This window comes from Lawsonibacter hominis (assembly GCF_014287895.1).
Taxonomy (GTDB): Bacteria; Bacillota; Clostridia; order Oscillospirales; family Oscillospiraceae; genus Lawsonibacter_A; species Lawsonibacter_A hominis.
Genome location: NZ_JACOPP010000011.1, coordinates 55,463 through 109,065, shown reverse-complemented (window position 1 = coordinate 109,065; position 53,603 = coordinate 55,463). Strand labels below are relative to the sequence as shown.

General features: G+C 62.2%; 54 protein-coding genes and 1 pseudogene (1 of these 55 cut by a window edge). 38 read left to right on the top strand and 17 right to left on the bottom strand.

The features are described from left to right. Positions 1–242: 242 nt before the first annotated feature. The 8 genes and pseudogenes from H8S57_RS09730 to H8S57_RS18375 form a co-directional block, all read right to left on the bottom strand. Complete coding sequence (locus H8S57_RS09730) at positions 243–1,610, bottom strand: MATE family efflux transporter (RefSeq protein ID WP_186907885.1); 1,368 nt, start codon at positions 1,608–1,610, stop codon at positions 243–245. 42 nt (positions 1,611–1,652) lie between these two features. Continuing rightward, a complete protein-coding gene (locus tag H8S57_RS09725; protein WP_186907884.1) occupies positions 1,653–3,008 on the bottom strand; it encodes an 8-oxoguanine deaminase in 1,356 nt (451 codons plus the stop codon). 349 nt (positions 3,009–3,357) lie between these two features. Then, complete coding sequence (locus tag H8S57_RS09720; protein WP_186907883.1) at positions 3,358–5,886, bottom strand: heavy metal translocating P-type ATPase; 2,529 nt, start codon at positions 5,884–5,886, stop codon at positions 3,358–3,360. 81 nt (positions 5,887–5,967) lie between these two features. Further along, a complete protein-coding gene (locus tag H8S57_RS09715) occupies positions 5,968–6,228 on the bottom strand; it encodes a metal-sensing transcriptional repressor (protein ID WP_352408712.1) in 261 nt (86 codons plus the stop codon). A gap of 105 nt (positions 6,229–6,333) precedes the next feature. Next, positions 6,334–6,546, bottom strand: coding sequence for a DUF378 domain-containing protein (locus tag H8S57_RS09710; RefSeq protein ID WP_186907881.1), 213 nt, complete (start codon positions 6,544–6,546; stop codon positions 6,334–6,336). A 109-nt stretch (positions 6,547–6,655) separates the two neighbouring features. Continuing rightward, the gene (locus tag H8S57_RS09705) at positions 6,656–7,828 is read right to left on the bottom strand and encodes a DUF362 domain-containing protein (RefSeq protein ID WP_186907880.1); all 1,173 of its coding nucleotides are present in this window, start codon (positions 7,826–7,828) and stop codon (positions 6,656–6,658) included. Positions 7,829–7,931: 103 nt separating this feature from the next. Next, complete coding sequence (locus H8S57_RS09700) at positions 7,932–8,330, bottom strand: asparagine synthase-related protein (protein WP_186907879.1); 399 nt, start codon at positions 8,328–8,330, stop codon at positions 7,932–7,934. Positions 8,331–8,335: 5 nt separating this feature from the next. Beyond that, positions 8,336–8,413, bottom strand: a pseudogene (locus tag H8S57_RS18375) (hypothetical protein); the annotation flags it as partial. A 292-nt stretch (positions 8,414–8,705) separates the two neighbouring features. On the opposite strand from H8S57_RS18375, the gene purF reads away from it, so the two are divergent. From purF to cls, 14 genes are all read left to right on the top strand, one after another. Further along, entirely contained in the window at positions 8,706–10,070 is a 1,365-nt protein-coding gene (purF, locus tag H8S57_RS09695; protein WP_186907878.1) for an amidophosphoribosyltransferase, read from the top strand. A 535-nt stretch (positions 10,071–10,605) separates the two neighbouring features. Next, positions 10,606–11,937: a type I glutamate--ammonia ligase gene (gene glnA, locus H8S57_RS09690; protein ID WP_186907877.1), complete on the top strand. Its 1,332-nt coding sequence runs from the start codon at positions 10,606–10,608 to the stop codon at positions 11,935–11,937. 42 nt (positions 11,938–11,979) lie between these two features. After that, positions 11,980–12,513 (top strand): ANTAR domain-containing response regulator, encoded by a 534-nt coding sequence (locus H8S57_RS09685; protein ID WP_186907876.1) that lies wholly within the window; start codon positions 11,980–11,982, stop codon positions 12,511–12,513. Between the two features lie 175 nt (positions 12,514–12,688). Continuing rightward, complete coding sequence (locus tag H8S57_RS09680) at positions 12,689–13,906, top strand: LL-diaminopimelate aminotransferase (RefSeq protein WP_186907875.1); 1,218 nt, start codon at positions 12,689–12,691, stop codon at positions 13,904–13,906. A 24-nt stretch (positions 13,907–13,930) separates the two neighbouring features. Next, complete coding sequence (gene gltB / locus H8S57_RS09675; protein ID WP_186907874.1) at positions 13,931–18,475, top strand: glutamate synthase large subunit; 4,545 nt, start codon at positions 13,931–13,933, stop codon at positions 18,473–18,475. 5 nt (positions 18,476–18,480) lie between these two features. Further along, positions 18,481–19,941 (top strand): glutamate synthase subunit beta, encoded by a 1,461-nt coding sequence (locus H8S57_RS09670; RefSeq protein ID WP_186907873.1) that lies wholly within the window; start codon positions 18,481–18,483, stop codon positions 19,939–19,941. A 124-nt stretch (positions 19,942–20,065) separates the two neighbouring features. Then, on the top strand, positions 20,066–20,818 hold the full coding sequence (locus tag H8S57_RS09665; RefSeq protein ID WP_186907872.1) for a glycoside hydrolase family 25 protein: 753 nt from the start codon (positions 20,066–20,068) through the stop codon (positions 20,816–20,818). A gap of 331 nt (positions 20,819–21,149) precedes the next feature. Continuing rightward, the gene (gene murB, locus H8S57_RS09660; RefSeq protein WP_186907871.1) at positions 21,150–22,064 is read left to right on the top strand and encodes a UDP-N-acetylmuramate dehydrogenase; all 915 of its coding nucleotides are present in this window, start codon (positions 21,150–21,152) and stop codon (positions 22,062–22,064) included. A gap of 14 nt (positions 22,065–22,078) precedes the next feature. Continuing rightward, complete coding sequence (rapZ, locus tag H8S57_RS09655) at positions 22,079–22,939, top strand: RNase adapter RapZ (RefSeq protein ID WP_186907870.1); 861 nt, start codon at positions 22,079–22,081, stop codon at positions 22,937–22,939. A 13-nt stretch (positions 22,940–22,952) separates the two neighbouring features. Further along, the gene (locus tag H8S57_RS09650) at positions 22,953–23,975 is read left to right on the top strand and encodes a gluconeogenesis factor YvcK family protein (protein ID WP_186907869.1); all 1,023 of its coding nucleotides are present in this window, start codon (positions 22,953–22,955) and stop codon (positions 23,973–23,975) included. Between the two features lie 57 nt (positions 23,976–24,032). Continuing rightward, on the top strand, positions 24,033–24,926 hold the full coding sequence (gene whiA, locus H8S57_RS09645; protein WP_186907868.1) for a DNA-binding protein WhiA: 894 nt from the start codon (positions 24,033–24,035) through the stop codon (positions 24,924–24,926). Between the two features lie 41 nt (positions 24,927–24,967). Next, positions 24,968–25,234, top strand: coding sequence for a hypothetical protein (locus H8S57_RS09640; protein ID WP_186907867.1), 267 nt, complete (start codon positions 24,968–24,970; stop codon positions 25,232–25,234). Between the two features lie 57 nt (positions 25,235–25,291). After that, positions 25,292–28,765: a DNA polymerase III subunit alpha gene (locus tag H8S57_RS09635; protein ID WP_186907866.1), complete on the top strand. Its 3,474-nt coding sequence runs from the start codon at positions 25,292–25,294 to the stop codon at positions 28,763–28,765. Between the two features lie 18 nt (positions 28,766–28,783). Continuing rightward, the gene (gene cls, locus H8S57_RS09630) at positions 28,784–30,322 is read left to right on the top strand and encodes a cardiolipin synthase (protein WP_369807610.1); all 1,539 of its coding nucleotides are present in this window, start codon (positions 28,784–28,786) and stop codon (positions 30,320–30,322) included. Between the two features lie 147 nt (positions 30,323–30,469). Here the strand turns inward: cls and H8S57_RS09625 are convergent, their stop codons facing one another. Both H8S57_RS09625 and H8S57_RS09620 read right to left on the bottom strand, forming a co-directional pair. After that, positions 30,470–31,468, bottom strand: a complete 999-nt coding sequence (locus tag H8S57_RS09625; RefSeq protein ID WP_186907865.1) for an MBL fold metallo-hydrolase — start codon at positions 31,466–31,468, stop codon at positions 30,470–30,472. Next, on the bottom strand, positions 31,465–31,998 hold the full coding sequence (locus H8S57_RS09620) for a DUF4364 family protein (RefSeq protein WP_186907864.1): 534 nt from the start codon (positions 31,996–31,998) through the stop codon (positions 31,465–31,467). Before H8S57_RS09620 ends, H8S57_RS09625 begins: the two co-directional genes overlap by 4 nt. Positions 31,999–32,175: 177 nt before the next feature. Between H8S57_RS09620 and H8S57_RS09615 the strand changes: the two genes are divergently transcribed. Further along, a complete protein-coding gene (locus H8S57_RS09615; protein WP_186907863.1) occupies positions 32,176–33,276 on the top strand; it encodes a DUF3048 domain-containing protein in 1,101 nt (366 codons plus the stop codon). A gap of 53 nt (positions 33,277–33,329) precedes the next feature. On the opposite strand, the gene H8S57_RS09610 is transcribed toward H8S57_RS09615, so the two are convergent. The 7 genes from H8S57_RS09610 to H8S57_RS09580 form a co-directional block, all read right to left on the bottom strand. After that, positions 33,330–33,965 (bottom strand): hypothetical protein, encoded by a 636-nt coding sequence (locus H8S57_RS09610; RefSeq protein ID WP_369807609.1) that lies wholly within the window; start codon positions 33,963–33,965, stop codon positions 33,330–33,332. Between the two features lie 164 nt (positions 33,966–34,129). Continuing rightward, on the bottom strand, positions 34,130–35,617 hold the full coding sequence (locus tag H8S57_RS09605; protein WP_186907862.1) for a recombinase family protein: 1,488 nt from the start codon (positions 35,615–35,617) through the stop codon (positions 34,130–34,132). 133 nt (positions 35,618–35,750) lie between these two features. Then, positions 35,751–36,074: a hypothetical protein gene (locus H8S57_RS09600; RefSeq protein WP_186907861.1), complete on the bottom strand. Its 324-nt coding sequence runs from the start codon at positions 36,072–36,074 to the stop codon at positions 35,751–35,753. A gap of 21 nt (positions 36,075–36,095) precedes the next feature. Further along, the gene (locus tag H8S57_RS09595; RefSeq protein WP_186907860.1) at positions 36,096–37,430 is read right to left on the bottom strand and encodes an SNIPE associated domain-containing protein; all 1,335 of its coding nucleotides are present in this window, start codon (positions 37,428–37,430) and stop codon (positions 36,096–36,098) included. A 24-nt stretch (positions 37,431–37,454) separates the two neighbouring features. Continuing rightward, the gene (locus H8S57_RS09590) at positions 37,455–37,871 is read right to left on the bottom strand and encodes an ImmA/IrrE family metallo-endopeptidase (RefSeq protein ID WP_186907859.1); all 417 of its coding nucleotides are present in this window, start codon (positions 37,869–37,871) and stop codon (positions 37,455–37,457) included. Continuing rightward, on the bottom strand, positions 37,864–38,238 hold the full coding sequence (locus tag H8S57_RS09585) for a helix-turn-helix domain-containing protein (protein WP_186907858.1): 375 nt from the start codon (positions 38,236–38,238) through the stop codon (positions 37,864–37,866). Before H8S57_RS09585 ends, H8S57_RS09590 begins: the two co-directional genes overlap by 8 nt. Before the next feature lie 215 nt (positions 38,239–38,453). Next, complete coding sequence (locus tag H8S57_RS09580) at positions 38,454–38,882, bottom strand: hypothetical protein (protein ID WP_207723752.1); 429 nt, start codon at positions 38,880–38,882, stop codon at positions 38,454–38,456. Positions 38,883–38,968: 86 nt separating this feature from the next. Here H8S57_RS09580 and H8S57_RS09575 point away from each other — a divergent pair, with 86 nt between their 5' ends. From H8S57_RS09575 to H8S57_RS09470, 23 genes are all read left to right on the top strand, one after another. After that, positions 38,969–39,178 (top strand): helix-turn-helix domain-containing protein, encoded by a 210-nt coding sequence (locus H8S57_RS09575; RefSeq protein ID WP_369807608.1) that lies wholly within the window; start codon positions 38,969–38,971, stop codon positions 39,176–39,178. 15 nt (positions 39,179–39,193) lie between these two features. Then, entirely contained in the window at positions 39,194–39,316 is a 123-nt protein-coding gene (locus tag H8S57_RS17695; RefSeq protein ID WP_256413577.1) for a hypothetical protein, read from the top strand. Positions 39,317–39,330: 14 nt separating this feature from the next. Beyond that, complete coding sequence (locus H8S57_RS09570) at positions 39,331–39,561, top strand: hypothetical protein (protein ID WP_186907856.1); 231 nt, start codon at positions 39,331–39,333, stop codon at positions 39,559–39,561. Further along, positions 39,548–40,003, top strand: coding sequence for a helix-turn-helix domain-containing protein (locus H8S57_RS09565; RefSeq protein WP_186907855.1), 456 nt, complete (start codon positions 39,548–39,550; stop codon positions 40,001–40,003). The genes H8S57_RS09570 and H8S57_RS09565 overlap by 14 nt, the downstream gene beginning before the upstream one ends. 42 nt (positions 40,004–40,045) lie before the next feature. Continuing rightward, positions 40,046–40,339, top strand: a complete 294-nt coding sequence (locus H8S57_RS09560; protein WP_186907854.1) for a hypothetical protein — start codon at positions 40,046–40,048, stop codon at positions 40,337–40,339. Positions 40,340–40,516: 177 nt separating this feature from the next. After that, positions 40,517–41,296: a helix-turn-helix domain-containing protein gene (locus H8S57_RS09555; RefSeq protein ID WP_186907853.1), complete on the top strand. Its 780-nt coding sequence runs from the start codon at positions 40,517–40,519 to the stop codon at positions 41,294–41,296. Further along, positions 41,290–42,627: a replicative DNA helicase gene (locus H8S57_RS09550; protein ID WP_186907852.1), complete on the top strand. Its 1,338-nt coding sequence runs from the start codon at positions 41,290–41,292 to the stop codon at positions 42,625–42,627. Before H8S57_RS09555 ends, H8S57_RS09550 begins: the two co-directional genes overlap by 7 nt. Before the next feature lie 12 nt (positions 42,628–42,639). After that, positions 42,640–42,846 carry a hypothetical protein gene (locus tag H8S57_RS09545; RefSeq protein ID WP_186907851.1) on the top strand — a complete coding sequence of 69 codons (207 nt, stop codon included), beginning with the start codon at positions 42,640–42,642 and terminating at the stop codon, positions 42,844–42,846. Positions 42,847–42,956: 110 nt separating this feature from the next. Further along, positions 42,957–43,163 (top strand): hypothetical protein, encoded by a 207-nt coding sequence (locus tag H8S57_RS09540; RefSeq protein ID WP_186907850.1) that lies wholly within the window; start codon positions 42,957–42,959, stop codon positions 43,161–43,163. Next, a complete protein-coding gene (locus tag H8S57_RS09535) occupies positions 43,160–43,609 on the top strand; it encodes a transglycosylase SLT domain-containing protein (RefSeq protein ID WP_243204764.1) in 450 nt (149 codons plus the stop codon). The genes H8S57_RS09540 and H8S57_RS09535 overlap by 4 nt, the downstream gene beginning before the upstream one ends. Further along, positions 43,606–44,580, top strand: coding sequence for a DUF3102 domain-containing protein (locus H8S57_RS09530; RefSeq protein ID WP_186907848.1), 975 nt, complete (start codon positions 43,606–43,608; stop codon positions 44,578–44,580). Before H8S57_RS09535 ends, H8S57_RS09530 begins: the two co-directional genes overlap by 4 nt. Then, positions 44,577–44,912 carry a hypothetical protein gene (locus H8S57_RS09525; protein WP_186907847.1) on the top strand — a complete coding sequence of 112 codons (336 nt, stop codon included), beginning with the start codon at positions 44,577–44,579 and terminating at the stop codon, positions 44,910–44,912. The genes H8S57_RS09530 and H8S57_RS09525 overlap by 4 nt, the downstream gene beginning before the upstream one ends. 5 nt (positions 44,913–44,917) lie before the next feature. Next, on the top strand, positions 44,918–46,684 hold the full coding sequence (locus H8S57_RS09520; protein ID WP_186907846.1) for a PcfJ domain-containing protein: 1,767 nt from the start codon (positions 44,918–44,920) through the stop codon (positions 46,682–46,684). A 220-nt stretch (positions 46,685–46,904) separates the two neighbouring features. Further along, complete coding sequence (locus H8S57_RS09515) at positions 46,905–47,345, top strand: hypothetical protein (RefSeq protein WP_186907845.1); 441 nt, start codon at positions 46,905–46,907, stop codon at positions 47,343–47,345. Beyond that, the gene (locus tag H8S57_RS09510; RefSeq protein WP_186907844.1) at positions 47,332–48,087 is read left to right on the top strand and encodes a rolling circle replication-associated protein; all 756 of its coding nucleotides are present in this window, start codon (positions 47,332–47,334) and stop codon (positions 48,085–48,087) included. Before H8S57_RS09515 ends, H8S57_RS09510 begins: the two co-directional genes overlap by 14 nt. 10 nt (positions 48,088–48,097) lie before the next feature. After that, a complete protein-coding gene (locus H8S57_RS09505) occupies positions 48,098–48,361 on the top strand; it encodes a cysteine-rich KTR domain-containing protein (RefSeq protein ID WP_243204758.1) in 264 nt (87 codons plus the stop codon). Between the two features lie 69 nt (positions 48,362–48,430). Next, entirely contained in the window at positions 48,431–48,802 is a 372-nt protein-coding gene (locus tag H8S57_RS09500) for an HNH endonuclease signature motif containing protein (protein ID WP_186907843.1), read from the top strand. 226 nt (positions 48,803–49,028) lie between these two features. Further along, a complete protein-coding gene (locus H8S57_RS09495) occupies positions 49,029–49,544 on the top strand; it encodes a P27 family phage terminase small subunit (RefSeq protein WP_186907842.1) in 516 nt (171 codons plus the stop codon). Next, positions 49,534–51,342 carry a terminase large subunit gene (locus tag H8S57_RS09490; protein WP_186907841.1) on the top strand — a complete coding sequence of 603 codons (1,809 nt, stop codon included), beginning with the start codon at positions 49,534–49,536 and terminating at the stop codon, positions 51,340–51,342. Before H8S57_RS09495 ends, H8S57_RS09490 begins: the two co-directional genes overlap by 11 nt. A 1-nt stretch (position 51,343) precedes the next feature. After that, a complete protein-coding gene (locus H8S57_RS09485; protein ID WP_186907840.1) occupies positions 51,344–51,538 on the top strand; it encodes a hypothetical protein in 195 nt (64 codons plus the stop codon). Next, a complete protein-coding gene (locus tag H8S57_RS09480; protein ID WP_186907839.1) occupies positions 51,535–52,752 on the top strand; it encodes a phage portal protein in 1,218 nt (405 codons plus the stop codon). Before H8S57_RS09485 ends, H8S57_RS09480 begins: the two co-directional genes overlap by 4 nt. Further along, positions 52,753–53,454 carry a Clp protease ClpP gene (locus tag H8S57_RS09475; RefSeq protein ID WP_186907838.1) on the top strand — a complete coding sequence of 234 codons (702 nt, stop codon included), beginning with the start codon at positions 52,753–52,755 and terminating at the stop codon, positions 53,452–53,454. A gap of 19 nt (positions 53,455–53,473) precedes the next feature. Further along, a protein-coding gene (locus H8S57_RS09470) for a phage major capsid protein (protein ID WP_186907837.1) crosses the window boundary here: on the top strand, positions 53,474–53,603 show its 5' end (the start). 1,163 nt of this gene lie beyond the right edge of the window; only the first 130 of its 1,293 coding nucleotides appear in the window; the start codon lies at positions 53,474–53,476; its stop codon lies beyond the right edge, outside the window.

The following is a 53,603-nucleotide window of genomic DNA, read 5'->3' as shown; positions in this document are numbered from 1 at the left end:
CATTCAATCAAAAACAAAACTGACGCCTCTGGAATTGCGCCGCCAGTTTGCTGCTTGAAAATCTCATAGTCCTATATTAGGGGCGTTTTTGTGCTGTCCGCACAATCGGGGGCGGTTCACAAAACGAGGTGGGTACTTTTTCAGATGCGCTAAAAACCTTGGCTAAATGACATTGCCCTCACGGCTGAAGCTTTTTTTCTGCCGCATGGCCGGGAAAGGCACCGGCAGTCTGCGGAGCGTGCCTATCCAATGACCCGGATGTACTTCCATTTCCCGCGCAGAAACCGGATAAGGAAGAAAACGGCGCGTACGATCCAGTCGCAGAACATGGCCAGCCATACCCCCAGCAGCCCCATATTCAGGCCCCAGGCGCAGGCAAAGACATAACTCAGAGCCACCCGGCAGGCAAACATGGAGCACAGGGAGACGGCCATGGTGAACACCGCGTCCCCGGCGGCCCGCAGGGCGTTGGGCATGGTAAAGGACATGGGCCAGAAAAAGATGCTGAACAGCGAAAACCAGCGCAGCACCTGGGCGGCCATGGCGGTGGATTCCATGCTCAGATCGAACAGCGTGACCAGCCACCCGGCCAGGAAAAAGAGGGCGATGTTCATAACTCCCATGCAGACGTAGCAAGCGCGCACCAGCTTTTTGGCGTAGGATACCGCTTGGTCGGTTTCGCCGGCCCCCATGCACCGGCCTACCACGGTGATGAGCGCCAGGCCGAGCGCCTGGCCCGGTACGTTGATGACGCCGCCGATGCTGTTCCCAATGGCGTTGGCGGCCACAGCGGCGGTGCCGAAGGTAGTGATCAGATTGAGCACCAACAGCTTGCCGGCCTGGAACATGCCGTTTTCCAAGCCGTTTGGAATGCCGATGAAGAGGATGCGGCGGATCATGTCCCAGCGCAGGCGGAAGCGGAGCAGGCCCTCCACCCGCACCAGGTTTTCCGGGTGGCGGAGCAGCGCCATGATGATGACGGCCGCGGCGATCCGGGAGACCAGCGTACCGATACCTGCCCCGGCGGCCCCCATGCCGAAGCCGAAAATCAGAATGGCGTTGACGGCAATGTTGATGATGTTCACGATGAGGGAGCAGAACATGGATACTTTGCTGTTGCCCATGGCGCGAAACAGCGCCGCGCCCGCGTTGTATACCGCCATAAAGGGATAAGCGGCGGCGGTCAGCAGGAAATAGATGAGAGCGCTGGCCATCACAGCGCGCTCCACCTGCCCAAACAGCAGGGAAAGGATGTGCTGGCGCAGAATCAGCGCCAGTACCGTCAGCAGGGTGGAGGCGATCACGGCGGCGTAGAGCAGCTGCTTGGCCGCCGTGTTGGCCTGCTCCGCCTCCCGGCGGCCCAGGTATTGGGATACCACGACCGCTCCGCCGGTGGACAGGGCGGCAAAGATCTGGATCAGCAGCATGTTGAGCCCGTCCACCAGGGACACGCCGGATACGGCCGCTTCCCCGGCGGTGGTCACCATAACGGTATCCGCCATGCCCACCGTCATCAGCAGCAGCTGCTCGATGACCAGCGGGATGATCAGCCGCAGCAGCGCCTGCCGGGAAAACAGCGGCGCGCGGGGCTGTGAGGCAGTCAACTCCATTCCGGTACCTCTCCCTTGGATTTCAGATTTGTGCAGGCCGCCTTACAGCCGGCCCAGATAACGCCGGGCGGTCTCGTTTGCCCTGGCGGACACCTCCGCCTCGTCTACCGTGACCAGCTGCCCCTGCTGCACCACAGGCACGCCGTTGACGATGGTGTAATCCACCGGCCCCTTGAGGCCCACGGTGCCCAGCATGGACATGGGGTCGAACTGGGCGCCGACCAGCTCCAGGCGGTCCAGATCCACCAAAAACAGGTCGGCCGCCATGCCGGGAGAGAGCTGCCCGATGTCGTCCCGGCCCAGGAGCCGGGCGGAGCCGCGGGTGGCGACCTTGAGCAGTTCGTACCCGGTGGGGGCCTGCCGGCTCCAGGTGAGCCGGTGGAGCAGATAGGCCGCCCGCAGCTCCTCCAGCAGGTTGGAGCCGTCGTTGGAGGCGGAGCCGTCCACGGCCAGCCCGACCGGGATGTCCAGGCGAAGCAGGTCGGGCAGGCGGCACACGCCGGAGGCGAGCTTCATATTGGAGATGGGACAGTGGGCCACGCCGGTGCCGGTCTTGGCCAGGACGCGCAGGTCGCTGTCGTTGAAATGGATGCCGTGGGCATACCACACGTCGGGGCCGGTCCAGCCCAGAGACTGCATGTAGGCCACCGGCCGCAGGCCGAAGCGCTCCAAGGTATACTGCTCCTCGTCCTTCGTCTCGGCCACGTGGGTGTGCAGCCGCACGCCCAGACTGCGGGCCAGGCGCGCGCTTTCCCGAAGCAGGTCCCCGGATACGGAAAAAGGAGAACAGGGGGCCAGCGCCAAGCGGTGCATGGAAAAGCGGGAATCGTCGTGCCAGACCCGCACCAGGCGCTCGGAGTCGGCCAGGATCGCGTCGATGGTCTGTACCACGGAGTCCGGCGGCAGCCCGCCGTCCTTTTTGGACAGGTCCATCGAGCCGCGGGAAGCGTGGAAGCGCATCCCCACCGTATCGGCGGAGCGGAACTGGGCCGCGATCAGGTCTCCGGAGCGCTCGGGGAAGACATAGTGGTGGTCGAAGCAGGTGGTGCATCCATTTTTCAGCAGCTCGCCCATGCCTGCGAGGGAGGACCAGGAGACCACCTCCTCATCCAGATTCTTCCACACCTCGTACAGCGTCACCAGCCAGGGAAACAGCTCCATTTTCTGTACCTCGGGCAGGTTGCGGGAAAAGAGCTGGTAGAGGTGGTGGTGGGTGTTGATGAGGCCGGGATACACCGCCATGCGGGAGGCGTCAATGACCTGGTCGGCCTGCCGCAGGGCAGGGCCGATGTATTCGATCGCCTGGTCACGGATGAAGAGGTTGCAGCGCTCGTGCAGGGAGTCCTGGTCGTCGCAGGAGACGATATAGCGCGCGTTTTTGATGAGCAGGGTGGACATGGCCGCGCCTCCTTCTGGTTGAGTTGCTTCCATGATACCACAGCAGGGGGCAAAAGGGAAGCGCCGGGGAAGCTTCCCCGGCGCTGAGGCGGCTGAAGAGGCGGCAAGGCCGCTCCAGGCTGTCGAAAAACCCTGCCGTAGGAGCGCCTCGCAGAGCGCCGCCGTCCGCAGACGACGGAAGCAGATGAAATACCGTCATTTCCGGCGACACAAGGTGAATTGCCCCCCAGAGGACCCTTGCCTGCCCCTGCGGGGCAATTTACTTCCGGTCCGCTCCACTTCGCCTCCGTCTGCGGGCGGCGGAATTCTGCGCGGCGGACGAGGAGGCGGTTTGCCGCGGCGGCAGAGATCAGGAGATGGAGACCACCTGATATCCGGCGTCCTCCACGGCCTTTTTCAGCGCCGCGTCGTCGGCCGTTCCGGTGACCGTGGCGGTTTTTGCCTGCAGGTCCACCTGGGCGGCGACGCCGGGCAGGGCGTTGAGGGCCTGTTCCACGCGGGCCTGACAGTGGGCGCACATCATACCCTCAATGACCATTTTTTTCTCCATAATACGGATTCCTCCATTCGTATGAATTGGTTCACGCGCGGCGGCCGGGGCGGCCGCTGTGGGTTTGAACCGCTTAAGACGCAGGGCGTTGGATACCACGCACACCGAGGAAAGGCTCATGGCGGCGGCGGCGAACATGGGGGAGAGCTGGATGTGAAAGAGGGGATACCACACCCCGGCGGCCAGGGGAATGCCGATGATGTTGTAAATAAACGCCCAGAACAGGTTCTGCTTGATGTTGCGGATGACCTGTTTGGACAGCTCCACGGCGGTCACCGCGTCCATCAGGTCGCTTTTCATCAGCACGATGTCGGCGCTCTCAATGGCGACGTCGGTCCCCGCGCCGATGGCGATGCCGACGTCGGCCCCCGCCAAAGCGGGCGCGTCGTTGATGCCGTCGCCCACCATGGCGACCCGCCTGCCCCCGGCCTGGAGGGCGGCGACCTGCCGCGCCTTCTCCTGGGGCAGCACCTCGGCCACCACATGGCTCACGCCCAGGGCCTTGCCCACCGCTTCGGCGGTGCGCCGGTTGTCGCCGGTGAGCATCACCACGTCGATGCCCAGACGCCGGAACCCTGCTACGGCGGCGGCGCTGGTCGGCTTGGGGGTGTCCGCCACCGCCACCACGCCCAGCAGTTTGCCGTCCTCGGCAAAGTAGAGCGGGGTCTTGCCCGCCTTGGCCAGCTCCTCCGCGATGAGATCGAAGCCCTCCAAGGGGATCCCGGCCTCCTCCAGCATGGCGCGGTTGCCCGCCAGGACGGATTTGCCGTGGAGCCTGGCCGAAATACCCCGGCCGGGAAGGGCCTGAAAATCCGCTACCGGGACCAGGGGGATCTCCCGCTGTGCCGCCTCCGCCACAATCGCGTCGGCCAGGGGGTGTTCCGACGGCTTTTCCAGAGAGGCGGCCACACACAAAAGCTCCTCCGTGGTGGCGCCTTCGTTGGGATAGCAGTCGGTGACCTGGGGCGTGCCCCGGGTCAGCGTGCCGGTTTTGTCCAGCACCACGGTCCGGATGGTATGAAGGGTCTCCAGCGCCTCGGCGGATTTGATCAGGATCCCGTTTTCCGCGCCCTTGCCGGTGCCGGCCATGATAGCGACCGGGGTGGCCAGCCCCAGCGCGCAGGGACAGGAGATGACCAGCACCGCCACCCCGGCGGTCAGGGACGGCTCGATGGAGCGTGTGGCGAGCAGCCATACGGCCGCGGTGACGACGGCGATCCCGATAACGGCCGGCACGAAGAGGCCGGCCACCTTGTCGGCCAGCTTTGCGATGGGGGCTTTGGAAGAGGCCGCCTCCTCCACCAGGCGGATCATCTGGGCCAAGGTGGTATCCTCGCCCACGCGGGTGGCCGCGAAGGTAAAGGAGCCGGATTTGTTGATCGAGGCGGCGGCCACCTTGTCGCCGGGAAGCTTTTCCACCGGCAGGCTCTCGCCCGTCAGGGCGGATTCATCCACGGAAGAGCGGCCCTGGGTGACGGTGCCGTCCACCGGGATGCGTCCGCCGGGCCGCACGACGACTTGATCGCCCACCCGCACCTCCTCCACGGGGATCTCCGCCTCGCCGCCGTCCCGCAGCACCATGGCGGTTTTGGGGGCCAGATCCATGAGCCGGGTGATGGCCTGGCTGGTCTTGCCCTTGGAGCGGGCCTCCAGGAACTTGCCCAGTGTGATGAGGGTGAGGATCATGCCCGCGGACTCGAAGTACAGGTCCATGGACCAGCGATGGACCCGCTCCATGTCCCCGTGCCCCAGGCCCCAGGCGATCTGGAACAGGGCGGCCACGCCGTAGATCATGGCGGCGGCGGAGCCGATGGCGATGAGCGAGTCCATATTGGGCGCACCCTTGAACAGGCTCCGGAAGCCCACCTTGTAATACTTGTCGTTGACGTACAGGATGGGAAGGGTCAGCAGAAACTGGAGAAAGGCGGTCAGGAACACGTTCCGCTCGTCGTGGAAGAAGGCGGGCAGCGGCCAGCCCATCATGTGCCCCATGGCCAGATAGAACAGAGGGATCAGGAAAACGAGTGAGATCACGAAGCGGCGCTTCATCCCCGCCAGCTCTGCTTCCATGACGCGGGCAGCCGGGGCGGCGGGCCCGGCGCCCTGCTTTTCGTCCGAAGCGGGGAGCGCGGCGCCGTAGCCCGCGTCCTGCACCGCCCGGATGATCGCAGAAGGACCGGTCCTGGTGTCGTCATAGTCCACCAGCATGGAGCTGCCGAGCAGGTTGACCGTTACCGCCGCCACGCCCGCTACCTTGCCCACCGCCTTCTCCACGTGGGCCGAGCAGGCCGAGCAGGTCATGCCCCGCACATTAAATTTTTGTTTCAAAGGCAATCACCAGACTTTCCAATGCAAAGAGATGTCACCCCGGTCCGCCGGACGGCCGTCCTTCGGCGTCTCCGGCGGCCATTACGTTAGGATTCGCTCCAAAGCCTTGACAAATTCGTCGATTTTTTCCCCCCGCTCGGTCGCGCTGGCGGCCTCCTGGACGCAGTGCTTCAGATGGGCGGCCAGGATCTCACGGTTGACCCGGTTCAAAATGGCCTCGGTGGCCATGACCTGCTGGGAAATATCGATACAGTAGCGGTTTTCCTCCACCATCCGGATGATACCGTCCATTTGTCCGCGGGCCGTCTTCATCAGACGGAGGATTTTTTGTTCGTCTGCCATCATAACGAGGATCACCCCCCTGGGGTGTAGTATATGCGGTAAACTGAAAAAAGTCAAGCCCCCGCCGTACTGGATACGGCGGGGGCCTGAAAGGGGGAAAGAGGGTCAGGTTGTCTCGTCCACGGCGTCCCGATCCCGGAAGAGCAGGGAGATGCACCAGATCGCGGCCAGACCCACCAGAGTATAGATGACGCGGCTGAAGGCGCTGGTCTGTCCGCCGAAGGCGAAGGCCACGAAGTCAAATCCGAAAATGCCGATGCTGCCCCAGTTGAGGCCGCCGATGATAGCCAGGACGAGGGCGATCTTGTCGATAATCATGGTATGAACTTCCTCCTCAAATTGAGATACCGACCTTAGTATCACCCGCTGAGGGCGGCTTCATACAAAAATTTTGGATCCATGATGGGAGCTTATCCGGTTGGGCCGCTCAATGCCTCCGCCGGTGTACGGATTGGGATTGGAACAGGCGGCTCAACGCGCCCTGCTTCAGCGCCACGGCTTTTTGGGGACACAGCTCATGGCAGCAGTAGCAGTGGATACAGTTACGGGAATCGATGCGGGCTCGGTGCGCTTCCAGGGTGATCGCCCCGGCGGGGCAGGCGTTTTTGCAGATGCCGCAGCCCACACAGCGCTCGGGCCTGATTTGAGGGGTCTGAGCCATCCAGGACTTGGCCAGCCGGGCCGCGGGGCCGGTAAGCGGTCCCAGAAACTCCATGATATTGGTGCGCACATGGGCTGGGAAGCGGTAGTCCGGGATGCGCAGCGCATCGATCCCGGCCCCTACCAGATCCACCTCTTCGATGCGGCTGGGCAGGCCCCGTCGCTGGGCGGCCAGCAGCACCGGGTTGCCGAGCCGGGGCAGGCCGATGATTTCTCCGGCCACGATGTCCAGCGCCAGCGGGTTTTCCGACGCCAGGAGCAGCCCCACGGGGCGGGGCGTGCCGGAGGCTCCCGGCCCCTCGCCCTCCATGGCCAGCACCGCGTCCATGAGGTTCAGCCGGGGCGCGGCCCAGAGCGCCAGATCCAGCAGCATGTCGGCAAACTGCCCCTTATCCTGGTGGCTGGCGTGGAACCCCACTTTGGTTACGCCTGGGATCAGCCCGAAGTGGTTTTTCACCGCGCCGGTCATGCTCATAAACAGATGGGTCTTTAGCTTGCATAAGTTGAGGATGCCGTCGCTCTCCACCGCCGGTGCGATAACCTGAGCACTGTGCAGCACCTTTCCTTCGGGCAGGGAGACCTGGCGGGTGGACACGTCGTAGTTGAGCGCCGCGCCGGAGGCCTCTGCGGCGGCCCTCATACCGGTCTTTTCATAGAGGTGGCGCAGCCCGGACTCCAGATAGGGCCCGCCGGGACTGTCGCCGATGACCGCCCTTGCTCCCTGCCCGGCCACCAGCTTCGCCGCCGCGCCCACCACGGCCGGGTGGGTGCTCACCGCCCGCTCCGGCCCCGCCGCCGCCAGAAGATTGGCCTTCAGCAGCAGGGTTTCCCCCGGGCGGGCGAAGCGCCCCATCCCGCCCATCCGTTCAATCAATTCCGCTGTTTTTTCCTCCGCCTGCGCATAATCCGGACAGGCGGCCACAAAAACCCTGCACTCCATGCGTATTCCTCCATCCCTGGGACAGCTGAAGATCAGTATAGCCTGATCTGCGTGGAAAATCAACCGGGGCAGGGAGCATCCGCCTTCCCGGGCGGGACGCACGCTATCCCAGACGGATGCGGTAACGCTCCAGCCAGTGGTTGACCTGCAGAAAGTAGGCGATGGTCTGGGGCACGGTCATCAGCTGGCCGTACCAGGGCGTCTCGGTGCGCGCCTGGAGCAGTTCCATCAGGGCGGCGCGGTCCACGAGCTGGAACAGGGGAGCGCCGGGGATGTCCAGCAGCTCCTGCAGGCGGCGGGAGACCGCCTGCAGGTAGGCGGGGTGATGGGTCTTGGGGTAGGGGCTCTTGTTCCGCCGGAGCACCTCTTCCGTAAGCCAGCCCTCCATGGCCGTGCGCCGCTCCGGAGTGTTGTAGAGCTCCCCGTTGTACACCAGCGCCAGCTCCTCCTCCCCGCGCGCAGCAGCATGGGCTGCGCTCCGCCCGCCGGGTCCATGACGCACAGGCGGGTGTGCACCAACGCCGCCTGAGGCGTCCGATAAAGCCCCTCCTGGTCCGGTCCCCGCCGCTGCAGGGCGGCCTGCATGGCCTGGTACGCCTGCGTACGCGTCTCACAGCCCCGCCGGAATCGATCTATTCCGCGATCCCGCACATAAAAGCATCCCTCCTAAAACGCAAAAAAGCGTCCCTTCCTGTTCCAGAAAGGGAACGCCCTTGTTCCGTCTTAGTATATGCGCCGCCGGGGCTTTGTTTCCTTGTGGACATAAACGGAATTTTTTGGGCCCTCTGCCGAAAAATCGCACAAAAGTCACGATTGTAATGAACGCGGGGCTGTGATAGGATTTTACCATCCTGAAAAGCGAATTGGGGGAGAGCCCATGTCAATCCACGAGGAGTGCGGCGTTTTCGGCGTCTACGACCCGGCGGGGGACTGCGCCCGCACCGCCTATTACGGTCTGTACGCGCTGCAGCACCGGGGGCAGGAGGCCTGCGGCATTGCAGCCATCAACGACCGGGAGCTCTCGTTCCACAAGGATCTGGGGCTGGTGGGGGACGTGTTCAGCAGTTCGATCCTGGACGAGCTGGGCGGTACGATGGCGGTGGGCCACGTTCGTTACGCCACCACCGGCGGCGTGCGCCGGGAGAACGCCCAGCCTCTGACGCTGAAATATGTCAAGGGCACCCTGGCCCTGGCCCACAACGGCAACCTGGTGAACACGCCCAAGCTGCGCACGGACTTCGAGTACCGGGGCGGCATCTTCCAGACCACGACCGATTCGGAGATCATCGCCTATGCCATCGCGCAGGAGCGGCTTCATTGCCCCTCTGCGGAAGAGGCGGTGGCCCGGGCCACCCGCCATCTGCATGGGGCGTTCTCGCTCATCGTCATGTCCGCCCGCAAGCTCATTGCCGCCCGGGACCCCTGGGGCTTCCGGCCGCTGTGCATGGGCCGCCGGGGCGATGCCGTCGTGTTTGCCTCCGAATCCTGCGCCCTGGGCGCCGTGGGGGCGAAATTTGAGCGGGAGCTGGACCCGGGTGAGATCGTCGTGGTGGAAGAGGGCGAGGTGCGGTCCCTCCGGGACAACTGCAAGGGCGCCAGCAGCCACATGTGCATATTTGAATATATCTACTTCGCCCGGCCGGATTCGGTCCTCTGCGGTCAGTCCGTGCATGATGCCCGCCGCCTGGCGGGGCGCTTTCTGGCGAAGGAGCACCCGGTGGAGGCCGACGTGGTCATCGGCGTACCGGATTCCGGTTTGGACGCCGCCATGGGCTACGCCGAGGAGTCCGGTATTCCCTACGGGGTAGGCCTGGTAAAAAACCGTTACATCGGCCGCACCTTTATCACCCCCGGCCAGCAGAGCCGGGAGCAGGCGGTGCGCATCAAGCTGGGGCCCCTGAAGAGCTGCGTGGAGGGCAGACGGGTCGTGATGGTGGACGATTCCATCGTCCGGGGCACCACCTCCCGCCAGATCGTCAATCTGCTGCGGGAGGCGGGGGCAAAAGAGGTCCACATGCGCTCCTCCGCGCCTCCTTTCATCGCGCCCTGCTATTTTGGCACCGATATCCCGGACAAGGAAAAACTGATCGCATGCAACTATTCCCCGGAGGAGATCCGGGCGATGATCGGCGCGGACAGCCTGGGCTTCCTGAGCCTGGACGCCCTGCACCAGATCGCCCCCGACGCCGCCTGCGGCTTCTGCGACGGCTGCTTTACCGGGAAATATCCCATCGACGTCTAGCGGAAGCCGCAGCGCGCCGAACGGGGCGTACAAGCGTTTTGCCGAAGGCAAAACCTTGGCGCAGGCGGAATTTACTTCCGCCGAGCAGGTAAGTTCAAAGGGGCCCCGCACAATGAGAAACATTGTGCGGGAAAGTTCTGCGGCGGCTGCTTTACCGGGAAATATCCCATCGACGTCTGGCGGAAGCCGCAGCGCGCGGCGCGTGAATCGGGCCTTGACGCAGGGGCGGCGTGCATGTGCGCTCCGCCATGGAAGCGTGCAGATGACCAAACTCCTGCGTTTGCAGTCGGCTTGTGCAAAAGTTGCATAAAGGATGGGCGGTTGTGGCGTCTGTCCCTGATATTTGCAACAAAGATGCGAAATCCTTCACAAATGCCTTGACAGAACACGCCGGAGGTCGTATACTCAAACCATCAGTTGCGAACGAAGGCGTTCCGACCCACAGGGCGGAGCGCCTTCTTTTTACAGATACCGCCGTATCTGCAAAAACGCCGCATCAAACCTGTAATTTCAAGGATGAAAGGGGATACCCGCAATGGCGTACACCAAGGAAGACATCATTCGCATGGTAAAAGAAGAGGATATTGAATTTGTCCGTCTTCAGTTCACCGACATCTTCGGCCAGCTCAAGAATGTGGCCATCACCGCTTCCCAGATCGAGAAGGCGGTCAATAACCAGATCATGTTCGACGGTTCTTCCATCGAGGGCTTTGTGCGGATCGACGAGTCCGACCAATACCTGTATCCCGATCTGGACTCCTTCGTGGTCTTCCCCTGGCGGCCCCAGCACGGCAAGGTGGCCCGCCTGATCTGCGACGTGTACAATCCCGACGGCACCCCCTTCGTGGGCGACCCCCGCGGCGTGCTCAAGCGTGTGCTGGACAAGGCCAGGAAGATGGGCTACGACACCTTCAACGTTGGGCCCGAGGCCGAGTTCTTCCTGTTCCAGACCGACGACGAGGGCAAGCCCACCACCAAGACCAACGACGAGGCCGGCTATTTTGACCTGGGCCCGCTGGACCATGGCGAGGGCACCCGCCGCGAGATCTGCCTGGCCCTGGAGCAGATGGGATATGAGATCGAGGCCAGCCACCATGAGGTGGCCGAGGGCCAGCACGAGATCGACTTCAAGTACGCCCCTGCGCTGGAGTGCGCCGACAAGATCATGACCTTCAAGCTGGCGGTCAAGACGCTGGCGCAGAAGAACGGCCTGCACGCCACGTTTATGCCCAAGCCCATCTTCGGCATCAACGGCTCCGGCATGCATACCAATATGTCTCTGTTCCGGAACGGCAAGAACGCGTTCTATGACCCGAATGGGGAAAAGGGCCTGTCCAGGGAGGCCTACTCCTTTATCGCCGGCCTGCTGGCCCATGTGAAGGGCTTCGCCGCCATCACCAATCCGCTGGTCAACTCCTACAAACGTTTGGTGCCCGGCTATGAGGCTCCCTGCTATCTGGCCTGGTCGGCCTCCAACCGCTCCGCGCTGATCCGCATCCCCGCTTCCCGCGGCCAGTCCACCCGCGTGGAGCTGCGCAGCCCCGACCCCTGCTGCAACCCCTATCTGGAGCTGGCCGTCTGTCTGGCCGCCGGCCTGGACGGCATCGAGAAGGGCCTGGTCCCGCCCGCGGAGATCACCGAGAACATCTTTGCCATGGATCAGGCCGCCCGTGACGCGCGCGGCATCGACAGCCTGCCCGGCTCGCTGGAGGAAGCGGTCAAGGCCATGCAGGAGGATTCGCTCATTCTGGACGCGCTGGGCGCGCATGTGGCCGAGAATTATATTGAGGGTAAGAGGAAGGAGTGGGACGAGTACCGTACCCGCGTCTCTTCCTGGGAGCGGGAAAAGTATATCATCAACTACTGATACCGCCCTTAGATACTCCTTAAGAAAAGGAGTGGTAGAAGAATGGAGAAGGTGATTGTCGCCTTCGAAAGCGATAAAAGCTGCTGGCGGATCAAGGAGATCCTGGAGAATACCGGGACCGCCTCCTGCATCGTCTGCCGGTCCGGCGATCAGGTCAAGCGGGCCGTCAGCAAGCTGCATGTCAGCACGGTGGTCTGCGGCTACAAATTTGCCGACGAATCGGCGGAGGGGCTGTTTGAGGATCTGCCGCCCACCTGCGCCATGCTGGTGGTCGCGGTTCAGAGCCTGCTGGACCTGTGTCAGAACGACGATATCTTCAAACTGGCCTCCCCGGTGGCCAAGGGCGATCTGATCGCCTCGGTGCGGATGCTCCTGCAGGTAGGGCACCGTCTGGAGCGCTACGTGAGGCCCCGCCGCAGCGAGGAGGAGCAGGCCGTCATCGTCCAGGCCAAGCAGGTGCTGATGGACCGCCACGGCATGACCGAGGCCCAGGCCCACCGGTTCCTCCAGAAAAAGAGCATGGACAGCGGCGCCAAGCTGATTCAGACCGCGCAGCTGGTATTAGAGGGCGCATAAGCCATATACATAGAACGATAGCATAAGACGAAGCGGTCTTGTGGCGGCAGTCAGAGAGCGTGACTGCCGCCACTCTGCTATCTGCGCCGTTCCAGCGCCCGGCCGCCTGCGCACCGTGGCGGGATCCAAGGGGGGATGCCGCCAGTGAAACCTGATTGCAAAGGAGCAAACTGCGATGACTAAAATCAATGAGAACTACCGCAAACTGCCCGGCAGCTACCTCTTTACCGAGATCGCACGCCGTGTGACGGCCTATGGCCAGAAGAACCCGGACAAGCGGCTCATCCGCCTGGGCATCGGGGATGTGACCCGGCCGCTGGCCCCGGCGGTGATCTCCGCCATGCACGCGGCCGTAGACGAGATGGGCACGATGGAGGGCTTCCGGGGTTACGGTCCGGAGCAGGGCTATGACTTTCTCCGCCAGGCCATCGCGGAATACGACTATCAGGCGCGGGGCGCGGAGATCGCTCCGGACGAGATCTTCATCTCCGACGGCGCCAAAAGCGACTGCGGCAACATCGGGGATATCTTCGGCGTGGACAATGTGGTGGCGGTGTGCGACCCGGTGTACCCGGTGTACGTGGATACCAACGCCATGGCGGGCCGGGCGGGGGAGTACAGCGAGGCCGTGGGCCGCTGGAGCAATCTGGTCTATATGCCCTGTACGGCGGAGAACGGCTTTGCGCCCGCTCTGCCGGAGAGCAAGGTGGATCTGATCTACCTGTGCTTTCCCAATAACCCCACCGGCGCGGTGGCCACCCGGGAACAGCTGCAGGCCTGGGTGGATTACGCCGAGAGCCGGGGGGCGGTGATCCTGTTCGATTCGGCCTACGAGGCCTTTATCAGCGATCCCTCCATTCCGCACAGCATTTTTGAGATCGAGGGCGCCCGGCGCTGCGCCATCGAATTCCGCTCCTTCTCCAAGACGGCGGGCTTTACCGGAAACCGCTGCGCCTATACGGTGGTGCCCAGGGACCTGGAGCGGGGCGGCGCAAGTCTGAACACGCTGTGGAACCGCCGCCAGACCACGAAATTCAACGGCGTGCCCTATGTGGTGCAGCGGGGCGCCCAGGCGGTGTATTCGGACGCGGGCCGCGCCCAGGTGCGGGAGACCATCGGCTTTTATCAAAACAACGCCCGGGTCATCCGGGCGGGCCTGGCCGGGGCGGGCCTCACCGTCTCCGGTGGGGAGAATTCCCCCTATGTCTGGGCGAAGACGCCGCACGGCATGGGTTCCTGGGCCTTTTTCGACCTGCTGCTCCAGCAGGCGGGCGTGGTCACGACGCCCGGCGCGGGCTTCGGACCCAGCGGGGAGGGCTATATCCGCCTGAGCGCGTTCGGCGGCGCGGAGGACACTGCAGAGGCCGTGGAGCGGATTCGAGCGGTACTCTGAAAACCACCCAAGGGGGGCTTACAAATGGAACGACGCAAGTACGAGGCCGGCCGGCAGAGCGGGCTCTATTCTCCGGCCTTTGAGCATGACACCTGCGGCATCGGCGCGGTGGTGGACATCAAGGGCCGCCGCAGCCACCGGAATGTGGACGAGGCGCTGAAGATCGTGGAAAAGCTGGAGCACCGGGCGGGCAAGGACGCCGAGGGGAAGACCGGCGACGGCGTGGGCATCCTGGTGCAGATCTCCCACAAATTCTTCTCCAGGGCCGTGAAGGACCTGGGCTTTTCCCTGGGGGAGGAGCGGGATTACGGCATCGGGATGTTCTTCTTTCCCCAGGACACCCTCAAGCGCATGCAGGCCAAGAAGATGTTTGAGATCATCGTGCAGAAGGAGGGGCTGGAATTCCTGGGCTGGCGGACGGTGCCCGTGCGCCCGGAGATCTTGGGGCACAAGGCCCTGGCCAAAATGCCCTATATGGAGCAGGGCTTTGTGAAGCGCCCGGAGGGGCTGGAGCGGGGCCTTGGCTTTGACCGGAAGCTCTACGTGGTGCGCCGGGTGTTCGAGCAGTCCAACGACAACACCTATGTAGCCTCACTGTCCAGCCGTACCATCGTCTATAAGGGCATGTTTCTGGTGGAACAGCTGCGGGGCTTCTATCCGGATCTGCAAAGCCGCGACTATGAGTCCGCCGTGGCCCTGGTCCACTCCCGCTTCTCCACCAACACCAACCCGTCCTGGGAGCGGGCCCACCCCAACCGCCTCATGGCCCACAACGGCGAGATCAACACTATCCGGGGCAATGTGGACCGTATGCTGGCCCGGGAGGAGACCATGTCCTCCCGACTGCTGGACGGGGATATGGACAAGGTGCTGCCGGTGGTCAACGTCTCCGGCTCCGACTCGGCCATGCTGGACAATACGCTGGAGTTTCTGATGATGGCGGGCATGGACCTGCCTCTGGCCGTCATGGTGGCGATCCCGGAGCCCTGGAGCAACGACCGCACCATTTCCCGCTCTAAGCGGGATCTGTACCAGTATTACGCCACGCTCATGGAGCCCTGGGACGGTCCGGCCTCCATCCTCTTCTCCGACGGCGACGTGGTGGGCGCGGTGCTGGACCGCAACGGCCTGCGGCCCTCCCGGTATTACGTGACGGACGACGATAAGCTCATCCTCGCCTCCGAGGTGGGGGTGCTGGATCTCCCGCCGGAGCGCATCGTGGAGAAATCCCGTCTCCAGCCGGGGCGGATGCTGCTGGTGGATACCAAAGAAGGGCGCGTCATCGGGGACGAGGAGCTCAAGCAGCGCTACGCCTCCCGCCAGCCCTACGGCGAATGGCTGGACCGCAACCTGGTCCACCTGTCCGACCTGGAGGTGCCCAACCACCGGGCGCCCGTCTGCTCCAAGCAGCAGCGGGCCCGCCTGCAGAAGGCGTTCGGTTATACCTATGAGGATGTGCGCAATACCATCCTGCCGATGGCCCGCACCGGGGCGGAGCCCACCGCCGCTATGGGGACCGATATCCCCCTTGCGGTGCTGGACGACAAGGATCAGCCCCTGTTTCACTATTTCAAGCAGCTCTTTGCCCAGGTGACCAATCCGCCCATCGACGCGATCCGGGAAGAGATCGTCACCGACACCACCGTCTATGCCGGAGACGACGGGAACCTGCTGGAGGAACGGGCGGAAAACTGCCGGGTCCTCCAGATCCGAAACCCCATCCTCACCTCCACCGACATGATGAAGATCAAGGCCATGAAGCGCCCCGGCTTCCAGGTAGAGACCGTCTCCATCCTCTACTATAAGAATACGCCTCTGCAGCGGGCGCTGGAGCATCTCTTTGTGGCGGTGGACCGGGCCTACCGGGACGGGGCCAACATCGTGGTCCTCTCCGACCGGGGCGTGGATGAAAACCATGTGGCCATCCCGTCCCTGCTGGCGGTATCCGCCATTGAGCAGTACCTGGTCCGCACCAAGAAGCGCACGGCGGTCTCCATCCTGCTGGAGTCCGCCGAGCCCCGGGACGTCCACCATTTTGCCACCCTGCTGGGCTACGGCGCCCGGGCCATCCATCCCTATCTGGCCCAGGAGACCATCGTGGAGCTCATCGAGGAGGGCCTGCTGGACAAGGACTTTCACACGGCGGTGGACGACTACGACGCGGCCATCCTCCACGGCATCGTGAAGATCGCCTCCAAGATGGGCATCTCCACCCTCCAGTCCTATCAGTCCGCTCAGATCTTCGAGGCCATCGGCATCAACCGGGACGTGGTGGACGCGTATTTCACCAACACCGTCTCCCGGGTGGGCGGCATCGGCCTGCAGGAGATTGAGGAAATGGTGGACCGCAACCACTCCAAGGCGTTTGATCCGCTGGGCCTGGGATGCGACCCCGCACTGGACAGCATGGGGGTCCACAAGGCCCGTTCCGGAGCCGAGGACCACATGTACAATCCCCAGACCATCCACCTGCTGCAGCAGGCCGCCCGGAGGGGGGATTACGCGCTGTTCAAGCAGTATACCGCTCTGGTGGACGATGAGACCAGGCCCCACACGCTCCGGGGCCTTCTGGAGATGGAGTATCAGGATACGCCGCTCCCCCTGGACGAGGTGGAGAGCGTGGACTCCATCGTCAAGCGCTTCAAGACCGGAGCCATGAGCTATGGCTCCATCTCGCAGGAGGCCCACGAGTGCCTGGCACAGGCCATGAACCTGTTGGGCGGCAAGTCCAACTCCGGCGAGGGCGGCGAGGAGCCCGACCGCCTGGGCGATCCCTCCCGCAACTCCGCCATCAAGCAGGTGGCCTCCGGCCGCTTCGGCGTCACCAGCGCGTATCTGGTATCCGCCCGGGAGATCCAGATCAAGATGGCCCAGGGCGCCAAGCCCGGCGAGGGCGGGCATCTGCCGGCCGGCAAGGTCTACCCCTGGATCGCCAAGTGCCGCCACTCCACCCCCGGCGTCACCCTGATCTCCCCGCCGCCCCACCACGATATCTACTCCATCGAGGACTTGGCCCAGCTGATCTATGACCTGAAAAACGCCAACCGGGACGCACGCATCTCGGTGAAGCTGGTCAGCGAGGCCGGGGTGGGCACCATCGCCGCCGGCGTGGCCAAGGCCGGGGCCCAGGTGGTGCTCATCTCCGGCTATGACGGCGGCACCGGCGCCGCGCCCCGCACGTCCATCCATAACGCGGGCCTGCCCTGGGAGCTGGGGCTGGCGGAGACCCATCAGACCCTGATCCGGAACGACCTGCGCTCCCGCGTGGTCATCGAGACCGACGGCAAGCTGATGAGCGGCCGGGACGTGGCGATCGCCTGCATGCTGGGCGCCGAGGAGTTCGGCTTTGCCACGGCGCCGCTGGTGACCATGGGATGCGTGATGATGCGGGTGTGCAACCTGGACACCTGTCCCGTGGGCGTGGCCACACAGAATCCGGAGCTGCGCCGCCGCTTTGCGGGCAAGCCGGAATACGTGGTCAACTTTATGCGCTTTATCGCTCAGGAGCTGCGGGAGCACATGGCCCGGCTGGGCGTGCGCACCGTGGAGGAGCTGGTGGGCCGCACCGACCTGCTGAAGGTCCGGCCCCCGGTGAACCGCCGGGCGGCCACGGTAGACCTTCGCGCCCTTTTGGACAACCCCTATCCCGCCGGGACCAAGACCCACTTTGACCCCAAGGATGTGTTCGACTTCCATCTGGAGCAGAGCGTGGACCTGAAGACGCTGGAGAAGAAACTGGGCAAGGCCCTGGAGCAGGGGAAAAAGTGCCGGGTGGAGGTGGCGGTGTCCAGTACCGACCGCGCCGTAGGCGCGATCCTGGGCTCCGACATCACCCGGCTCCACGGCGGCGCGCTGGAGGAGGATACCTTTACCGTCAAATGTACCGGCGGCGGCGGGCAGTCCTTCGGGGCCTTCATTCCAAAGGGCCTGACCCTGGAGCTGGAGGGAGACGCCAACGACTATCTGGGCAAAGGCCTCTCCGGCGGTAAACTGGTGGTTTATCCACCCAGAGGCAGCCGGTTCCAGGCCGGCGAAAACATTCTGGTGGGCAACGTGGCCCTGTACGGCGCCACCAGCGGGACGGCGTTTCTCAACGGCGTGGCCGGAGAGCGCTTCTGCGTGCGCAATTCCGGTGCTACCGCCGTGGTGGAAGGCGTGGGTGACCACGGCTGCGAGTACATGACCGGCGGCCGGGTGGTGGTTCTGGGCCGCACCGGGCGCAACTTCGCCGCGGGCATGAGCGGCGGGGTGGCCTTTGTCCTGGATGAGGACCGGGATCTGTACCTGCGTCTGAACAAGGAACTGGTCTCGATGGAACTGGTCACCGAGAAGCACGATATCGCGGAACTGAAGGCGCTCATCCAGGCCCACGTGGACGCCACCGGCTCTCCGCGCGGCCGGGAGATCCTGGCGGATTTTGAGGGCTGTCTGCCGCGGTTCAAGAAGATCCTGCCGCACGATTACGACCGCATGCTGCGCACCATCGCCCAGTATGAGGAGAAGGGCATGACCCGCCGGCAGGCGGAGGTGGAGGCTTTTTACGTCAACACCGGCAAGAAAGGGGAGTAAGGCAGATGGGAAAGCCTACCGGATTTTTGGAATACCAGCGCCAGGCCAACCCGGCGGAGGACCCCCAGGCGCGCATCCGGCATTATCAGGAGTTTCACCCCCGGCTGGACCGGGAGGAGCGGCGGCGGCAGGGGGGGCGCTGCATGGAGTGCGGCGTGCCGTTCTGCCAGTCGGGCGCGGTGCTGGGCGGCATGGTCTCCGGCTGCCCGCTGCACAACCTGGTGCCGGAATGGAACGATCTGGTCTATACCGGCAACTTCGGCCACGCCCTGGAGCGGCTTTTAAAAACCAACAATTTTCCGGAATTCACCGGACGGGTCTGCCCCGCCCTGTGCGAGGCGGCCTGCACCTGCGGATTGCATGGACAGCCGGTCACGATCAAAGAAAACGAGCTGGGGATCATCGAGGACGCCTGGGAGCGCGGACTGGTCCGGCCCCGGCCCAGCGGAGCCTGCACCGGAAAGCGGGTGGCGGTGGTGGGCTCCGGCCCCTCCGGCCTGGCCTGCGCCGACCAGCTGAGCCTGCGGGGCCACAGCGTCACCGTCTTTGAGCGGGAGGACCGCCCCGGCGGCCTGCTGATGTACGGCATCCCCAACATGAAGCTGGAGAAATCCGTCGTCCTGCGCCGGATCGCACTGATGCGGGAGCAGGGCGTGACGTTCCGCTGCGGCGTGGACGTGGGGAGGGACCGGAAGGCCAAGGAGCTTTTGCAGGAGTTTGACGCAGTGGTGCTCTGCTGCGGCGCCTCGGATCCCCGGGATCTGAACGTAGCCGGACGGGAGACCCGTGGGGTCTGCTTCGCGGTGGACTTCCTCAAGGAGACCACCCGCAGCCTGCTGAATTCCGGCCTGACCGACGGAGCGTACCCCTCCGCCCGGGGGAAACACGTGGTGGTCGTGGGCGGCGGCGATACGGGCAATGACTGCGTGGGCACCTGTATCCGCCACGGCTGTAAGAGCGTGGTCCAGCTGGAGATGATGCCCAAGGCCCCCGACCGGCGCGGCGGGAACAATCCCTGGCCCGAGTGGCCCCGCGTCTGCAAGACAGATTACGGTCAGGAGGAGGCCGTCGCCGTCTTTGGCCGGGACCCGCGCCGCTACCAGACCACCGTTACGGAATTGCTTCCGGACGAACAGGGAAACCTGAAAGCCGTCAAGACCGTCCGGCTGGGAAGCGATTGCAAGCCCCTGCCGGGGAGCGAAGCGGTGCTGGAGTGCGAGCTGCTGCTCATCGCCGCGGGCTTTCTGGGGGCGCAGAAGTATGTCAGCGACGCCTTTGGCCTGGAGCTGACCCCACGCGCCTGTGTGAAAACGCAGGCGGACGGTTATGCTGCCGGCGCGGGCAAAATCTTCGCCGCCGGCGATATGCGCCGGGGCCAGTCCCTGGTGGTGTGGGCCATCCGGGAGGGCCGCGGCGCGGCCCGGGCGGTGGACGAGTACCTGATGGGCTATACCAATCTGCCATAAACGCATGCCAAAGCGCGCGCCGAATCGGTTCGACACGCCGGGGCGCGCCGCATTGCGGCGCGCCCACGATTTTTTTTGTTGCCATTTCCCGGATATCCGGGTATCATATTCTATGGTGATACGATTGAAAAAAGTTTTACGGGGACTGGGACGGCTCGCCCTGGTCCTCCTGGTTCTTTGCGCCGCCGTGCTGGCGCTTTTGGGCCTGCTGCGCTGGCGGGGGCTGCTGCTCTTCGCCCAGGAGGCGGACCCGGAGCAGTGGGAGGTTTTCGGCGTGGATGTCTCCTCCTACCAGGGAGTGGTGGACTGGCCCGTCCTGGCGGAGCAGGGGGTGGACTTCGCCTTCCTCAAGGCCACCGAAGGAAGCGCCCTGCAAGACCGGCAATTTTCCGCCAACTGGGCGGGCGCGTTCGCGGCGGGCATCCGGGCGGGGGCTTACCACTTTCTCAGCTACGACAGCTCCGGAGACGCCCAGGCGGATCATTTTATCAGCGTGGTGCCCCGGACCGAGGGAATGCTGCCTCCGGTGGTGGATATCGAGTTTTATGGCGCCTATCTGACCGATCCGCCGGAGCGCGCGGCGGTACGCGCCATTCTGGACCCGCTGCTGGCGCGTTTGGAGGAGTATTACGGCGTCAAGCCCATCCTCTATGTGACCTATCGCTCCTATTATCGCTATCTGGCGGGAGGAGACTATGGGGCCTATCCCATCTGGTGCTCCAGCCCGGTGGTCTTCCCGCTGGTGCCGGGCTGGACCTTCTGGCAGTATTCGCACACCGCCCGTCTCCCGGGTTATTACGGAAGCCAGGACAAGATCGACCTGAACGTCTTCCGGGGCGGCGCGGCGGAGTTCCAGCGCTTTGGAAATCCGGCGTGAGCTCTTCTATTCCAACGCGAAATCTGATATAATAATGCAAGGCGGCGCAGCACAAGTATGCCTGCGGCGCTTTGCGGCAATTTTGCGCCGTAAATGTGTTGGCAATACGCGAGATACACAAAGGATTTCGGTGTTTTTCACCTTTTTGGCGCAAAGTTTCCTGCAAACGGCATTTGGAAAATGATACCGTCGGCAAACGGGAGACAACGCGGTTGTTCGGGGCTGCGAGAACATCCGGCTTCGTCATCCTTGCAGCCGGGCGTCAGCCCGGCTGCCTTGTCCGCCGGTGGTACGGCGTTGCCTTGATCAATGATCCTGACGGAGGTGGGGTATGGATCGCTTTTCTGCCCTTGCGACCGAATTGAAACGTACGCTGCCCGGCCTGGAGCTGCGGGAGGAGGAGCCCATGCGGGGGCACACCACCTTCCGGGTGGGGGGACCGGCCCGTCTGATGGCGCTGCCCGGGAGCCGGAAGGAGGCCGCCGCCGCCGTGCGGGCGGCCGCAGAGAAGGGGATCGCCCCCTTTTTCCTGGGAAATGGCAGCAATCTGCTGGTGTCGGACGCCGGCTACGAGGGCTTCGTGCTCAAGGTGAGCGGCCTGGATCGGGTATGGGAGGCCAACCGCCGCCTGCGGGCGGAGAGCGGCATCTCCCTGGCCCGGCTGGCCAGGGCGGCCCTGGGCCGGGGGCTGACCGGCCTGGAGTTCGCCCACGGCATCCCCGGCACTCTGGGGGGCGCAGTGGTGATGAACGCCGGGGCCTATGGCGGGGAGATGGTTCAGGTGCTCACCGCAGTCACCTATCTGGACGGGGCGGGGGAGGAGCGCACCCTGCCCGCCGCCGAGTGCGCCCTGACCTACCGGCACAGCCTGTTCTCCGACCACCCGGACTGGCTTGTCCTGGAGGCGGAGCTGGAGCTCCAGCCGGGAGATGCGGAGGCCATCCAGGCCCGCATGGACGAGCTGGCCGCCAAACGGCGGGAGAAACAGCCCCTGGAGTGGCCCAGCGCCGGGAGCACCTTCAAGCGGCCGGAGGGGCGCTTTGCCGCCGCGCTTATCGAGGAATGCGGGCTCAAGGGCACGCGGGTGGGCGGCGCCCAGGTGTCGGAGAAGCACGCGGGCTTTCTTGTCAACCGGGGCGGAGCCACGGCGGACGACGTGCGGCGGCTCATCGCGCGTGTCCAGGAGACGGTTCTGGCGCGCACCGGCGTAGCGCTGGAGCCGGAAGTGAAATTTTTGGGATTTTGAGGACTGTGACCAATATGGAATTGATACTGATCTCCGGCCTGTCCGGGGCGGGAAAAAGTAAGGTGGCCTCCTTTTTGGAGGACATCGGATTTTATGTGGTGGACAATCTGCCCGCCCCGCTGATCCCGAAATTTGCGGAGCTGTGCATGGCCTCTCCCGGGCGGTATGAGCGGGTGGCCCTGGTCACCGATATCCGGGGCGGACAGACCTTCGAGGGCCTCTTCGAGGCGCTGTCGGCGCTGCATCGGATGGGCTGCGATTATAAGATCCTCTTCGTGGAGGCCGGCGTGGAGACCATCATCAAGCGCTATAAGGAGACCCGGCGCATCCACCCGCTGGCGGGCGCGTCCCGTTCCCTGGATGAGGCGGTGCGCCAGGAGCGCACGGTGCTTGCACCCGTCCGGCAGCGCGCGGAGTACATCATCGACACTTCGGCCCTGACCAACGCCAAGCTGCGGGGAGAGGTGCTGCGGATCTTCGGCGGCGGGGCGGATACGCCCGCGATGAGCGTCAACGTCATCTCCTTCGGCTTTAAATACGGCATCCCCATCGAGGCCGACCTGGTGTTCGACGTGCGCTTTTTGCCCAACCCCTACTATATTGCCGAGCTGCGCCATCAGACCGGCCTGGACGACGGGGTGTACAGCTTCGTCTTCGGCTACCAGCAGACCCGCGACTTTATGACCCATATGGAGCATCTGATGGGCTTTTTGCTGCCGCAGTATGTGGAGGAGGGAAAGACGGTGCTGGTCATCGGTGTGGGCTGCACCGGCGGACAGCACCGCAGCGTCGCCATTACCCGCGCCCTGGCGGAGTTTATCCGCCGGAAGGGCTATCCAGCCACGGAAAACCACCGGGACATGACCCGTGCATAAGGAGGGCGCAGCGATGGAACATGACGAATGCGCCCAGGCCGGGTGGGAGCAGCGGGGGCCCCGTGTGGTCGCCATCGGCGGCGGCACCGGCCTTTCCACCATGCTGCGGGGCCTGAAAAACCACACCAAGAACCTGACCGCTATCGTCACCGTGGCGGATGACGGAGGCGGATCCGGCAGGCTGCGCCAGGACCTTGGCATGCCCCCGCCGGGGGACATCCGCCACTGTATGGAGGCCCTGGCCAATGTGGAGCCGGTCATGCAGCAGCTGTTGACCTACCGCTTCCCGGCGGGCTCCGGCAACCTGACGGGCCAGTCCTTCGGGAATCTGATCCTGGCGGCCCTCAACGGCATTTCCGATTCCTTCGACCAGGCGGTGGCCCGCATGAGCCAGGTGCTGGCCATCTCCGGCCGGGTGCTGCCGGTGACCAATGCCGACGTGGCGCTGGAGGCCACCTTTGAAAACGGCGCCACGGTGCTGGGGGAGTCCAAGATCTGTGCCTTCAAAAAGGCTCAGGACTGCCGCATTGAGAGTGTGCGCCTGCTGCCCGAGCATCCCAAGGCGCTGCCGGAGGCGGTGCGTGCGATCCGTCAGGCCGACCTGATCCTGCTGGGGCCGGGAAGCCTGTATACCAGCGTCATCCCAAACCTGCTGGTGGACGGCATTTCCGATGCGGTGTGCGCCTCCGACGCGCTGAAGATCTACATCTGCAATATCATGACCCAGGATGGGGAGACCGAGGGCATGACGGCCTGCGACCATGTGAAGGCCCTGCTGCGCCATTCCGCCCCGGCGCTGGTGGACCTGTGCCTGTGCAACTGCGCCCCCGTGCGCCAGGGCCTGCTGGAGCGCTACCGGGAAGAGGACGCCGCTCCCATCGTTGTGGACCGGGACGCGATCGAAGCGCTGGGCGTGGAGGTGGTGGAGCGGCCCCTGGCCTCCGAGACCCAGGATTACGCCCGCCACTCCGTCCGGCGTCTGGCCCAGGCGGTGATGGAACTCTACAGCGAACGGGCGGACACGAAAATTTTTTAAACCCGCCTGGACCAGCGTTCTTCTCATCGGTTTGCCGGGGCGGGGGGGAGGTAGCCCATGTCCTTTTCTTCACAGGTGAAAGCGGAACTGTGCCGCTCGTCCCTCTCCCGCCGCTGCTGCGCTCAGGCGGAGGCCTACGGGGTGCTGCTCTATTGCAACCAGTTTACCCCCCGGCAGGTGCGGATCGTCACGGAGTCGGCGGAGTTTGCCCAGCGTCTGCCCGCTCTGTTTCAGAAAGCCTTTCGCCTCGCCTTTGACCGCATGCCGGAGGAAGGGGCGGGCAAGCGGACCTTTCAGATCACCGCGCCGGACAAGCTGTGCGCCCTCTTTTCCGCCTTTGGCCAGAACCCGGCGGAGAGCTTGGCCCACCACATCAATTTTGCCGTGCTGGAGGAGGAACACTGCCGTACGGCCTTTTTCCGGGGGGCCTTTCTGGCGGGCGGCTCGGTCACTGACCCGGCCAAGCGCTACCATCTGGAGCTTGCCACTGCGCACCTGAGCGTCAGCGGAGAGCTGCGCGCGCTGCTGCTGGAGGCGGGGTTTTCCCCCAAGGAGACCCTGCGCAAGGGGAACAGCCTGACCTATTTCAAGCAGAGCGAGGCGATTGAGGATTTTTTGACGGCCATCGGCGCGCCGCTGGCCGCGATGGAGATCATGAACGCCAAGGCGGAGAAAGACTTGCGGGGGAGCGTCAATCGCCGGGTCAACTGTGACGCCCACAACCTGGACAAGGCGGTGGACGCCGCCCAGGAACAGATCGAGGCCATCTATACGCTGGAACAGCGGGGCATGCTGGCGGAACTGCCGGACAAGCTCAAGGAAGCGGTGGATCTGCGCATGGCGCATCCGGAAATGACACTGTCCCAGCTCTGCACCCTGTGCGACCCGCCGGTGAGCAAGTCGGCCCTCAATCACCGGCTGCGAAAGCTGTTGGGACTGGCGAAACGGTGAGGCCCTTGCGGGCGATGGGAAACGGGAGAGGGAGCGGAAGGATGGAACGGAAACTGAATTCCATTTGGAAAAAGCAGCTGCTGTGCTGCGTGGCGGTCTTTTTTGCGGGCCTTCTGGCCGGATACCTCCTGCACAACGGCGTGCCCGTCATCCTGGGCGGAGCCGTGCTGTGCGTGAGCGCAGTGGCCGCCGAGCGGGGCCTGCGCTGCCCGTCCTGCGGTGAGAGCGTCTTCAAACAGGCCATGGAGCGCACTTCGGAGGGCGGGTTTGCCTGTCCCAAGTGCAAGAAACGCATGGAATGGCGGTAGGGCGGCGCAGCGTCCGCCCTGCCGCTCACCGGAGAGAACAAAAAGGAGCTGAATCGCATGTCCTTCGTCCACCTGCATGTCCATACGGAATTTTCTCTGCTGGACGGCGCCTGCCGCATCACGGAGCTGGTCAAGCGCGTCAAGGAGCTGGGACAGAGCGCCGTGGCCATCACCGACCACGGGGTCATGTACGGCGTGGTGGACTTTTATAAGGCCTGCAAGGCGGCGGGGGTCAAGCCCATCATCGGCTGCGAGGTCTACGTAGCCCCGCGGAGCCGCACCGACCGCGTCCACGAGTACGACGCGGAGGCCCGCCATTTGATCCTCCTGTGCAAAAACGAAGTAGGCTACCGCAACCTCTGTTTTCTGGACTCGGCGGCCTTTACCGAGGGCTTCTACATCAAGCCGCGCATCGACAAGCAGCTGCTGCGGGAACACGCGGAAGGCCTGATCGCCCTGTCCGCCTGTCAGTCGGGGGAGGTGCCCCGCCTGATCCTGGCGGGCAATTACGAGGCCGCCAAGGCCGCCGCGCTGGAGATGCGGGAGCTCTTTGGGGCGGACGGCTACTATCTGGAGCTTCAGGACCACGCCTTGCCCCGGGACCCGGAGATCAATCAGGGACTGCTGCGCATCCATCAGGAGACCGGCATTCCCCTGGTGGTGACCAACGACGCCCACTACCTCCGCCGGGAAGACGCCCAGATGCAGGACACCCTGATGTGCATCCAGATGGGCAAAACGGTGGACGACCCCAATCGCCTGAAGATGGAGACCCAGGAACTTTATGTGAAGTCCGCCGAGGAGATGGCGGCCCTCTTTCCCGACTATCCCCAGGCGGTGGAGAACACGCAGAAGATCGCCGACGCCTGCAATCTGGAGTTCCGGTTCGGCGTACACCATCTGCCGGAATTCAAGCTGCCCGAAGGCTATGACGACGGGGACGCCTACTTCCAAAAGCTCTGTGAAGAGGGGTTTGCCCGCCGCTACCCCGACGCCCCGGCGGCCTATCGGGAGCGGCTGACCTACGAGATGGGCGTCATCCGGCAGATGGGCTTTGTGGACTACTTCCTCATTGTCTCCGACTTCATCGGCTACGCCAAGGGGCGGGGCATTCCGGTGGGGCCGGGCCGTGGCTCGGCGGCGGGGAGCATGGTGGCCTACTGTATGAAGATCACCGATGTGGACCCCATGAAATACAGCCTCTATTTCGAGCGCTTTCTGAACCCGGAGCGGGTCACGATGCCTGATATCGACATCGACTTCTGCATCCGCCGCCGCCAGGAGGTCATTGAATATGTCCAGGACAAGTACGGCGCCGACCACGTGGCCCAGATCGTCACCTTCGGCACCATGGCCGCCCGCGGGGCCATCCGGGACGTGGGCCGGGCCCTGAACATCCCCTATGCCGATGTGGACGCGGTGGCCAAGCAGGTGCCGTCCACCCTCCACATCACTCTGGACGACGCCCTCAAGCTCTCCAAGCAGCTCAAGGACTCCTATGAGGGGGACGAGCGCATCCGCACTCTCATCGACACGGCGCGGGCCATCGAGGGCATGCCCCGCCACGCCTCCACCCACGCCGCCGGGGTGGTCATCACCCGCAGGCCGGTGGTGGATTATGTGCCTCTGGCGAAAAACGACGAATCCGTGGTCACGCAGTATGTGATGACGACCCTTGAGGAGCTGGGCCTGCTCAAAATGGATTTTCTGGGCCTGCGCAACCTGACCATTCTGGATGACACCGTGAAGCTGGTAGCGGCAAAGCAGCCGGGCTTTACGCTGGCGGATATCCCGGACTCCGATCCGGAGGTGTTCCGGATGCTTTCCGACGGGCGGACCTCCGGCGTGTTCCAGATGGAATCGGCGGGGATGACCGGCGTATGCGTGGGCCTCAAGCCCCAGAACATTGAGGACATCACCGCCATCATCGCCCTCTACCGCCCCGGCCCTATGGATTCCATCCCGCGCTTCATCGCCTGCAAGCACAATCCGGACAAGGTCAAGTACAAGACCCCGCTTCTGGAGCCTATTTTGTCGGTGACCTACGGCTGTATCGTTTATCAGGAGCAGGTCATCGAGATATTCCGCAAGCTGGCGGGGTATACTCTGGGACAGGCGGATATGGTGCGCCGGGCGATTTCAAAGAAAAAGCGGGCCCAGATCGAACAGGAGCGGAAATCGTTCGTCTACGGCGATTCGGACCGGGGCATCACCGGCTGTGTGAACCGGGGCGTCCCGGAGCAGACGGCGCAGGATATTTACGATGAGATCGAAGCCTTTGCCGAGTACGCCTTCAACAAGGCCCACGCGGTGAGTTACGCCATCGTGGCCTATCAGACGGCCTGGTTCAAGTATCACTACACCAAGGAGTACATGGCCGCCCTGCTGACCTCCGTACTGGATTCCAGCGAGAAGGTGGCCGAGTATATCGCGGAATGCAAGGAATGCGGCATCCCCCTGCTGCCGCCGGATATCAACGAGTCCGGGGCGGATTTCACCGTGTCCGGCGACCACATCCGCTTCGGACTGGTGGCGGTCAAGGGCGTAGGGCGGGGATTCATCAACGCTGTGCTGGCGGAGCGGGAACAGGCGGGGGCCTTTTCCGGTTTTCCGGACTTCTGCCAGCGCCTGTTTGACGCGGACCTGAACAAGCGGGTGCTGGAGAACCTCATCAAATGCGGGGCGTTTGACAGCATGGGCGTCTATCGTTCCCAGCTGCTGGACGTGTGCGAGTCGGTGGTGGACCAGATCGCCCAGACCCGCCGCAAGAACCTGGAAGGCCAGTTTGACCTGTTCGGCGGGGGAGGGGACGTGACGGAGTCCGCCCCGGCGATGCACCTGAAGAATCTCCCGGAGTACAGCCGCAGTCAGCTGATGCGTATGGAAAAGGAGACCACCGGCCTTTATCTCACCGGCCATCCCATGGACGAATACCGGGACCTGGCCAAGCGCTTCCAGGCGGCGCCCATCGGCGGCGTGCTCTCCGACTTTGAGCAGGAGAGCGGGCCCAGCGCCTACCGGGACGGCCAGCGCCTCACGCTGGCCGGAGTTGTGACGGCCTCCAAGACCAAGACCACCCGGAACAATACGCTCATGGCCTACGTAACGCTGGAGGACGACACCGGCTCGCTGGAGATGCTGGTTTTTGCACGGGTGCTGGCGGAGTGCGGGCCTTATCTGAAAGAGAATATGCCCATCCTGGCGGAGGGGCGCATCTCCGTCCGGGACGAGAAGGCGCCCCAGCTCATGTGCGACCGGGTGCGCCCTCTGGAGCAGGCGGGCACAGCCGCACCCGCCGCTTCCGAAGAGAGTGGAAAAGCAAAAAAGCTTTACATCCGTGTGCCCAGTATGGACGACCCCCGCTGGAAAAAGATCCAGCTGATTTTGACCATGTTCCCGGGAGAGGAGCTGTTCAAGGCAAAGTTCGAGGCGGAAAACCAGTGGACGAGCCCCACTCCGGTGGTGGTCCATCCGGCCCTGGTACGGGAGCTGGAGGAACTGCTGGGGGCGGAAAATGTCGTCGTGAAGTGAGGAGGCCTACCTGTGAATATTAAAAAGCTCACCTCGCTGATCTTCAACCGGACGGTGCTGATTGCGGCCCTGATCGTTTTCCAGGCGGCATTGCTGCTGGTGTCCATGGTGTTTTTTTCCGCCTTTTTCGTTTATTTTTATTGGAACTGTGTGATCCTGTCCATCCTGGCGGTACTGATCATCGTCTCCCGGCAGACGGACCCGGGGTATAAGATCGCCTGGATCATCCCGATCCTCATTTTCCCGGTCTTCGGCTGGCTGGTGTACCTGCTGTGCGGCGGCAACCGTCTTTCCGCGCGGATGCGGCGGAAAATGCAGGGAATGGACCGCAAGATGATCGAGGTGCTGGAGCAGGACTGTAAGGCGGAATCCCTTTCGGGCTTTGGAATGGATGCGGTGATCCAGTCCCGTTACCTGGAGCGGTATGCCCACTGTCCCGCCTATACCAATACCGATACCCGCTATTTTCCGCTGGGGGACGACGCGTTTCCGGTGATGCTGGAGGAGCTGCGCCATGCAAAGCGCTATATTTTCCTTGAATACTTTATCATCGCTCCCGGTATCTTCTGGGACTCTGTGCTGGAGATCCTCAAGGAAAAGCACGCTGCGGGCGTGGATGTGCGCATCATCTACGACGATGTGGGGTGCCTGCCCACGCTGCCGATGCGGTATGACCGGAAGCTGGAGGCCGAGACCGGCATCCCCTGCTGCTCGTTCAACCGCTTCAAACCGGTGCTCTCCATCCGCATGAACAACCGGGACCACCGGAAATTCTGCATCATCGACGGGCACACCGCCTTTACCGGCGGCATTAACCTGGCCGACGAGTATATCAATGCCAAGCCGCGCTATGGGCACTGGAAGGACAGCGCGATCCAGGTCAAGGGGGCGGCGGCTTGGAGCATGACGGTGATGTTCCTGACGATGTGGGAATACATCCGGGAGGTAGAGGAGGACTATGACCGCTTCCGGGCGCCTGCGCCGCCTGCCGGGGCAGAGCCGGGCGGGAACCATTTCGTGCAGCCCTATACGGACAACCCGCTGGATAACGAGGCGGTGGGGGAGACGGTATACCTGAACCTCATCAACAAGGCGCAGAATTATGTTTATATCATGACGCCTTACCTGATCGTCAGCGACAGTGTGAATACCGCCCTGTGCAACGCGGCCAAGGCCGGGGTGGACGTGCGCATCATCACGCCCCACGTCCCGGACAAGCGCCTGGTCTTTGAGCTGACCCGCGCCCACTACCAGCCCTTGCTGGAGGCGGGCGTACAGATTTTTGAATACACGCCCGGCTTTGTCCACGCGAAAAATTTTGCAGTGGACGATCGTTACGGCACGGTAGGCTCCATCAACCTGGACTACCGCAGCATGTTCCTGCATTTTGAGGATGGAGTTTGGCTTTGCAATGACCCTACGGTATTGGAGATCAAGGCGGATTTCCTGGCGACCCAGGCCCGGAGCCAGGCGGTCACCCTGGAACAGTGCCGCGGCCACTCCTGGCCCCGGAAATTTCTGCGCTCCATCCTGCGGGTGGTGGCGCCGCTGGTGTGAACGAGCCGCCCCCGCCGGAAAACCGGCGGGGGCGGCTCAGTGTGCGGAAAGAGTATCGTCATTGCCCGCCTCGCAGAGTTCCGCCGCCCGCAGGCGGCGGAATCAAATTAGGCCGCTTGTATATCGGGGGGCGGCTTTGAGGGGCGGTCAGGAGCGCGCAAAGTAGGCCGCACGCCCGTCTGCGGTGCGCCGCTCGATCCGCCCCAGGGCGGCCAGATGATCCAGATGGGACATGCATTCTCCCACGGCAAACCACTTCTGAGTCTCCGGAAACTCCGCCCAGGAAGCGGCGCGGATCTTCCAGCTCATATAGCCTGCCAGCGTATAGGCCCCCGCTCCGGGGTGGTCCCGCACGGCGGCGAAGGCCTCCTCCAGCCGGCACTGGTGGTGCGCCGTCAGCTGTCCCACCCGGGCGGTCAGGTCCCCGCGGCCCCGGTGGCCGGGCAGAGGGAGGGCGCCGCCGTAGGCGCGCACCCGCTCCAGACTGACCAGGTAGGAACCCAGGGCGTCCGGCATGGCAGGCCAGGCGGTGATATTGGGGGTAATATCGAAGAGCACGTGATCCCCAAGGAGAATGGCATTGTGTTCCTCCAGGAAGAAGCACATCTGCCCCGGCGTGTGTCCCGGCATCAGCAGGCACCGCAGCCGCCAGGGGCCCAGCTCCAGAAGCTGGCCGTCCTCCAGGCTTTCATAGTGACCGCCGGTGGGCGGAGCCATGGAGCGGGCGGGGTTGGTGTCGTTCAGATGGCGCAGGGACAAAAGCGGAAAGCCCTCCTCCAGAAAGCGCCGCTCCGCCATACCCCAGAAGACCCGGCGGGCCTCCGGATCGTCCAGGGAGGGACGGTCCACGCGGCTGACGTAGATGGTCCCCGCCGTACCCGCCACCTCCGGGGCAAGACCGGAATGATCGGAATGCAGATGGGTGAGCACCACGTCGATGGGCTTGTCCAGGCAGCCCAGGGCCTCCAGCCCGGCAAACAGGGCCTCCCGGCAGGCGCTCTGACGAAAGCCGGTATCCACCAGAACGCTGCGCTGTGCGCCGCGGAGCAGATAGGCGTTGAGCTCTTTCAGCGGGTTGCCGGGCAGGGGCACAGGGATCCGGAAGAGGCCGGGCAGCAGTTCTTCGGGAAAGGGAGAGCGGCTCATTCGGTTTCCTCCTCATCCAGCAGGGCGGAAAGGACTTCGTTGTAGACCCGCTCGGGCTTGGCCTGAAAACCGGAGCACAGGCGCTCCCCCTGGTCCCGGGAGGCGCAGAACAGGGACAGGGAAAACAGATTCCCGCCGTCGTCGTCCAGGGCCAGCTCCACGGTAAAGCCGCCCTCCGCCCGCTCCAGGACCTGCGAGCGTACCTGGGCATTGCGCCGCAGCGCGCCGTTGAGCTTGGATACCTGGAGCCCGGCCTTGCGCTTGACCGAGTAGGGCAGGCTGCTCTCACAGGCGGCGCCGTCCCGGCGCCCTTTCTCCGTGATGGCGTAGCGGTCGTCTTCCAAAACCAAATGGCCGGTCTCCACCAGCTCGTTTACCGCCTCGGCAAATTCGAAATAATCGACGCCCCCGTCGCACATGGTCAGATCGGTGAGCGTGGGAAAGTCAATGGGGGCCACCACCCGGGCCATCAGGTAGAGAATGAGAAATTTGATATCCAGCTTGTCATGGATAAAGCCATAGCGGGCCATCGTGTATGCTCCTTTCCCCCAAACAGATGGGATACCCTTCGTTGACAAGGGCAATTCCATTATACCGAAAAAAGGCCGCTGCCACAAGGGAAAGTTTCAGCCGCTTGACAGGGGGTCAGATATGGGGGTATCATACAGGGGAAACAGAAACGTGAAACAGAACGGAGGAACCCCACCATGGGAAAGAAACGGCTGCCCCTGCTCCTGGCGCTTTTCCTGCTCCTCTCCGCCTGCGGCGGGCCCGGTGATCCGGAGGCGACCCCCACGTCCGCACCCACGCCGGAAGCGGCGGTTACATCGCAGCCCGCTCCCGCACCCACGCCGGAGCCTTACGACGGACCGTGGAACCCACTGACCGGGGAGCCCATCGGGGAGGACTGGGTCAACCGGCGCCCGGTGGCGATCATGCTCAACAATTTGAAGGAGGCCCTGCCGCAGCAGGGACAGTCCGAGGCCGACATCCTCTATGAGGTGCTGGCGGAAGGCGGCATCACCCGGATGCTGGGGGTCTATCAGAGTGTGGAGGGCGTGGGGAAGATCGGTTCCATTCGTTCTGCCCGGCCTTATTATCTGGAGCTGGCGCTGGGGCATGACGCCGTCTACCTCCATGCCGGCGGCAGCGAGGACGCCTACGCCAAGATCCGCCAGTGGGGCGTGGACGCGCTGGACGGCGTACGGGGACCCTATATGAGCAACAGCGACAATGGAAACCTGATGTGGCGGGATTCCGAGCGGCGCAAGAGCTACAGTCTGGAGCATACCGTGGTTACCAGCGGAGACGCCGTTTGCGAGCGTTTTGCCGGCTATACCGGTCTGCGGCAGGAGCATGAAGACGGCTATGTCTATGAGATGTCTTTTGTTCAGGACGGTACGCCGGCGGGCGGTGCGGCGGCACAACAGATCACCGTGCCCTATTCCAACTACAAGACGGGGCTGTTCACGTACGATGCGGACACCGGCCGTTACCAGGTGGAGGAATACGGCAAGCCCTATGTGGACGGAAACACCGGCGAAACGGTGGCGGTGACCAATGTGATCGTTATCAAGACGGCCTGTAAAAATACCGGCGACAAATACGCCCACATCACCGTGGATCTGTCCAGCGGCGGCGCAGGATGGTTTGCCTGCGGCGGACAGTATATTCCCATCACATGGACCAAGGATTTTCCGGATGGGCAGCTGCGCTATTTCGATGCTGAAGGCGAGCCGCTCACCTTCGGCGTGGGGAATACCTATGTGAACATCGTCCCCCTGGACAGCGCCGTGAGCTTTACATAACCAAAACACCCCCGGCATCGGAAGATGCCGGGGGTGTTTGTTTCAGGGGGCGGTCAGCTGCAGCAGCCCTTGAAGTCACGGTAGCCCTCGCCGCAGGGGGCGATGCTGTTGGGGGGGAAGAATTCGTCCACAGGGAATTTGACGTGACGGAAGATCTCGCAGGGGTCGTCGTCGCAGTTCCCGCAGGCGCACTCCTTTTCGGGCATGCAGTAGTCGTAGGCAGGCATAAGCAGCTGGGAGTCCCGCTCCAGACGGATAATGGAGAACTGGCCCAGGGTGACGTAAATGCGCTTGCCCTCGCCGCCGAAGCACAGGTCGCTGCCGAAGCAGGCGCAGATGCAGGGGGGAATCTCGGTGAGTTCGCAGTCGCAGCAGGGACGGCACTCGCAGACCTCCACCAATTTCATGTTGAGGACGATGGGGTCCACCGCCTCCACCACGGCGGTCGGCAGGTTGGTTTTGCGGATGTTCTGCTCGTCCAGGGCTTCAAAGGCGGCCTCAGAGGAAAAGACTTTGGCGGTGCCCTCGCTGCCGAAGAGGATGACGCGTTTGTCAAAGACGCACAGGCCGCAGACTTCGACCGGGCGGGCCGCGCCTACGAAGGCGTCGGCGGTGACGCGGTAGAAATAGCGCACGTCCACCGTGTAAAAGCCGCGGTTGAAGCCGATGGGCTCTACGTCGATGTACACGTACAGCAGCTCGGCCTTGCCGGCCTTGATGCTGATGGCCCGGTCGATGGCGCACTGGGAGCTCTGGGTGGGGTAGAAGCGCAGGTCTTCGATACAGTCCTTATCGGAAGACTTAGCACTTTTAAAGTTGAGAAAATGTTAGGCCCTGCAATGGTTTGCGGGGTCTAGTTGTATTTCAGGTCGATGGTCAGCTGGAAGTCTGATGGAGCGGTCTTCTTTTTTTTGCGATACCAGACCGTCTGAATGACGCCCTTGAGCAGGGCATTGCGATGTGCCGCATCCGATGTGTCATAGGCATCCAGCACGGCCTTGATCCGACGTGCCAGCTCGGCGGGGTCCGCTGTGTGCGCCTGATCGATGACGAGCAGCAGCTCCGCCTCCTTTTGCTCCAGTGCCGCGATTTTGTCTTTGACCTTGGCCATGCGCTCCCGGAATGTCGGGATATCATACTCGCCCATCTCGAGCAGGTCATATAACCGTGACTTTTGGGCATCCGCAGCCTTTTGCTCCTTGCGTATGACGGCGAGGGACGCCTCCTGAGCGGAGGTGTCCTTGATGCGGACAGCCGGCGTCTCTATGCTCAGCTCCGCCAAGGTACGCTGCAGGTGCTGTAGGATGCGCAGCTCCACAAATGCGAGCTTTGCGCCCGCGCAGCAGCCCGGCGTGTTGCAAAGCAGATAGAGGGTATCCGTATTCGTGCCCATCCTCTGCATGTTGCGCCCGCAGACGGCACACTTGACCAGGCCCGCCAGAGGGCTTTTGATCGTGCCGTCATTGGCAGGCGGTATATAGCGCCCTGCCATAATGTCCTGCACCTGCCCAAACAGCTCCTTATCGATAATTGCGGGGTGCAGCCCGTCCACAATGACCCAATGATCGCGGGTCTGCTGGATGGTGATGTGTTTGGGGTTTCCGCGGGCGCCTTTGCGGACATGTTTTGTCCGATCCCAGACTACCTTGCCGATGTAGACGGGATTTTTGAGGATGAGGGCCACCGTAGACCGGTTAAAGGCATCGCAGCGGCGGGGCTTTGCGCCCAGCGTGTTGATGTGGCGGGCAATGGCAACGCAGCCATATCCATCGGCGTACATCTCAAACATCATACGCACGTAAGCGGCCTCGCTCTCCACGATCTCCAAGGTCGGCTTGCGGTCTATCGTTACCTTGCGATACCCATAGGGGGCATTTGCCACGTAGCAGCCGTCCCGGATGGTCTGGGCCTTGCCGCGCTGGAGCCGCTTATTGATGATCTTGTACTCCCGGCGGGACATGAAGGTCTTAAATTCGGCCAGCTCGTCGTCGATCTCATCGGAGAGATCATAGGTTTTTTCCGGCGTGACAATCAGCGTCCCGGAGTCCTTAAATGCGTCCAGAATGATGCCCTGGTCTTTCATGCGGCCACGGGAGAGACGATCCAGGTCCATACACAGGACGGCGTCATATTTGCCGTCCTCCACGTCTTCCAGCAGACGGAGCATCTCCGGCCGGGCATAGAGGCTTTCGCCGCTGACGACCTCATAGTAGGTCTCAATGATGTGGATGCCGTTGGCAGCAGCATATTCTGCGAGGGCCTTACGATGCTTCGCCAGCACCTCTTCCGTGTCCATGCCCTCCTCCATGCGGGATTTGCGGAGGTATTGCGCCGCATCCATAAGATCACCTGCCCTGAAAACGATAAAATAATACAAGTGTTCTATCTGCCGGGTATTAAGGAGCCGCCTCCGCAGAGGCGGCATTCCCTTTTCGGCTGTGGCAAATCCGACAGCGCTGTCGGATTTGGGGTGGTCAGCCCACCTTGGCCTTGAGCTTGTTGATGTCGATGCTATGCTTCGAGACCACGGAGTACATTACATCTACAGTCGCCTTGGTGTCCTCAGACAGTTCCTTTACCTCGTCCAGTACGTCCAGACGTTCCACGAGGCTTTGGTGCCCCTCGGCCAGCAGATTGAGCTGTTTGGTGATATCCACATCCAGACGGGTCTTAATGCCGGATACATCGGCCTTCAGAGCGGAGACGTCACCCTTCAGGCCAGAGACATCCGCCATTACCTCCTTCATGTCGCTCTGCAATTGCACTAGGATCTCCAAAATTCTTTCATCATTGGACATATAAATATCCTCCAAGCTTACTTAAGACGAAGCTGAAGACTCATTCTGCTGTGTAGATTCAATGCGTAAAGTCTCTCTATATTCAGTTGCATCAGGAATATCGACAAACTGGACTGTAGAGTTATGGTTTTCGATAATCAGTTGCTTAATACTTTCGAGATCTACACGGAAGAATTCCTTGCGCGGATTGACTTTGTTGACCTGCTGATCCTGGAAATGATGGTGTAATAATGTTTCAAGCGAAGGAGCGTCTTCTGAGAAAATCAGCGCATGAACATCAAAGGGGAAGGGGACAGAGGCGCTGCTTAATTCGTTAATACGATCCATTGGCTCCAGTCGTCGGGTCATACCGATTTTATAAACACTTTCTCCAAATGAGCCAATATTCGAGATAATATATACGAATCCGGCACGTGTATTCTGTTCACGTTCCAAGACGTTTTCCTTATCGGCTGCCAACGCTTTTAACTTTTCCTCAAGCTCTTGAATTTTATCAATATAGAGCTGCTTTTCGACATCATCTTTAGCCTTCTGCATATATCCCATGAGTTTTTTGACTTCGTTACTGAACTGGCTTTCTTCTTTTTCAATTTTTTGCTTTTCACGTTCGATCTCGCGTCGTACCTTCTCTTCTTCTAACATTTGCTCACGGATGGCTTTTTTCTGCTCTTTTTCTTCTTCAACCTTGAGCATATATGCGTAGACCAAACTCATCTCTTCAAGTTTCATGGCAAAGTATTCTTGGGAGATTTGGACGCCATCTACTGCAAAAATCTTGTTAAGGGCATCAAAGGTGCGCTGCAGCTTTGTGCGAACACTATCAATATTATTGGCAGTTATAGTGCCTATAACAGATGTCACCTCAGCATTAAAGCATCTCAAAATCTGTTTCTTCTGGCTGTCTACAACTCGTTTCAAGGAGCTAGTGTTGGTTACTTCGAGAGCCTTTTCAGACTTAATAAGTTCATCTTCTTGAGACTTAAGTAGTGTCAACTTATTTTTTATCTCATCAGATTTCAGATTGGCATAATCGTCAACAGAAACCATGGCACAAAGGACATCTTGGTTTAGGATTAATAGTTCCTGTTGCAAATCAGCCTTTTCTTTGTCGAGCCGTTCTACTTCCAACCCCGCTGCTTTCACGCGCTCATCGGCACTTTTGGTTTTCTTTTGATAATAGTCAAGGGCTTCGCGCCGCTTCGACTCAAAAAGTTCATTGCCTTCAGACTGCTTACTTGCGACATATGAATCAGCGGCCTCTTTTTCTGCCTTCAAATTCCCATAAGCTTTTGTCTTATTACGTTCCACCAACCACAAAATTAAGAATAAAATTGCCAAGAGAATGAAAAAGGCCATAAGATTAACTCCTCTCTGTCTGTTTTATGCCCCGGCCTGCATGCGGTAGTATGCCACGGCATCCCGCAGGAAAGGCTCGGTAACACCAAAATGGTCGGCCAGCTCCCACGGCTCACGGCAGCCCTGGGCCACGGCCCTCATCAGCTCGTCCTCCGGGACGAGCTTTTTGTATGCCCACCGGTTGGCATGGTTTTCGTGCTTCTGCCGGACGTCACACGCCGCCCAGCGATTGTAGAAGCTCCCGGTCTCACAATGTCCCAGCTCATGGCCAAGCTTCACGGTTTCCTCTGGAAGTGTGCCCATAAACCAGGGGTCCATTGCTATATAACAATCCCCATCGTCATCCATGTAAGAGAGGGACTCTGCCATCTCCATGGTATACCAGTACACGCCAATGCCCTTTTCGGCGGCATACTCGTACAGATCAATGAGATCAGCCATCCTGTTGTTTCTCCCGCTTTTTTTTCTCGGCAACAAACGCCGCAAAATTTTTAACGTCGGCCCACATTGCATCCAGATCCTCCTGGGACAGATCCTTGTCTCCGCCCCAAAACGCCGCCTTAAGCTGTTGATCCGATGCAGGGGCGCTATCCCCAGCGGGGGCAGGAGACTCCCCCAACAATTCGCTGGTAGTGCAGCCCAAGTAATCCGCGAGCATTTGCACCTTGGCTACGGACGGAGTTTGCCCACGGTTTAGGTCAGAAATAAAGCTTGCTCCTACCCCAGCATCTTTGCAGGCGGCTGTGGGGGGTTTCCCAAGTATTTTGCAACGCACTTTTATGTTTTGCACAAAAATTGCGTTATCCACTGCAAGACCACCTCTATAAAAGGAATTCGTAATTACGGATAAAAACTGTGATTACGCATAAAATGGCTTGACAATCCGTAATCACGGAATTATGATTAAACCACAGGGTAATAACACCGGCGAGAAAGGCCCAGGAAATCAGAAAGGGGGTGGCGGGTTGTTTTTTCACCATGAGCCTGATGTGCCGATTCGAGTCCTTAATCTGGGATTTGCGGCTAGACACTCCGATGCCGACCCCGCTGAGAAGCAGAATAAGCGACATCTCGGTGGAGACGGGCAGAAAAGTCGGCAAGATACCCCGTCAATTCATGTATGTCTGGGGTGCCGGTCTGCCGATAGGAAAGAGCCATCTTTGTCAAAAACTCTATGTGATGCGATATTTCTGCGGATGCGTAAAGAGCAGCGGTATGGGTGGCAACGACCAAAGAAGTGCTGCCAGTTGGAGGATCGTTGTAAACATAACGCACCAAAGCGTCAAAATACTGCTCGTAAGCATCGGACATCTTCTGGAAATAGGCCGCTTTTAACTGAGAAGCCCGTTCGTGGCAGGCGGTGAACACGACACCGAAAACAGAAATACCGGCCACCACATAGGGAGCGAGTTCCTTTGCCAGAGTCAAAAGGTCAGTAGGCACGTCAATCACATCCGCTTACATTGCACTTCCGGTTAAAACTATCATACCACATCAATCAATCTTGAACAACACCAAATTTGGAGGGGGGTGAGGTAGTGAGAATCTGTGAATTGATAGAGCAGAGAGGCATCCGGCGCATCGAACTGGCCGCTGCCATGGGCGTTTCACCCGCCTGCGTCACCAAGTGGGCAAAGGGTACGGCAATGCCAAGCGCCGATAAGCTTCCACGGCTGGCCGCAGTACTTGGCTGCACCATCGACGAGCTGTATGACCGGGAACCGCCCGGCCATTCCGAAGCAAGCTGAAAGGAGGTCCGTCCAGTGAAAACCAGAGAAGAGCGCAAACTGTGCCGGGGGCGTTATCTGCGTGGCGGTCTGATATTCGGCCTGCTGCTGTTTTTGTGCTTCCAGCTCCCGTCCTGGGTGGAAGCAATCCTGATTTGAGAGGAGGAAATATCATGACGCCAGAACAAGTCGAACTCCTGCGCAGCGTGTCGCTGCTGCTTCCGGGCACGAAGCTGGCACGTGTGGAGCCGATGGAGCGCAACTCCATGCGCATCACCGACCGTGACGGCGACCTTTTTTTGCAACGCTGTCATCCGACGGGACGGTGGAGCTGCTGCCCATCGACGAACCCGCCTAAGATAAGTTTACCCCAGGAGAGGAGAAAACACCATGCCGCAATGTGAGCGCAATATCTACAAAACCGCCCGTCAGGCGAAGGGTCTGACCCAGGAATCCGCCGCCGAGAAGCTGGGGATCTCCGAGACCAGTTTGCGGGCCTATGAGAGCGGCGACCGCGTCCCGCCGGTTGAGGTGGTAGACCTCATGGTCATCGCCTACGACAGCCAGCTGCTGGGCATCCAGCACCTGCGGGCCAGCGCGGAGATGGCGAGGAGCATCCTGCCGGAGGTGCAGGCACTGCCGCTGTCGGAGGCGGTGCTCCAGCTGCTCAACCGGGTCTACGCCTTTGCGGATAACCACCGGGACCGGCAGCTGATGGCGATCGCGGCGGATGGCTGCATCGACGAGGACGAGCAGCCCCTGTTCCTGCAGATCGTTGAGCACGACCTGCAGGAGATCATCGAGGCCGCCATGGCGGTCCGATACGCCTCCGGCCGCCACGCATAGGACACGCCGCCGGCTGAATACGATGCAAGGGAGGTGAGCGCCTTGGCGGTAGATGTGACAGTCGAGCATAAAAATGTCATGGTCGGTGGCCGGGAATATACCATGACAACGACCCGGTATGTGGGCCTGTGCGAATACCAGGGGATGGATGGGGAGCCGATCCTTGCGGATGAGGCCACCTGCGTGGACTTTGTGGATGTGAAGACCGGAAAGAGCCAGGGGCCGGGCTGGAGCTACACAATCCATAAGGACGTCACCCCTGATGAATTGGCCGAGGCGCGGCGCCGGATCATCCAGATCGCTACCCAGGCCATGATCGACCAGGGAATTTGGTAGGAGGTACCCGCCATGTACACACAAAGAAAGCAGGCCCCGGGGCAACCGGCTGCCTGCTGCTGGAAAATAGGACGAGCCCCTGCTCCTGCTGGCACAGGACACAAGGGCTCTGGTTCGCGCATCAAAACCACATCCATCATAGCAGATGCAGATCCAATTTGCAAGGGGGCGGGTTGAGTGGGTGAGAGCGTGATCCGTCTGGAGCGGAGGCAAGGCTACACAGTCCTCCAAAATGAGATGCTGCGGGACAAGCGGCTCTCTCTCAAGACCAAGGGATTGTTTGCCGTAATGCTCTCCCTTCCGGGCAGTTGGCAATACAGCGTATCGGGCTTGGCGGCGGTTACCGGCGCAGGCCGGGATGCCATCCGCACCTCCCTTAAGAAGCTGCGTGAGACCGGATACCTGACCATGGAGCGCCAGTCCCACGGTGAACACGGCAAGTTTGCGGGGAGTATCTACATCCTCCGCGAGGAGAGCATATCACCGTGTGCGGAAAACCCGGCCACGGCGGAGGAAGCGGCACCGCAGCCGGATTTTCCGTCGACGGATGAGCCGTCAACGGAAAATCCGACACAAGTAAATAAAGACTTGCTCGAAGAAAGACCTAGTAATCCCCCCATAGCCCCCCAGAAGGGGGCGCGGCCGAAAAAGTATGAGCTGACTGAGGATGCCAGGGCGCTGCTCAATGCCTATGTTGGCCGCGACCGGGCCTTGGCCGATGCACTGGCCGCCTTCATCGAGGTGCGGGAGGTCAAGGAAGCGGTCAACTCAGGGCGGGCGATCCGCATGCTGCTGACTGAGCTGGACAGGCTCTCCAAAGGGGACCGTGAGACCAAGCTCCTGCTGATCCGCCAGTCGGTGAACAACAGCTGGAAGGGTATCTTCCCTCTGCGGGGTGGGGCGCCACCAGCCGTTTCCGGCCGCATACAGGAGCGTGAGGAGGTGCCCACGTGGTAAACGGCGGAGACGTCGAGCTGGCCCAGGCTGCAGTGCTGGGGGCGGCCCTGATTGACGAGAGCCTCGTGGGTGAGCTGACGCTCAAGGTGGAGGACCGCGATTTCGCAACACCCAAGTGCAGGATGGTCTACCAAGCGCTCAAAAAACTGTTTCTCGCCGGGCAGCCGACAGACCCCGTCACGGTAGTCAACCAGCTGAGCGGAGGCGGCGAGGATGGTTGGCGTCAGTATGTCATGTGGGCCATGGACGTGGCCTCAACAGCGGTCAACGTATGGGAGCATGTCAGGATCATGCGGGAGCAGGCCCGGCTGTGTCGCCTCCAGGAGCTGGGCGGCCGTCTGCAGGCGGCAGGGAGCCTTGAGGCCGCACAGGGATATATCGCAAAGGCATCCTCGGAGCTGGTAGACCGGCCGGGCGTCAAATATGTCACCATGGAGGAAGCTCTGCAGGATTTCTTCACCCGCCATCATGAGCGTCATGAGTATTACTCCTGGCCCCTGGACAAGCTCAATGACCGGCTCTTCGTCGAGGGCGGCGATATGGTCGTGCTGGGCGGGTATTCCTCCGCCGGAAAGACGGCGCTTGCGCTCACATTTGGCTGGTACCTGGCCGGGTTGGGCAAGCGTGTCGGATTCTTCTCGCTGGAAACGGGCTATAAAAAGCTGCATGACCGGCTCATTGCGACTACCATGCGCATGAATCTTGCAAAAATCAAGCGCAGCGAGTTGGACGAATCGGACTATCAGGCGCTTTCCATCGCATCCAAGCGGCTGATCAAGCCGGAACTGGAGTTGATTGAGGCAGCCGGCATGACCGTAGCGGATATACAGGCATTTTCCCTGAGCCGCCGGTACGATGCCATCTTTATCGACTACCTGCAGCTGATCCCATCACCGCAGGGGCGCAGCCGTTACGACGCAGTGACAGACGTAAGCATCCGTCTGCACCAGATGTCCCAAACGACGGGAATCGCTGTTTTCCCGCTCTCCCAGCTCTCCCGGCCGGATAAAGACCGGGACGGCCGAAAGGCGCCCAACATGGCGTCACTAAGGGAATCCGGGCAGATCGAGCAGGATGCAGATGTGATCATGCTGCTGTACAAGGAGGACCCGGATCGGCCTGACAGCCGCCGTGTGCTCAAGATCGCCAAAAACAAAGAGGGCGAGGTGGGGCAGATCTATCTCACCTTTGACGGCAACACTCAGACCTTCCGCGAATCCGTCTATGATGCCCCGGCACCAAAGCCGCGATCCGAGCCGGAGTATATGCAGGTTAAACTTGGAGATCCGCCGCCGGAAGGTGATCCCTGGCCACAGCAAGGCGCATCGTAAGGAGGACAGGACGTGCAAATCGGAGATGCCTATACCTGGACACCGACTGCCTTCGAGGGCAACAAGAGCGCCCAGGAATACAGTCAGCAAGTACGGCAGAGGGCTGGCCGTGTAACGGGCCGAGTGGTATACATACACCCCAAGCGCCGGTATTTCACGGTTGAAGCCATCCTGGCCGCCGGCGTAATCCGTGAGTCATTTAAGATCAAAGTACGATAAGGAGCACAATATGGACAAGCTGCTGAAAGTAGCCGTCATCACATGGGTGGCATTTCTGGCCCTCTTGGCCGGTATGCTGCTGACGGCAAATAGACAGGAGGCGGGAGCTGATGCAACCACATCATTACCGGCATATGACGCAGGAAGCGGCGGAGGACGGGACACTTGGATACCCCTGGGCCTATGGCGTACTGAGGAGCATACTGACCGGGGAGTACTTCGGGAAGCCGGCCCAGAGAGTGGACAATGCAATTGCCTTTATCAAGGCGTTCGAGGCGGAGAAGGACGCGGCGAAGACCCGGACGAGGACGCCCTGATTACCGCCGCGCTGGAGGAGCAGGGATACTTCCGGGCGGACGTACCTCTGGAGTACGAACTGCAGGATGTCTTACATACGGCAGCAGAGGCCAATGGGGTGCCGTACCACGTGGCGCTGGGGCTGATCTATGTGGAGTCCCGGTTTGACCCGGAGGCGGTAAGCCCGGCTGGCTGCCGCGGCCTGTGCCAACTCCATCCAAGGTATTTTCCAGCAGACCTCACACCAGCCGAAAACATCGAGGCGGGCATGGAGTACCTCGGTAGCCTGATCGAGCGCTGCGGAGACCTGAGCGCGGCGCTGACCGCCTACCATGCAGGGAGCGATACCGGGGACAGGGCATATGCCGATCAGGTGATGCGGGCCGCTGAGGTGTGGGATGCGCAGATGCATACAGAGGCCGAGAGCTTCGGGGGAGAAATTTTGCAGAAGGAGGCGGGAATATGAATGCGAAATCTGATCTTGCTGCCGCCATGGATGTAAGTCTTACTCACGTACAGCCGCGTGATATCGGCACCATCACGCAAGAAATATTGGATTGTAAAGTGCGGGCCGGGGAGTCCATCCTCCAGATCGGACGCTGTCTGATCGAGGCCAAGGAATTGCTGGAACATGGGGAGTGGCTGCCCTGGCTCAATGAGCGAGTGGAATTCTCTGAACGAACTGCCCGGAACTTTATGAGGTTGGCAAGAGAGTGGACAAATCGGCAGACGCTTGCCGATTTGGGAGCCTCCAAAGCCTTGATGCTCTTGGCTTTGCCGCCGGAGGAGCGGGAGCAGTTTATGGAGGGAAACAACGTCATCGACATGAGCGCCCGCCAGCTAGAGCAGGCCATCAAGGAGCGGGACGAGGCCAGAGCCGCCGCCGAGCACGCCGCTGCGGATCAGCGGGCGGCGGAGCAGGCCCGGGACAAGATGGCGCAGGACATGCGGTTCCTCAATGTCCGCCTGGCCGGGGCCAGGGAGGACCGGGAGCAGGCCATGCAGGACGTTGCACGGCTGGAGGCTGAACTGGCCGACCTGAAGGCTCGTCCGGTGGATGTGGCCGTGGAGACGGTGGTGGATCAAGCCGCCGTGGACAAGGCCCGGGCCGACGCTGTCGCCGAGATGCAGGCCAAGCTGGACAAGGCAAAAGAGGCGGCTGCCAAGGCCAGGGACAAGCAGAAGCAGGCCGAGGCCTCAGTGGAGATCTTGAAGCGCTCCCTGGAGGAGCGGGATAAGGCGGAGAAAAAGGCCGCCATGGCGGGGGACAAGGAGCTGGCCCAGTTCGAGGTGCTCTTCAACCAGGGGCAGGAGCTGGCCAACAAGCTCCACGGCCTGCTCCTCAAGGCCCGGGGCCGGGAGGACCCGACCGCCGCCCGGGGGATGGAAAAGGCCCTGCGGGCACTGGCGGAGGCCATCGGGAGGTGTGCGGAATGAGTGCCATTGAGAAGCTGGGAGCGCAGCAGTCCCAGGTCCCGGCGCGCTCCGCTCCATGGATGGTGGCGGAGCAGCTGATGGACATCTGCCGCCGGGAGCCGGAGTGCGCCGAACTGATCGCCCAGGACCTGGACAATCCGGACATGTCCATTGTGGAGGCGGAGAAGCAGATCAAAGCCTTTGCGGACAGCCACAGGACGGGGAAGTTCTCCTGCGTCACCCCATCGGAGGCTGACCGCATCCTTCGGGAGTTCTATGGTCTGCCAGAGGCGGGTATGGGCGCGGAAGCCCCTGGCGTGATCGGTCTGGACTTGGCCGACTTCCTGGGGTGAGTGCCATGGAAGATGTGCGGAAGCTGGTGCCCCGCCGCCCGCCGGAGGGCTTTTTGGACTGGGCGGCTGCGGTACTCCAAGGCGAGCTGGACACCCACGGCTTTCTCTACGAGCAGGAGTGGGTGGAGGACTGGGGGCTGGATGTGATTCTGGACGAGTATGCCAGGCCCCGGAAACGGAAGATGGTGCGGGTGGAGTGTTCCTGCTGCGGGTACCAGGAGCTGTACCACTATGGACGGGGTCAGAAAGGGTACGGTTTCGTCCTCCCGGAGAGCTATACCGAGGAGGAGGGCGGGACGGTCTATGAGGACGGGAATTGCATCCTGTGCCCCCAGTGCGGATGCCAGGTACAGATCCGCCGGCGGGCCGCGCTGCGGAAGACGGGCTGGTTTGCCCCGGCAGAGGGGATGGCCATGAGCGCCTGTGTGGTGGGTGAGGACCATTTGCTGGTCCTGACGGGCTGGGTGATCCAGCGGCGTGTGTTCGCCGGAGGCGGCGAGCACCTGGAGGCCATACCGGCGGAGGCCTATGTGTTTTCAGCCTGGGACTGTGCCCAGCTGATGGGCTGGACCAACGCCTACAGCGGCCATGCAGGGTATTTCATCCAGTACACCCGGGACTGGAGACAGCCCAGGACGTGGACGGAGCGGTGGGGGGAGGAGGAGAACATCTTCGGCCTGTCGGAGCATCTGCTGGCGGGGAGCTGCCTGCCCCACTGCAAACTGGACGTGTACATGCAGCCCCGGCCCGGGGCCCGGCACTGCCCAGTGGTCTGGATGCGGTTATACCAGGCCCACCCGAACGCGGAGGGGGCGCTGCTCCACGGGCTGCCCCGGGTACTGGACGATCTGATCCGGGCCGGGACCAGGAAGGACCGGTGGGAAAAGAACGCAGGGGGGGAACTGGAGCTACCCGAGCTGGATTGGACCCAGAACCGGCCTGCCAGGATGTTCCGGCTCAACCGGGAGGAGCTGCGCATGGCCCGGGGGCAGGATTGGGATGTACTGTTCTGGGATCTCTACCGGCACAGCAAGGCGGCGGGCGAAGTGCTGACCGAGCAGGATATCGTCAACGCCTTTTTCCTGGGGGATGAGCACGTCGGGCAGCTGGTAGGCCTGGGGCCAGTGGCCAGGAGCATCCGGTACCTGCTCCGACAGTGCGGGCAGTGGGAGGACGACTATGCCCCGGAGCCGGAGGATGAGGACCCGCCTGCGGATGGCGAGATGCCGGATGTGCAGATCCTCATCGACTATTGGGATATGGCGGGGCGGCTGGGCTGGGATCTGAGCAATGAGCGGGTGCGCTTCCCACATAACCTGATTGCCGCCCACGACGAGGCCGCGGCCGGGACGGCGCTCCTGGAGCAAAAGGGGGTGGCGGGTAAATTCCGAGTGCGGCGGATGGCGCTGCGCAAGTACGCCTTTGCCTCGGGCGGCCTGCTGATCCGGCCGGCGGCCAGCCAGAAGGAGCTCACCGACGAGGGCAACGCCCTCCGCCACTGCGTCAGCACCTATGGCAGGCGCCACGCCGACGGGCAGACGGCCATTTTCTTCATCCGGAAAAAATCCAGTCCCAGGAGCTCCTACTATACGCTTGAACTGGATGAGAAGGAGCTGACGGTGCGGCAGAACCGGGGGCTGCGGAACTGCCCCCGCACCCCGGAGGTGCAGGCCTTCGAGGATCTTTGGCTGAGCTGGGTCAGGGCCGGGGCGCCCAGGGATAAGGCGGGCCGGCCGGTCATCGGTGCAGATAGGGAGACAGTTGTGGCATGAGTGGGAAGCGAATCCATCCTGAGAGAGGCGGTATGAGCAATGGCAATCAAGAATTACACCAGCACGGTTGACGTGTACAAGAGCCTGGGCGGCATCCAAGGGGCACTCGCCAGCCACGGAGCGCGCAAAATAGATGACCGATGTGACGAGTAGCACGAAAACAGAAAAGGGATGGCGGGGCTCTGGCCCCGCCTTTCCGCATTTGCATGGAGGTGGTCCTGTGGAAATTTTGATTGTAACCGTCCCAAGCGAACAGGCAAGTGATTTGGAGGCGATGCGCCACTATGTGTTGGAGAGCCTGAAAATCGGAGTGCTTGTGCTAACATGTGGAATGAAATGGAATTTGGCGCAGATTCCAGAGATCGGCGGGGTAGAGGTGGCTGCGGTTCATCCATCCGGCGGCCTTGTGCAGACACAGCCTAATGGTGGGCTGGGAGGCGGGCCAGGAAGCCGCCTGAAACGTCAGGTGCATGAGCGTTTGGTCCAATACCGTGGAGCGCACGGATTGGGCTGCTTCCGCCGGGTGGCAGAAGCCGGCGGCCTGACGGAGCACGATGTACGGGAGGCATATGCTGGGAGCAAGCTTCCGCTGGAGATATGGAGGCAGATCGGTAAGGTATTGACCGCCCTGGAGTCGGAGGAACCGGATGAAGCGGATTAAGACAATTACCGGCGGGCGGCTGGTGGCAAGCGTCTGCTATACCAGCGCCTCTATCCAGGACACGCCGCGGGAAAGGGCGGCCAAGAGCCAGATGTCCAGTGTAGCCCAGGAAAAAATCAACCTGCGCCGGTCATGGCAGAAACTGGAGATGGTGCTTGCTGCAAACTTTGACTGGCATGACCTACACATCGTACTTACCTATGGTGACGACTACCTTCCGGTAAACCGGGAAGCTGCAATCAAGCGGGTACGCAAATTCCTGGCCCTGCTGCGCAAGCACCGTAAGGTGCGTGGACTTATTACTAAGTACATTTACGTGACAGAGCAGCTGAGCGCGGAGGGTGGGCGGCTGCACCACCATCTTGTCCTCAACGGCACAGGCGGGGATCTGGACGTGCTCCAATCCCTTTGGCCCTACGGCCAGGTGGACATGGAACGGCTGGATATCTGGGAGGGCTATGAGGCACTGGCGAAATATCTCACCAAGGAGCCGCGGGAGGTGGGAAGGGCCGAGCCGGGCGCGCGGAGCTGGACACCTTCGGTCGGCCTGACGAAGCCCAGGGTGGAGAGCATGCGGGTCTCAGACAGCGTTACCATTACGGCACCACCCGGCGCGATTACCCTGGATCGCCGGGAGGAGAAGAGTGAGTTCGGAGAATATCTGTATTTAAAGTACCTGTTGCCGGAGAGAAAGGAGGGGAAGAGAGGAGTCAGGCCACCGCGCAGACGGAAAAAGGAATAGCCCGCGCGTCTTGTTCGGTCTGGAAACCACCTGTAACAACTCAAAAGAGGAGGGAAAATCTGCTTTGGAGGTATTGCAACAGCACCTCGAGTCTGGTAAGATTGTCATAAGGAATGGATGGTTGATGTGTCCTGTATGCGGAAAGGGCAAGGTTCTGAAGCTGAGGGAGGATACCACCGCCTATGCCCTGCCGGTCTACTGCCGCAGGTGCGGACAAGAAAGCATCGTGAATATCGAAGCGCCTGAGCCAGCGTCCGATGAGACCAGCGCCTGAGCCTATGATGACCCGAATACCGGGTGTCGTGGCTTGGGCGCTGTTTGTTTTGCCCGGAGGTGATAGCCTGTGGCGCTGAAGTCGCTCCGACCATGTAGGCACCCGGGGTGCCCGGAGCTGACCCGGGAGGGATACTGTCCCAAACACAAACCCAAGCCGGCGGCCCGGCGGGCCTCGGCGGAGCACCACGCATGGTACGGCCTGGACATCTGGACCGACGATCTGCGGCCCGCACAGCTCCTGCGGGAGCCGTTCTGCCGGGAGTGCGCCAAGCACGGGGAGCGGGTGCGGGCCACGGTGGTGGATCACGTCAAGCCCCACCGTGGGGACTGGGCGTTGTTCGTCGACACGGCCAACCACCAGAGCTTGTGCAAGCATCATCACGACCAGAAGACCGCCCGGGAACAGGCGGAAGAACGAAGGAAAATGGCGAGAATTTGAGCCCGTTTGGATGCCGCTGGCTACGTCCGCGCCCCGGCGCGTGAGAGCGCGTGGGCGTGCCCACGGCCGGGCGCGTGCAGGGGCAAGCCTATGGCTTGCCTACCCTCCCCCCGCCCCCAAAAAGTTTCGGGCGAGGGGGCGGAAGACCCCGCGGCCCCTCAGATGTAGGAAAATCTCCCCTATCAGAATACCGGCCCGGCCGGGCGGGGAGCAGGAGGTGAGAGAGATGCCCACGCCACCCAAGGCGCTGGAGAACATGAGCAAGAACCTGACCGAGGAGGAGCGGCAGCTCCGGGAGCGGGCGGAGGAGGGCGTGATCCCTGACCGGGGCCGTCTGGCCCAGATGGAGAAGCCCGCCCTCATGACTAAGAACGCCGCCGCCGGCCGGTATTGGAAGAAGGTCCTGGAGCGGATGGACGGCCTGGTGATCCTGGACGACCTGGACAGCGACGCGCTCGGCGTATACTCCGTCATGATGGCCCGGTATGAGACCCAGTGCAGGCTCCTCTCCCTGGCCGCCAGGCAGCTGAAGGACGCCAAGGACGACCCGGAGGCGGTGGCCGACGCAGCGGCCAAGTTGGACGCGGTGAGCGGTAAGATGCAGAGCCTGGAGCGCAATATCCTCCAGTACGCGGAAAAGCTGGGGCTCACCCCCTCCGGGCGGGTGCGGCTGGCCCAGAAGCGGGCAGCAGCGGCGGCCGGGGCCAGCGCTGATCCGGACGGTGATCTCTTTGGCGACTAGATGGCAAAGCGGCCTGCATCACCCTGTCGCTGTCTACGCCAAGCAGGTGGTATACGGCAAGCTGCGGCCCCTGTGCTGCAAGTACGAGATCCTGGCCTGCCGGCGGCATTTGGACGACTTAGCGCGGCAGGGGACGGATGATTTCCCCTATGTGTTCGACACCACCCGGGCGGATCGGATTATCCGGTGGTTTGGGCAGTGTATCCAAGTGCGGGGAGTAGACGCGGGAAAGCCGATCCAGCTGGAACCATGGCAGGTGTTTGACCTCGGCTGCGTCTACGGATGGGTCCATCGGGAGACGGGCGCCCGGAGGTTTACGCATACCTACAATAAGCGCTCCCGCGGTACTTACAAGAGCACGGAGAAATCCGGACAGGGACTGTACCATATGTGCGGTGATGCCATCTATCCGCCCTACCGGCCGGAGCTGGCCCGGTTTGAGCAGGAACCGGAGGTGGAGTGTGCCGCTGTGGACCGTGGCCAGGCCATGCGGGTACTGGGCGACGCCAAGAAGATCGCCCTCAACAGCCCCAGCATCGCCAGGAGGCTGCTGGTCCCCCGGTCTAACCCCATCGTCCACCGCACCCGGGGCGGATTCATGCGGGCCCTGTCCAAGGACACGAAGAACAAGGACAGCGGCGCCCCTACCTACTTCGTGGTGGACGAGTACCACGCCCACCCGCACTCGGAGATCTACGACCTGGGCACCAACTCCTTCGGCAAGCGGGCCCAGTCCCTGCTGGATGTGATCACCACGGCGGGCGATGATGCCGGCAACAAGCCGTGCTATGAGGAGGAGCTGTACGCCAAGCGGGTCCTGGAGGACCCAACGGTCACCGACGAGAGCTACTTTGTGATGATCCGGGAGCTGGACGATGGTGACAGCCCTCACGATGAGGGGGCATGGGCAAAGCCAAGCCCCTGCCTGCGGTATCCCAGCCAGTACAGTGAGATCCTGCTCAAGCAGATCCGGGACGAGCACAACACGGCCTACGCCTCCAACGATCCGGACAAGATCCGCAAATTTTTAACCCGGCGCATGTGCGTCTGGCAGACGGGCAGCGTCAACCGCTATCTGGATGAGCGGTGCATGGCGCTTGTCAAAACAGCCATGAAGCCTCGGGCGGAGTTCGCCGCCCTCACAGACGGGCTGCACTGTCACTGCGGGTTTGACCTGGGCAAGCGCATCGACCTGTCCGGTGCAGGGGCTGTGTTTGACCTGGGGGACGGACGCATCGCCATCAAAATGCATGCCTTTATGCCCGAAAACGGGGCGGGGCGGCACGAAAAAACCGACCGGGTGCCCTACCGGTTTTGGGCCGAGGGAGGCTATTGTACGCTGACGCCCGGCGATGTGACGGACAACAGCTATGTCTATAACTGGATCTGTGCCGGCGAGCGGGAACACGGCTGGGCGGTAGACGAAGTGGATTATGACGGACACAACGCTACCGATCTCGCCATCCGCATGAACGAGGACCGCAACCGGGAGGATTTCTGCGTGGAGGTGGCGCAGACCTGCGCCGGACAGAACCTGGCGGTGAAGACCTTCCGGGAGCTGCTGCTCCAGGGGCGTTTGATTATCGAGGAGAATCCGCTGGCCTACTGGTGCCTGGGCAACGCCATCGAAATCCAGAACAACTATGGAGATATAAAGCTCTCCAAGCGGCACAAAGACGATACAGAGCGCATCGATCCTGTGGCCGCCGTTATGAACGCCCTGGCCCGGCTGCTGGTGATGCGTACGCCGGGCAGCAACATCAACGACCATGTACTCTCCGAGGATTGGGGGATTTGAGATGAAACATCTGAAGGCGGCCGGGCGGAGGCTGGCGCTCTACCTGGACGATCTGCTGCTCCTGGCCGGCGGAGCCTGCTTTGTGCGGGCGGCCTGGGAGCTGGGCGGCCGCCCGGCTGCACTGCTGGTGGCCGGCGGGTGCCTGGTAGCCTACGCAGTGGTCATCGCCAGGGCGCGGAGAGGGGGAAAACGATGATCTTTGACCGGGCAATCAACGGCCCAAGGGCGTCGATTGAGACGCGGACGCTCTCCACGGAGGAGCTAGGGCAGTTCTTAAAGGACCTGTTCCTGTCCGGGGAAGACGTGGAAACGGGCCAGGGGACCGCGGAGCGGCTCTCCCCGGTGGCGGCTGCCCACCGCATCCTCAGCAACTCCTTCGGGCTGATTCCATTCGCCACCTACACCAAGGACGGGGACGCCCGGAAGGCGGTGCATGACCCGGCGCTGGACCGGCTGCTGAAGGTGCGGCCCAACGAGCGCATGTCCCCCTTCCTGTGCCAGAAGCTCATCATGTCCAACGCTTTCTGGTATGGCTTCGGCACCTGCTGGAACCGCCGGGATGGGGACGGGCGCCTGGTGGCCCGCATCCCTCTGCCCACGGAGTGCTGCTCCATCCGCAAGGACCGGGAGAGCGGGCATTACTGGTACGACTACAACGTGGATGGCTGGCAGCGCACCTTTGCCCCATATGAGCTCTCCTTCCTGTTTTTCGAGACCTATGACGGCACCCGGGGGAGGGGACTGTTGGACCTGGCTAGGGAGACCATCGCTATGGACGCCATGGCACAGCGGTACGAGCGGAAATTCTACCAGAACGGGGCCCGCCTTTCCGGTGTGCTGGAGGTGGACACCGACGCCAAGCCGGCCACCCGGCAGAAGCTGAAGGACGAGTTTCGCGGCTACGCCTCCGACGACGCCTTCGCGGTGGCGGTACTGGACCACGGCATGAAGTTCACCCCCCTGGGCCTCTCCCAGAGCGACGCCCAGTATATTGAGAGCCGCGCATTCACGGTGGAGGAGATCGCCCGGTTTACCGGTATCCCAAAGCACATGCTGCAGACCGGCAAGGAGAGCTATGACTCCAACGCCCAGCAGCGGCAGAACTACGTCACCGACACCCTGCTGCCCTATGTGGTGCAGTGGGAGCAGGAGGACGGCTATAAGGCCATTCCCCCGGACAAGCGGGACGGGGAGGGCTGGTACATGCGGGGCAATGTGGCGGTACTCCTACGGGGTGACGACCTGACCCGCAGCCAATTCTATGAGCGGATGGTCCGCAACACGATTTACAACCCGGACGAATGCCGTGCCCTGGAGGAAAAGTCACCCATCCCCGGCGGCCTGGGCCAGGAGTTCCTGGTTTCCAAGAATCTGGCCTCTCTGGGGGCCGTGCTGAAAGGAGAGAAATAGATGGATGTAAACCTGAGAGGCGAGCTGTGGGACAACGACTCGGCCGACATCCTGCGCTGGTGGGGATGGAGGGACATCACGGCCCCCATGGACATCCAGGCCGCGCTGGACGCGGCGGACGGCGAAGAGGTGACGCTGCTGATCAACTCGCCCGGGGGCGACATGAGCGTGGGACTGGAGATCCGCTCCATGCTGCGGCGGTATACCGGCAAGACCACCGCGCTGTTCCAGGGCCTTGGGGCCAGCGCGGCCACCCTGGCGGCCACCGGCTGCCAGGTGATCCAGAGCGAGCCGGGGGCCCTCTTGTGCTACCACAACCCCGCCGGCGGCGCGGAGGGGGATTACCGGGCTATGCGTCGGTCAGCCGAGGCCCTGCGCAACGCCCGGGACTGCATCCTGGAGGTCTACACCGCCCGGGGCGGCGGCAAGACCCGGGAGGAACTGGTCTCCCTCATGGACAAGGACATCTGGATCAGTCCCACCCAGGCCAAGGAGTACGGACTCATCGACGAGGTGGTGGGCCTGCCCGGCGGGGAAGAGGACCCGGCGGCCTTTGTTGCGGCGGCGGGCGGCCGGATTCGCCTGACGGCTGCCATGCGGCAGCAGTACCAGGATCATCTGGCCGCCCAGCGGACCGCCAGGACAGCCGAAGAAACGGCAATCCGCGCCCTGGCCCGACTCAGAGCGCTTGCACATTTTTGATCAATGAAAGGAGATCGCTATGGACTACATGGAAAAGATCAATGAGCTGCGGGCCCGGAAAGGCCAGCTGCTCGCCCAGGCCGAGGGCTTGGTGAAGGACGGCAAGATTGAGGATGCCAATAAGATCACCGACCAGATGGAGGCCATCA

Excerpts from the sequence above, each read along its gene's own strand:
- H8S57_RS09605 (WP_186907862.1), bottom strand. The coding sequence starts at position 35,617 with ATGGATGCGGCGCAATACCTCCGCAAATCCCGCATGGAGGAGGGCATG.
- whiA (WP_186907868.1), top strand. The coding sequence starts at position 24,033 with ATGTCCTTTTCTTCACAGGTGAAAGCGGAACTGTGCCGCTCGTCCCTC.
- H8S57_RS09565 (WP_186907855.1), top strand. The coding sequence starts at position 39,548 with ATGCCGCAATGTGAGCGCAATATCTACAAAACCGCCCGTCAGGCGAAG.
- H8S57_RS09710 (WP_186907881.1), bottom strand. The coding sequence starts at position 6,546 with ATGATTATCGACAAGATCGCCCTCGTCCTGGCTATCATCGGCGGCCTC.
- H8S57_RS09620 (WP_186907864.1), bottom strand. The coding sequence starts at position 31,998 with ATGGCCCGCTATGGCTTTATCCATGACAAGCTGGATATCAAATTTCTC.
- glnA (WP_186907877.1), top strand. The coding sequence starts at position 10,606 with ATGGCGTACACCAAGGAAGACATCATTCGCATGGTAAAAGAAGAGGAT.
- H8S57_RS09635 (WP_186907866.1), top strand. The coding sequence starts at position 25,292 with ATGTCCTTCGTCCACCTGCATGTCCATACGGAATTTTCTCTGCTGGAC.
- rapZ (WP_186907870.1), top strand. The coding sequence starts at position 22,079 with ATGGAATTGATACTGATCTCCGGCCTGTCCGGGGCGGGAAAAAGTAAG.
- H8S57_RS09725 (WP_186907884.1), bottom strand. The coding sequence starts at position 3,008 with ATGTCCACCCTGCTCATCAAAAACGCGCGCTATATCGTCTCCTGCGAC.
- H8S57_RS09670 (WP_186907873.1), top strand. The coding sequence starts at position 18,481 with ATGGGAAAGCCTACCGGATTTTTGGAATACCAGCGCCAGGCCAACCCG.
- H8S57_RS09530 (WP_186907848.1), top strand. The coding sequence starts at position 43,606 with ATGAATGCGAAATCTGATCTTGCTGCCGCCATGGATGTAAGTCTTACT.
- H8S57_RS09495 (WP_186907842.1), top strand. The coding sequence starts at position 49,029 with ATGCCCACGCCACCCAAGGCGCTGGAGAACATGAGCAAGAACCTGACC.
- H8S57_RS09680 (WP_186907875.1), top strand. The coding sequence starts at position 12,689 with ATGACTAAAATCAATGAGAACTACCGCAAACTGCCCGGCAGCTACCTC.
- H8S57_RS09650 (WP_186907869.1), top strand. The coding sequence starts at position 22,953 with ATGGAACATGACGAATGCGCCCAGGCCGGGTGGGAGCAGCGGGGGCCC.
- H8S57_RS09520 (WP_186907846.1), top strand. The coding sequence starts at position 44,918 with ATGGAAGATGTGCGGAAGCTGGTGCCCCGCCGCCCGCCGGAGGGCTTT.
- H8S57_RS09730 (WP_186907885.1), bottom strand. The coding sequence starts at position 1,610 with ATGGAGTTGACTGCCTCACAGCCCCGCGCGCCGCTGTTTTCCCGGCAG.
- H8S57_RS09475 (WP_186907838.1), top strand. The coding sequence starts at position 52,753 with ATGGATGTAAACCTGAGAGGCGAGCTGTGGGACAACGACTCGGCCGAC.
- H8S57_RS09705 (WP_186907880.1), bottom strand. The coding sequence starts at position 7,828 with ATGGAGTGCAGGGTTTTTGTGGCCGCCTGTCCGGATTATGCGCAGGCG.
- H8S57_RS09590 (WP_186907859.1), bottom strand. The coding sequence starts at position 37,871 with ATGGCTGATCTCATTGATCTGTACGAGTATGCCGCCGAAAAGGGCATT.
- H8S57_RS09600 (WP_186907861.1), bottom strand. The coding sequence starts at position 36,074 with ATGTCCAATGATGAAAGAATTTTGGAGATCCTAGTGCAATTGCAGAGC.
- H8S57_RS09615 (WP_186907863.1), top strand. The coding sequence starts at position 32,176 with ATGGGAAAGAAACGGCTGCCCCTGCTCCTGGCGCTTTTCCTGCTCCTC.
- H8S57_RS09640 (WP_186907867.1), top strand. The coding sequence starts at position 24,968 with ATGGAACGGAAACTGAATTCCATTTGGAAAAAGCAGCTGCTGTGCTGC.
- H8S57_RS09540 (WP_186907850.1), top strand. The coding sequence starts at position 42,957 with ATGCAACCACATCATTACCGGCATATGACGCAGGAAGCGGCGGAGGAC.
- H8S57_RS09485 (WP_186907840.1), top strand. The coding sequence starts at position 51,344 with ATGAAACATCTGAAGGCGGCCGGGCGGAGGCTGGCGCTCTACCTGGAC.
- H8S57_RS09595 (WP_186907860.1), bottom strand. The coding sequence starts at position 37,430 with ATGGCCTTTTTCATTCTCTTGGCAATTTTATTCTTAATTTTGTGGTTG.
- H8S57_RS09685 (WP_186907876.1), top strand. The coding sequence starts at position 11,980 with ATGGAGAAGGTGATTGTCGCCTTCGAAAGCGATAAAAGCTGCTGGCGG.
- H8S57_RS09510 (WP_186907844.1), top strand. The coding sequence starts at position 47,332 with ATGAAGCGGATTAAGACAATTACCGGCGGGCGGCTGGTGGCAAGCGTC.
- H8S57_RS09715 (WP_352408712.1), bottom strand. The coding sequence starts at position 6,228 with ATGGCAGACGAACAAAAAATCCTCCGTCTGATGAAGACGGCCCGCGGA.
- H8S57_RS09480 (WP_186907839.1), top strand. The coding sequence starts at position 51,535 with ATGATCTTTGACCGGGCAATCAACGGCCCAAGGGCGTCGATTGAGACG.
- H8S57_RS09570 (WP_186907856.1), top strand. The coding sequence starts at position 39,331 with ATGACGCCAGAACAAGTCGAACTCCTGCGCAGCGTGTCGCTGCTGCTT.
- gltB (WP_186907874.1), top strand. The coding sequence starts at position 13,931 with ATGGAACGACGCAAGTACGAGGCCGGCCGGCAGAGCGGGCTCTATTCT.
- murB (WP_186907871.1), top strand. The coding sequence starts at position 21,150 with ATGGATCGCTTTTCTGCCCTTGCGACCGAATTGAAACGTACGCTGCCC.
- purF (WP_186907878.1), top strand. The coding sequence starts at position 8,706 with ATGTCAATCCACGAGGAGTGCGGCGTTTTCGGCGTCTACGACCCGGCG.
- H8S57_RS09625 (WP_186907865.1), bottom strand. The coding sequence starts at position 31,468 with ATGAGCCGCTCTCCCTTTCCCGAAGAACTGCTGCCCGGCCTCTTCCGG.
- H8S57_RS09525 (WP_186907847.1), top strand. The coding sequence starts at position 44,577 with ATGAGTGCCATTGAGAAGCTGGGAGCGCAGCAGTCCCAGGTCCCGGCG.